At 69.1% G+C, this 48,265-nt stretch carries 52 protein-coding genes and 1 pseudogene; 37 read left to right on the top strand and 16 right to left on the bottom strand.

Translation table 11 applies throughout. The features are described from left to right. The 4 genes and pseudogenes from WU80_RS10840 to deoC all read left to right on the top strand — a co-directional run. Positions 1-293, top strand: a pseudogene (locus WU80_RS10840) (heparin-binding hemagglutinin); the annotation flags it as partial. A gap of 78 nt (positions 294-371) precedes the next feature. Then, positions 372-659 carry a DUF2516 family protein gene (locus WU80_RS10835; RefSeq protein ID WP_040621261.1) on the top strand — a complete coding sequence of 96 codons (288 nt, stop codon included), beginning with the start codon at positions 372-374 and terminating at the stop codon, positions 657-659. A 4-nt stretch (positions 660-663) separates the two neighbouring features. Further along, positions 664-1,080, top strand: a complete 417-nt coding sequence (locus WU80_RS10830; protein ID WP_055403970.1) for a DUF2599 domain-containing protein — start codon at positions 664-666, stop codon at positions 1,078-1,080. Further along, entirely contained in the window at positions 1,080-1,760 is a 681-nt protein-coding gene (deoC, locus tag WU80_RS10825; protein WP_156349599.1) for a deoxyribose-phosphate aldolase, read from the top strand. Before WU80_RS10830 ends, deoC begins: the two co-directional genes overlap by 1 nt. A 58-nt stretch (positions 1,761-1,818) precedes the next feature. Here the strand turns inward: deoC and WU80_RS10820 are convergent, their stop codons facing one another. Genes WU80_RS10820 through WU80_RS10810 form a run of 3 tightly spaced genes read right to left on the bottom strand, consistent with a single transcriptional unit; the run spans position 1,819 to position 4,230 of the window. Then, a complete protein-coding gene (locus tag WU80_RS10820; protein ID WP_055403968.1) occupies positions 1,819-2,862 on the bottom strand; it encodes a DUF2993 domain-containing protein in 1,044 nt (347 codons plus the stop codon). Then, complete coding sequence (locus WU80_RS10815) at positions 2,859-3,680, bottom strand: carbon-nitrogen hydrolase family protein (protein ID WP_055403967.1); 822 nt, start codon at positions 3,678-3,680, stop codon at positions 2,859-2,861. Before WU80_RS10815 ends, WU80_RS10820 begins: the two co-directional genes overlap by 4 nt. Before the next feature lie 25 nt (positions 3,681-3,705). Next, the gene (locus WU80_RS10810; RefSeq protein ID WP_055403966.1) at positions 3,706-4,230 is read right to left on the bottom strand and encodes a DUF2505 domain-containing protein; all 525 of its coding nucleotides are present in this window, start codon (positions 4,228-4,230) and stop codon (positions 3,706-3,708) included. Between the two features lie 26 nt (positions 4,231-4,256). On the opposite strand from WU80_RS10810, the gene WU80_RS10805 reads away from it, so the two are divergent. Together WU80_RS10805 and WU80_RS10800 are read left to right on the top strand one after the other, a co-directional pair. After that, positions 4,257-5,354, top strand: a complete 1,098-nt coding sequence (locus WU80_RS10805) for a UDP-N-acetylmuramate dehydrogenase (RefSeq protein WP_055403965.1) — start codon at positions 4,257-4,259, stop codon at positions 5,352-5,354. Between the two features lie 21 nt (positions 5,355-5,375). Then, the gene (locus WU80_RS10800) at positions 5,376-6,758 is read left to right on the top strand and encodes an Ig-like domain-containing protein (protein WP_197281277.1); all 1,383 of its coding nucleotides are present in this window, start codon (positions 5,376-5,378) and stop codon (positions 6,756-6,758) included. Here the strand turns inward: WU80_RS10800 and WU80_RS10795 are convergent. After that, positions 6,742-7,491, bottom strand: a complete 750-nt coding sequence (locus WU80_RS10795) for an SDR family NAD(P)-dependent oxidoreductase (RefSeq protein ID WP_055403963.1) — start codon at positions 7,489-7,491, stop codon at positions 6,742-6,744. The genes WU80_RS10800 and WU80_RS10795 overlap by 17 nt on opposite strands. Positions 7,492-7,664: 173 nt before the next feature. Here WU80_RS10795 and WU80_RS10790 point away from each other — a divergent pair, with 173 nt between their 5' ends. From WU80_RS10790 to regX, 6 genes are all read left to right on the top strand, one after another. After that, entirely contained in the window at positions 7,665-8,978 is a 1,314-nt protein-coding gene (locus WU80_RS10790) for an ROK family protein (RefSeq protein ID WP_055403962.1), read from the top strand. 59 nt (positions 8,979-9,037) lie between these two features. Continuing rightward, complete coding sequence (mshA, locus tag WU80_RS10785) at positions 9,038-10,309, top strand: D-inositol-3-phosphate glycosyltransferase (RefSeq protein WP_055403961.1); 1,272 nt, start codon at positions 9,038-9,040, stop codon at positions 10,307-10,309. Then, the gene (locus WU80_RS10780) at positions 10,306-10,815 is read left to right on the top strand and encodes a YbjN domain-containing protein (RefSeq protein ID WP_055403960.1); all 510 of its coding nucleotides are present in this window, start codon (positions 10,306-10,308) and stop codon (positions 10,813-10,815) included. The genes mshA and WU80_RS10780 overlap by 4 nt, the downstream gene beginning before the upstream one ends. A 10-nt stretch (positions 10,816-10,825) precedes the next feature. After that, complete coding sequence (locus WU80_RS10775; protein WP_055403959.1) at positions 10,826-11,575, top strand: phosphoglyceromutase; 750 nt, start codon at positions 10,826-10,828, stop codon at positions 11,573-11,575. Between the two features lie 152 nt (positions 11,576-11,727). Beyond that, positions 11,728-12,948: a cell wall metabolism sensor histidine kinase WalK gene (locus WU80_RS10770; protein WP_156349598.1), complete on the top strand. Its 1,221-nt coding sequence runs from the start codon at positions 11,728-11,730 to the stop codon at positions 12,946-12,948. A gap of 49 nt (positions 12,949-12,997) precedes the next feature. After that, positions 12,998-13,681: a two-component sensory transduction protein RegX gene (gene regX / locus WU80_RS10765; protein ID WP_036352187.1), complete on the top strand. Its 684-nt coding sequence runs from the start codon at positions 12,998-13,000 to the stop codon at positions 13,679-13,681. On the opposite strand, the gene WU80_RS10760 is transcribed toward regX, so the two are convergent. Beyond that, positions 13,678-14,178 carry a hypothetical protein gene (locus WU80_RS10760; RefSeq protein WP_197281276.1) on the bottom strand — a complete coding sequence of 167 codons (501 nt, stop codon included), beginning with the start codon at positions 14,176-14,178 and terminating at the stop codon, positions 13,678-13,680. The two genes, regX and WU80_RS10760, sit on opposite strands and share 4 nt — an antisense overlap. A gap of 767 nt (positions 14,179-14,945) precedes the next feature. Between WU80_RS10760 and WU80_RS10755 the strand changes: the two genes are divergently transcribed. Both WU80_RS10755 and WU80_RS10750 read left to right on the top strand, forming a co-directional pair. Next, positions 14,946-15,368, top strand: coding sequence for an MmpS family transport accessory protein (locus WU80_RS10755; RefSeq protein ID WP_197281275.1), 423 nt, complete (start codon positions 14,946-14,948; stop codon positions 15,366-15,368). Then, positions 15,365-18,301, top strand: a complete 2,937-nt coding sequence (locus WU80_RS10750) for an RND family transporter (RefSeq protein WP_055403956.1) — start codon at positions 15,365-15,367, stop codon at positions 18,299-18,301. The genes WU80_RS10755 and WU80_RS10750 overlap by 4 nt, the downstream gene beginning before the upstream one ends. A gap of 107 nt (positions 18,302-18,408) precedes the next feature. Here the strand turns inward: WU80_RS10750 and WU80_RS10745 are convergent, their stop codons facing one another. From WU80_RS10745 to WU80_RS10735, 3 genes are read right to left on the bottom strand one after another with little or no spacing between them, the layout of a single operon-like run. Further along, the gene (locus WU80_RS10745) at positions 18,409-20,259 is read right to left on the bottom strand and encodes a GMC family oxidoreductase (RefSeq protein WP_055403955.1); all 1,851 of its coding nucleotides are present in this window, start codon (positions 20,257-20,259) and stop codon (positions 18,409-18,411) included. Continuing rightward, positions 20,256-20,585: a hypothetical protein gene (locus WU80_RS10740; RefSeq protein WP_055403954.1), complete on the bottom strand. Its 330-nt coding sequence runs from the start codon at positions 20,583-20,585 to the stop codon at positions 20,256-20,258. Before WU80_RS10740 ends, WU80_RS10745 begins: the two co-directional genes overlap by 4 nt. Continuing rightward, on the bottom strand, positions 20,582-21,532 hold the full coding sequence (locus WU80_RS10735; RefSeq protein WP_055403953.1) for a hypothetical protein: 951 nt from the start codon (positions 21,530-21,532) through the stop codon (positions 20,582-20,584). The genes WU80_RS10740 and WU80_RS10735 overlap by 4 nt, the downstream gene beginning before the upstream one ends. Positions 21,533-21,575: 43 nt before the next feature. Here WU80_RS10735 and WU80_RS10730 point away from each other — a divergent pair, with 43 nt between their 5' ends. Then, positions 21,576-22,328: a FadR/GntR family transcriptional regulator gene (locus tag WU80_RS10730; protein WP_055403952.1), complete on the top strand. Its 753-nt coding sequence runs from the start codon at positions 21,576-21,578 to the stop codon at positions 22,326-22,328. On the opposite strand, the gene WU80_RS10725 is transcribed toward WU80_RS10730, so the two are convergent. Next, positions 22,291-23,085 carry a hypothetical protein gene (locus tag WU80_RS10725; RefSeq protein WP_055403951.1) on the bottom strand — a complete coding sequence of 265 codons (795 nt, stop codon included), beginning with the start codon at positions 23,083-23,085 and terminating at the stop codon, positions 22,291-22,293. The genes WU80_RS10730 and WU80_RS10725 overlap by 38 nt on opposite strands. Positions 23,086-23,204: 119 nt before the next feature. On the opposite strand from WU80_RS10725, the gene WU80_RS10720 reads away from it, so the two are divergent. From WU80_RS10720 to WU80_RS10685, 9 genes are all read left to right on the top strand, one after another. Continuing rightward, complete coding sequence (locus WU80_RS10720; protein ID WP_055403950.1) at positions 23,205-24,221, top strand: Ppx/GppA phosphatase family protein; 1,017 nt, start codon at positions 23,205-23,207, stop codon at positions 24,219-24,221. Next, a complete protein-coding gene (locus WU80_RS10715) occupies positions 24,218-25,132 on the top strand; it encodes a hypothetical protein (RefSeq protein ID WP_055403949.1) in 915 nt (304 codons plus the stop codon). Before WU80_RS10720 ends, WU80_RS10715 begins: the two co-directional genes overlap by 4 nt. A 24-nt stretch (positions 25,133-25,156) precedes the next feature. Then, entirely contained in the window at positions 25,157-25,999 is an 843-nt protein-coding gene (locus WU80_RS10710) for a sugar phosphate isomerase/epimerase (protein ID WP_055403948.1), read from the top strand. A gap of 15 nt (positions 26,000-26,014) precedes the next feature. Further along, on the top strand, positions 26,015-26,857 hold the full coding sequence (locus WU80_RS10705) for a thioesterase family protein (protein WP_055403947.1): 843 nt from the start codon (positions 26,015-26,017) through the stop codon (positions 26,855-26,857). Positions 26,858-26,884: 27 nt separating this feature from the next. Then, positions 26,885-27,760: a pyrroline-5-carboxylate reductase gene (gene proC / locus WU80_RS10700; protein WP_197285988.1), complete on the top strand. Its 876-nt coding sequence runs from the start codon at positions 26,885-26,887 to the stop codon at positions 27,758-27,760. A 140-nt stretch (positions 27,761-27,900) separates the two neighbouring features. After that, positions 27,901-28,155: a cell division/environmental response transcriptional regulator gene (locus WU80_RS10695; RefSeq protein ID WP_046185670.1), complete on the top strand. Its 255-nt coding sequence runs from the start codon at positions 27,901-27,903 to the stop codon at positions 28,153-28,155. 149 nt (positions 28,156-28,304) lie between these two features. Then, entirely contained in the window at positions 28,305-28,406 is a 102-nt protein-coding gene (locus tag WU80_RS25370; protein WP_003402602.1) for a 30S ribosomal protein bS22, read from the top strand. Positions 28,407-28,459: 53 nt separating this feature from the next. Beyond that, the gene (locus tag WU80_RS10690) at positions 28,460-29,587 is read left to right on the top strand and encodes an SDR family oxidoreductase (protein WP_055404566.1); all 1,128 of its coding nucleotides are present in this window, start codon (positions 28,460-28,462) and stop codon (positions 29,585-29,587) included. Further along, positions 29,569-30,657: a lysophospholipid acyltransferase family protein gene (locus tag WU80_RS10685; RefSeq protein WP_156349652.1), complete on the top strand. Its 1,089-nt coding sequence runs from the start codon at positions 29,569-29,571 to the stop codon at positions 30,655-30,657. Before WU80_RS10690 ends, WU80_RS10685 begins: the two co-directional genes overlap by 19 nt. A gap of 97 nt (positions 30,658-30,754) precedes the next feature. On the opposite strand, the gene WU80_RS10680 is transcribed toward WU80_RS10685, so the two are convergent. The 5 genes from WU80_RS10680 to WU80_RS10660 form a co-directional block, all read right to left on the bottom strand. Next, positions 30,755-31,684, bottom strand: coding sequence for a cyclopropane mycolic acid synthase family methyltransferase (locus tag WU80_RS10680; RefSeq protein ID WP_055404568.1), 930 nt, complete (start codon positions 31,682-31,684; stop codon positions 30,755-30,757). 10 nt (positions 31,685-31,694) lie between these two features. Next, complete coding sequence (locus tag WU80_RS10675; RefSeq protein ID WP_055404569.1) at positions 31,695-32,207, bottom strand: MaoC family dehydratase N-terminal domain-containing protein; 513 nt, start codon at positions 32,205-32,207, stop codon at positions 31,695-31,697. A 46-nt stretch (positions 32,208-32,253) separates the two neighbouring features. Continuing rightward, positions 32,254-33,159: an HAD family phosphatase gene (locus tag WU80_RS10670; RefSeq protein ID WP_055404570.1), complete on the bottom strand. Its 906-nt coding sequence runs from the start codon at positions 33,157-33,159 to the stop codon at positions 32,254-32,256. Positions 33,160-33,339: 180 nt separating this feature from the next. Beyond that, entirely contained in the window at positions 33,340-33,630 is a 291-nt protein-coding gene (locus WU80_RS10665; RefSeq protein ID WP_055404581.1) for a WXG100 family type VII secretion target, read from the bottom strand. Next, positions 33,623-33,931 (bottom strand): WXG100 family type VII secretion target, encoded by a 309-nt coding sequence (locus WU80_RS10660; protein WP_055404571.1) that lies wholly within the window; start codon positions 33,929-33,931, stop codon positions 33,623-33,625. The genes WU80_RS10665 and WU80_RS10660 overlap by 8 nt, the downstream gene beginning before the upstream one ends. A gap of 59 nt (positions 33,932-33,990) precedes the next feature. On the opposite strand from WU80_RS10660, the gene WU80_RS10655 reads away from it, so the two are divergent. The 7 genes from WU80_RS10655 (at position 33,991) to WU80_RS10625 (ending at position 40,196) form a co-directional block, all read left to right on the top strand. Then, complete coding sequence (locus WU80_RS10655; RefSeq protein WP_055404572.1) at positions 33,991-34,260, top strand: glutaredoxin family protein; 270 nt, start codon at positions 33,991-33,993, stop codon at positions 34,258-34,260. A 102-nt stretch (positions 34,261-34,362) separates the two neighbouring features. Beyond that, on the top strand, positions 34,363-35,739 hold the full coding sequence (locus WU80_RS10650; protein ID WP_055404573.1) for a glutamyl-tRNA reductase: 1,377 nt from the start codon (positions 34,363-34,365) through the stop codon (positions 35,737-35,739). A gap of 13 nt (positions 35,740-35,752) precedes the next feature. Then, entirely contained in the window at positions 35,753-36,697 is a 945-nt protein-coding gene (hemC, locus tag WU80_RS10645) for a hydroxymethylbilane synthase (protein WP_055404582.1), read from the top strand. Between the two features lie 23 nt (positions 36,698-36,720). Continuing rightward, entirely contained in the window at positions 36,721-38,376 is a 1,656-nt protein-coding gene (locus tag WU80_RS10640; protein ID WP_055404574.1) for a uroporphyrinogen-III synthase, read from the top strand. 26 nt (positions 38,377-38,402) lie between these two features. Further along, a complete protein-coding gene (gene hemB, locus WU80_RS10635) occupies positions 38,403-39,383 on the top strand; it encodes a porphobilinogen synthase (RefSeq protein WP_082459931.1) in 981 nt (326 codons plus the stop codon). A gap of 13 nt (positions 39,384-39,396) precedes the next feature. After that, positions 39,397-39,936 (top strand): hypothetical protein, encoded by a 540-nt coding sequence (locus WU80_RS10630; RefSeq protein WP_055404584.1) that lies wholly within the window; start codon positions 39,397-39,399, stop codon positions 39,934-39,936. Then, positions 39,933-40,196 (top strand): hypothetical protein, encoded by a 264-nt coding sequence (locus tag WU80_RS10625; RefSeq protein ID WP_055404575.1) that lies wholly within the window; start codon positions 39,933-39,935, stop codon positions 40,194-40,196. The genes WU80_RS10630 and WU80_RS10625 overlap by 4 nt, the downstream gene beginning before the upstream one ends. On the opposite strand, the gene WU80_RS10620 is transcribed toward WU80_RS10625, so the two are convergent. Further along, complete coding sequence (locus WU80_RS10620) at positions 40,183-40,611, bottom strand: STAS domain-containing protein (RefSeq protein WP_055404585.1); 429 nt, start codon at positions 40,609-40,611, stop codon at positions 40,183-40,185. The two genes, WU80_RS10625 and WU80_RS10620, sit on opposite strands and share 14 nt — an antisense overlap. A 317-nt stretch (positions 40,612-40,928) precedes the next feature. On the opposite strand from WU80_RS10620, the gene WU80_RS10615 reads away from it, so the two are divergent. Beyond that, positions 40,929-42,167 carry an acyltransferase gene (locus tag WU80_RS10615; protein ID WP_055404576.1) on the top strand — a complete coding sequence of 413 codons (1,239 nt, stop codon included), beginning with the start codon at positions 40,929-40,931 and terminating at the stop codon, positions 42,165-42,167. 85 nt (positions 42,168-42,252) lie between these two features. Further along, entirely contained in the window at positions 42,253-42,939 is a 687-nt protein-coding gene (locus WU80_RS10610; RefSeq protein ID WP_055404577.1) for a GDSL lipase, read from the top strand. A gap of 243 nt (positions 42,940-43,182) precedes the next feature. On the opposite strand, the gene WU80_RS10605 is transcribed toward WU80_RS10610, so the two are convergent. After that, positions 43,183-44,046, bottom strand: a complete 864-nt coding sequence (locus tag WU80_RS10605; RefSeq protein ID WP_369808510.1) for an alpha/beta hydrolase — start codon at positions 44,044-44,046, stop codon at positions 43,183-43,185. A 365-nt stretch (positions 44,047-44,411) separates the two neighbouring features. Between WU80_RS10605 and WU80_RS10600 the strand changes: the two genes are divergently transcribed. The 4 genes from WU80_RS10600 to WU80_RS10585 all read left to right on the top strand — a co-directional run. Next, on the top strand, positions 44,412-45,560 hold the full coding sequence (locus WU80_RS10600) for an LLM class flavin-dependent oxidoreductase (RefSeq protein ID WP_055404579.1): 1,149 nt from the start codon (positions 44,412-44,414) through the stop codon (positions 45,558-45,560). A 4-nt stretch (positions 45,561-45,564) separates the two neighbouring features. Continuing rightward, the gene (locus tag WU80_RS10595; RefSeq protein ID WP_055404580.1) at positions 45,565-46,920 is read left to right on the top strand and encodes an MFS transporter; all 1,356 of its coding nucleotides are present in this window, start codon (positions 45,565-45,567) and stop codon (positions 46,918-46,920) included. A 55-nt stretch (positions 46,921-46,975) separates the two neighbouring features. Next, the gene (locus WU80_RS10590) at positions 46,976-47,716 is read left to right on the top strand and encodes a class I SAM-dependent methyltransferase (RefSeq protein WP_156349653.1); all 741 of its coding nucleotides are present in this window, start codon (positions 46,976-46,978) and stop codon (positions 47,714-47,716) included. 21 nt (positions 47,717-47,737) lie between these two features. Continuing rightward, a partial coding sequence (locus tag WU80_RS10585; RefSeq protein ID WP_156371786.1) for an amino acid permease occupies positions 47,738-48,265 on the top strand: 528 nt, incomplete at its 3' end.

Genomic DNA, 48,265 nt, shown 5'->3' with positions numbered 1-48,265 from the left:
TGTGTATAAGAGACAGCAGCCAGACCGGTCTGGACGACGCCTCCGCGCGCGCCGAGGGCTACGTGGACCAGGCCGTCGAGCTGACCCAGGAGGCCCTGGGCACCGTCGCGTCGCAGACCCGCGCGGTCGGCGAGCGCGCCGCCAAGCTGGTCGGCATCGAGCTGCCCAAGAAGACCGACGAGTCGGCCAAAAAGGCCCAGAAGGCTGTCGCCAAGAAGGCGCCCGCCAAGAAGGCGCCCGCCAAGAAGGCTCCGGCCAAGAAGGCGTCCGCCAAGAAGGTCACCCAGAAGTAAGTCGCGGCGTCGACTCGGAGTTGTCTGACCGGCAACTCCGAGTCGACGTTTCCGACGGCGCCCGCATACGCTTAAGGCGTGAGCCACCTCGTGGGTACCGTCATGTTGGTCTTGCAGATCGCCGTTTTGGTCACGGCGGTATACGCGTTCGTGCACGCCGCGCTCCAGCGGCCCGACGCCTACACCGCCGCCGACAAGCTGACCAAGCCGGTGTGGTTGGTGATCCTCGGCCTGGCCGTCGCCCTGACGTCCATCCTGAGTTTTGTTTTCGGGGTACTCGGGATGGCGATCGCCGCGTGCGCGGCGGGCGTGTATCTGGTCGACGTGCGGCCGAAACTTCTCGAAATCCAAGGTAAGTCGCGCTAGCGGGATGAAGGCCCTGCTGACGGTGTCGGCAGCGGTGCTCGTCGCGCTGTGCGGTCCCGCGGGCACCGGGGCGGCGGACCCGGGCACGGCGTCCCCGCCGTTCATCGACCACACGCAGTGGGCACAATGGCACGGCCTGACCAGCCTGCGCGTGTTCCCGACGCTGTCGGGGCGGCTGGCCGCCAGGCAGCAGGCCGAAAACGCGGCCCTGGCCGACGAGGCGTGGGCCGAGGTCGTGGCGCTGTCGCCGGACGCGGACACCGCCGGCATGCGCGCGCAGTTCGTGTGCCATTGGCAGTACGCCGAACTCGCGCAGCCCGGCAAGGTCAGCTGGAACCTGGAGCCCTGGCGCCCCGTCGTCGACGATGCGGAGATGGTCGCGTCCGGATGCAATCCGGGCGGGCCCGAAGAAAGGTTCTAGTGGCGAACAAACCCACCCGGGCGCAGCTGGCGGCGCTTGTCGACCACACCCTGCTCAAGCCCGAGGCCACCGAGGCGGACGTGGTCGCCCTGGTCGCCGAGGCCGCCGATTTGGGCGTCTACGCGGTGTGTGTCTCGCCGTCCATGGTTCCGGTCGCGGTGCGCGCCGGGCAGGGCGTGCGGGTGGCGAGCGTGGCGGGCTTCCCGTCGGGCAAGCACACGTCGGCGGTCAAGGCGCTGGAGGCCGAACGGGCCGTGGCGGCCGGCGCCGCCGAGGTGGACATGGTCATCGACATCGGCGCCGCCCTGGCCGGGGACATCGACGCCGTGCGGGCCGACATCGCGGCCGTGCGCGCCGCCATGACCGCGGGCCCGGTGCTGAAGGTGATCGTGGAGTCCGCGGTGCTGCTGTCGGGTACGGACGACCGCACCCTGGTGCGGGTGTGCCGCGCCGCCGAGGACGCCGGCGCCGACTTCGTGAAGACGTCGACCGGCTTCCATCCCGCGGGCGGCGCCTCGGTGCGCGCGGTCACCGTGATGAGCCAGACGGTCGGCGGCCGGTTGGGCGTCAAGGCCAGCGGCGGCATCCGCGCCGCCGCCGACGCGCTCGCGATGCTGGATGCGGGCGCCACCCGGCTCGGCCTGTCCGGCACCCGCGCCGTGCTCGACGGGCTGGGCTGAATTGTCCGGCGCCTCCTCGCGCCGTGCCGGCGCGCATCGTTACCGGACGGCTAAACCGTCACAGGTTGGCGAAGCAGGGGTCGTTGTTGTTGCCGGTCGGGATGCTGGCGTTGCGCGTCGAGAAGTGGCTCGTCACACCGTCGTTGGTGACCTGCACGCTGTCCGCGTGGATGCCCAGCGGGTAGTTCTTGGTGAACTGCGAGGTGAAGTCGTCCAGGGTCGACTGCACCGACTCCTTGGGCATCGTGAAGCCGAGCGCGTTGAAGCTGACGATCTGCAGCTGCAGGCCGGTGCCCGACACCACCGGCTTGGTGGTGAGGTTGTCCAACATGCCCTTCAGCTCGATGGTCCCGTCGGCGGGGTGGGTGGTCACCGTGTTGGTGACGAACGGGCCCAGCACCGGAATCGCGTTCTGGACCGACTGCTTGATGCCGTCGGAGGTCCAGGTGACGGTCGCGTCCAGCGACCCGATCGTGCCCTTTGAGTCCTGCGTGTCCTTGAGCTGGACGTCGCGGATGTTGATGTCGATCTTCATGCCCTTGGCGTCGCGGACCTGGTTGCCCGCCGTCGACACCGAGATGTTGGTGTAGTGCTTGGTGAGTTGCTGCCACAGCATCAACGGCGTCACCCCGAACGACGCGGTCGCGGAGTCCTTGACCTCGCAGGCCACCGCCTCGGCGACCTTGCTGTTGGCGACGTGCCGGACGTACAGCTCGGCGCCGACGAGGCCCGCGATCACCAGGCACACCACGATGATGCAGACCAGCACCACGGAGAGCGGATCACGCAGGAAGCGCCGCTTCTTGGTGCCCGGCGCGGGGTCCTCGCCGGGGGTTCGCAGCGTCTCCGTCGGCCCCGGGGGCGGGGCGGGCGGGGGCGCCGACGGGTAGTCCGGCCGCTGCATGTTGGGCGGGGGAGTGGCGATCCGCTCGGTCTGACCGGGAGGCGGGCCGGCGGCCGGCGGCGGCGGCGCGGGGGCCGGGCCCCCGGTGTTGATCCGCTCGGTCGGCCGCTCGGTGGGGGGCTGGCCGAACGGGCCTTGGTTGCCGGGACGGCCCCACGTCGAAGGGTCCTGGTTCGGTGGTCCTTGTGGGTTCGTCACCCGACCGATTCTGCACTATCGAGCTGAACGAAATCTGAGTGGTTGCGCAGCACCGCGATGCTCTCCCGGGCCTTGGCGACCCGATCGACGTCGATGTCGGCCACCACCAACTGCGGCCCGGGGCCGGCCGACGCCACGACGTCGCCGAACGGCGAGGCCACCAGGCTGCCGCCCACCCCGGTCGGCGCGCCCGAGCCGGTGAGGGGTTCGCCGGGATCGGCCTGGCCGGCCGCGGCGACGTAGCTCATCGAGTCCAGCGCGCGGGCCCGCGCCAGAAGCGTCCACTGGTCGAGCTTGCCCGGGCCCGAGCCCCACGACGCGCAGACGGCGATCAGCTGGGCGCCGCGGCGGGCCAGCTCGGTGTATAGCGCCGGGAAGCGGATGTCGTAGCAGACGGTCAACCCCACCCGGACGCCGTCAACCGTGATCACCACCGGCTCGCGGCCGGGCGCGACGGTGCGCGACTCGGTGAAGCCGAAGGCGTCGTAGAGGTGGATCTTGTCGTAATGCGTGTCCAGACCGTCCGGGCCGGCCGCGATCAGCGTGTTTTTCACCCGGCCGTCGCCGGCCGGGGTGAACATGCCGGCGACCACCGCGATCCCGCTGTCGGCCGCGATGCGCCGCACACCCGTCGCCCAGGGACCGTCGACCGGCTCGGCGATCGGCCCGAGCGGAACCCCGAAGCGGCACATGGTCGCCTCCGGGAACACCACCAGCTTGGCGCCCGCGTCGGCGGCCTGGCCGCTGTAGGAGCGCACCAGCTCCAGGTTCGCGCCCGGATCGGTGCCGCTCAGTATCTGCGCCAGCGCGATTCGCATGGCCGCCAGCTTAGGCGCGGCGCCCTCAAGGCATTCTGGCGATCCACTCCGTGGTGAACCGCTGCTCGGCGGCCATCAGTTCGGCCAACCGGCCGCCGATGAAATTCTCCAGCTTGCCGCCGATGATCGGGACGCGGACCTGGACGGTGGCCCGAAAGGTCAGCCGGGCACCGCCCGTCTGGGCGATCGGCGACAGCACAGCGGTGCCGTTCAGATTGACCGGGGCGTCCAGGATCGAGCCGACGACACAACCCTGCGCGGCCCCGTCGGCGACCGGGCCCCAGGTCTCCTCGCGCCGGATGCGCAGATCGCCGCTGTGCAGCTGCGTGACCATCCCGGGCAGCTTGTGACTGTGGATCACCTGGACGGTGACCACCTCGACGGTGTCGTCGTCGCCCGTTTCGCCACCCACCCGCATCGACTCCAGGGTGGCGACGTCGACACCGGATCCGGCCAGGCGAGCCCGCCAATAGGTCTCGTCCGTGAACGCGCGATGAACCTCTTCAACGCTGCCGTCGTAATCGGCCGACAAGTCGAATGAACGCGGCATAGCAGGTGAGGCTACCGTTACGGGCCATGAAATCCAGCGATGCCGGTTCGACATTCGCCGGTGCGCATGTCGCCGAAGCGGTGTCGCTCGCGCCGCTGACGACGTTGCGGGTCGGGCCGGTGGCGCGCCGCCTGATCACCTGCACCAGCACCGAACAGGTGGTCGCGGTGCTGCGGGAGCTGGACGCCGAAAGCGGTGGGGGACAACAACCCCCGGTCCTGGTGTTCGCCGGCGGCTCCAACCTGGTGATCGCCGACACGTACGCCGACCTCACCGCGGTGCGATTGGCCAACAGCGGCATCACCGTCGACGGCAACGTGGTGCGCGCGGAGGCCGGCGCGGTGTGGGACGACGTCGTGGTCCGCGCCATCGAGCGCGGCCTGGGCGGGCTGGAATGCCTGTCGGGCATACCGGGTTCGGCCGGGGCGACCCCGGTGCAAAACGTCGGGGCCTACGGCGCCGAAGTCGCCGACACCATCACCCGGGTCCGGATACTGGACCGTCGCAGCGGACAGGTCCGCTGGGTGCCGGGCGCCGAGCTCGGCTTCGGCTACCGCACCAGTGTGTTGAAACGGGCCGGCCACGAAACCCCTTGGGTGGTCCTGGAAGTCGAGTTCGCGCTGGACCCGTCGGGCCGCAGCGCGCCGCTGCGCTATGGCGAGCTGGCGGACGCGCTGGGGGCGAGCGGCGGGGAGCGCGCCGAACCGGAGAAGGTCCGCCAGGCGGTGCTGGCGCTGCGGGGCCGCAAGGGCATGGTGCTCGACGACGACGACCACGACACCTGGAGCGTGGGATCGTTCTTCACCAACCCCGTCGTCGCCCCCGAGGCGTACGAGCGGCTGGCCGCGGGCGTGGACGGGCCGGTGCCGCATTACCCGGCACCGGACGGCGTCAAGCTGGCGGCCGGCTGGCTGGTGGAGCGGGCCGGCTTCGCCAAGGGCTATCCCGACGATCCGGCGGCCCGCTGCCGGCTGTCCACCAAGCACGCGCTCGCGTTGACCAACCGCGGCGGTGCCACCGTGGCAGAGGTGATCGCCCTGGCCCGCACGGTCCGTGACGGGGTCCACGCTGTGTTTGGTGTCACATTGCAACCGGAGCCGGTCCTGCTCGGCTGCAGGCTGTAGCTCCGAATCCGCCCGACCCCGATTTGTCGCGGCGGGGTCGATGGATTTTCCCCGGTATCTTTGACTTTCGTGAACACGTCGCGCAACCCGCAGCCGGTCAACCGGCGCGTGGCTTTGGCGACCCTCGGACTGGGGGTTTTCGCCCCCAGCGTGCTGGCCGCGTGCGGCGGCCCCGCGGCCAAACAGGCCGAGAAAAAGGAGCAGCCCGCCGCCAAGCTGAAGTTCCAGCCGGCCGATGCGACCGAGAACGTGGTGCCCATCGCGCCGATCAGCGTGGAGATCACCGACGGCTGGTTCCAGCACGTCGCGCTGACCAATTCCGCGGGCAAGGCCGTGGCGGGCAAGTTCAATTCCGATCGCACCGTCTACAGCACCACCGAGCCCCTGGGCTACGACGCGACCTACACCTGGAGCGGCTCGGCCGTCGGGCACGACGGCAAGGCGATCCCGGTCGCGGGCAAGTTCACCACGGTGTCGCCCACCAAGAAGATCGGCGGGTCGTTCCAGCTGGCTGACGGCCAGACCGTCGGGGTGGCGGCGCCGATCATCATCCAGTTCGACGCCCCCATCGCAGACAAGGCCGCCGTCGAGAAGGCGCTGACCGTCACCACCAATCCGCCCGTTGAGGGCAGCTGGGCGTGGCTGCCCGACGAAGTCGGGGGGGCGCGCGTCCACTGGCGCACCCGCGAGTACTACCCGGCCGGCACCACCGTCAACGTCGATGCCAAGCTGTACGGCCTGCCGTTCGGCGACAGCGCCTACGGGGCCGACGACATCTCGCTGAACATCCAGATCGGTCGCCGGCAAGTGGTCAAGGCCGAGGTCTCGTCGCACCGCATCCAGGTGGTCAGGGACGAGGGCGTCATCATGGACTTCCCGTGCAGCTACGGCGAGGCCGACAAGGCGCGCAACGTCACCCGCAACGGCATCCACGTGGTGACCGAGAAGTACGCCGACTTCTACATGTCCAATCCCGCCGCCGGCTACAGCCACGTGCACGAACGCTGGGCGGTGCGGATCTCCAACAACGGCGAGTTCATCCATGCGAATCCGATGAGTGCGGGCGCGCAGGGCAACACCAACGTGACCAACGGCTGCATCAACCTGTCGACCGGCGACGCGGAGCAGTACTACCAGAGCGCGATGTACGGCGACCCGGTGGAAGTGACTGGAAGCTCCATTCAGCTGTCCTACTCCGACGGCGACATCTGGGACTGGGCCGTCGACTGGGACACCTGGGTTGCCATGTCCGCGCTGCCGCCGCCGACCGCGCACCCGCCGTCAACGCAGATTCCGGTGACCGCGCCGGCCACGCCGTCGACCGCGCCGTCCCTGTCCGGGACGCCCACGACCTCCACTTCACCGACCACGACTTCCAGCCCGGGGGCTAACCCCGGCGGTTAAAGCGGGTCGCCGAGGCCTGGTCGCGCGGCTTCATGACGATCAGGTCGAGGTCGACGTGCGGTGGCCGGGATGCCACGAACCCGATCACCTCGGCGACGTCGGCGGCAACCAACGGCGTGATGCCGGTGTAGACGGCGTCGGCGCGTTGCTGGTCGCCGTCGAAGCGGACCAGCGAGAACTCGGTCTCCACCGCGCCCGGCGCGATCTCGGTCAGCCGCACCGGCTTGCCCAGCAGTTCGCCGCGCAGCGTGCGGTGCAGCGCCCCCTGGGCGTGTTTGGCCGCCGTGTACCCGGCGCCGCCGTCGTAAACCTCAAGCGCCGCAACGGAAGTCACCGTGACGATCAGGCCGTCGCCGGAGTCGACGAGCTTGGGCAGCAGCGCCCGGGTAACCCGCAGCGTGCCCATCACGTTGGTCTCCCACATCCAGCGCCAGTGCTCGAAGTCGGAATCGGCCACCGGCGCCAGCCCGCGCGCGCCGCCGGCGTTGTTGACCAGGACGTCCACCCGGCCCAGCTCCTCGGCCAGCGACGCGACTTCGGCGTCGTCTGTGACATCGGCCACAATGGCCGTTCCGCCGATTTCCCTCGCCAGGGCGTTGATCCGGTCCGCGCGGCGCGCCACCGCGACCACGTGAAAGCCCTGAACAGCGAGGGTCTGGGCGGTCGCCTCGCCGATTCCGGAGCTGGCGCCCGTGACCACCGCGACCCGTTCATTCCTGACATTTCCAGCCATCGAAACAACCTTAGTGAACGTGCTAAATTTTCGGGGTGCACCACAGCGCCCTGTCCAGCACCACCACCGCGTGTCTTTGCGCGGCGGGTGCGTGTTGTTGTCGCGCACTTCGCCGCTCCTGACTTTCAGGTGTGGCCAGTGACGGCCAACAAAAATCGGACAGAAGGACGCTCGTGCGCTCGAATACCCTTACCCAGACTCATCATTCGCCCAGCCGTGCCAGCTACAAGGGCCACCGCTCGGTGCGCCGTCAGATCGTGCCTCCGGCACTGCACATCGCCGACTCGGCGGCGGCCTCGGTCTTCCGGGCCGTCCGGTTGCGCGGGCCCGTCGGGCGTGACGTCATCGCCGGCGTCACCTCGCTGAGCATCGCCACCGTCAACCGCCAAGTCATCGCCCTGCTCGACGCCGGCCTGCTGCGGGAACGCGCCGACCTGGCCGTCTCCGGGGCCATCGGCCGCCCCCGCGTGCCGGTCGAGGTCAACCACGAACCGTTCGTGACGCTGGGCATCCACGTCGGCGCCCGGACCACCAGCATCGTGGCCACCGACCTGTTCGGTCGCACGCTCGACACCGTCGAGACGCCGACGCCGCTAAGCCCCGCCGGGCCCGCGCTGGCCTCGCTGGCCGAAAGCGCCGCCCGCTACCTGCGGCGCTGGCATCGACGCCGCCCGCTGTGGGTGGGTGTCGCGATCGGTGGCACCGTCGACAGCGCCACCGGTCACGTCGACCACCCGCGCCTCGGCTGGCGGCAGGCGCCCGTCGGCCCGGTGCTGGCCGACGCGCTCGGGCTACCCGTCTCGGTGGCCTCCCACGTCGACGCCATGGCGGGGGCCGAGCTGTTGCTCGGGTTGCGGCGCTTCGTGCCCAGCTCACCCACCAGCCTCTACGTCTACGCCCGCGAGACGGTGGGCTACGCGCTGGTGATCGGCGGCCGGGTGCACTGCCCGGCCAGCGGTCCCGGCACCATCGCGGCGCTGCCCGCCCACTCCGAGTTGCTCGGCGGCAGCGGACAGCTGGAATCCACGGTCAGCGACGAGGCGGTGCTGGCCGCCGCCCGTCGGCTGCGGATCCTGCCTCCGGTGCCCGCGGGCCGCGCCAACGCGTCGGCCAACGGCCTCGCCGACCTGCTGCGGCTGGCCCGGGCCGGCAACGAGCCGGCCCAAGAACTGCTGAACGAGCGGGGGCGGGTGCTCGGGGAGGCGGTGGCGTTGCTGCGCGACATGCTCAACCCCGACGAGCTGGTGGTCGGCGGTCAGGCCTTCACCGAGTATCCCGAGGCGATGGAGCATGTGGAGGCGGCGTTCGCCGAGCGCTCGGTGCTGCCGTCGCGCGACATCCGGGTCACCGTCTTCGGCAACCGGGTGCAGGAGGCCGGCGCGGGAACCGTGTCGTTGGGCGGGCTCTACGCCGATCCGCTCGGCGCGATGCGCCGCGCCGGGGCGTTGAGCCCGCGCCTGGGCGACATCGACGAGCCTTCCGCTTAGCGCGAACCCCTGTCCTGGGCGTTGGGCTGGTGGGCGCGGCGTCCTGTAAAGATGACAGAATGCGGCACGATGACGTCTTCCGGTTGAAACCGCGCCGCGTCGCAGTGCTGGCGGTGCACACCTCGCCGCTGGCCCAGCCGGGTACCGGCGACGCCGGGGGCATGAACGTCTACGTGCTGCAAACCGCGTTGCACCTGGCGCGGCGGGGTATCGAGGTGGAGATCTTCACCCGGGCCACCGCGTCGGCCGACCCCCCGGTCGCGCGGGTGGCGCCCGGCGTGCTGGTGCGCAACGTGGTGGCGGGGCCCTTCGAGGGCCTGGACAAATACGACCTGCCCACCCAGCTGTGCGCGTTCGCCGCCGGGGTGTTGCGCGCGGAGGCGTCGCATGAACCGGGCTACTACGACATCGTGCACTCGCACTACTGGCTGTCCGGCCAGGTGGGCTGGCTGGCCCGCGACCGCTGGGCGGTGCCGCTGGTGCACACCGCGCACACGCTCGCCGCGGTGAAGAACGCGGCGCTGGCCGTGGGTGACGCGCCCGAGCCGCCGCTGCGCACGGTCGGCGAGCAGCAGGTGGTCGACGAGGCCGACCGGCTGATCGTCAACACCGATGACGAAGCGCAGCAACTGATTTCGATCCACCGCGCCGACCCGGCGCGCATCGACGTCGTCCACCCGGGGGTGGATCTCGAGGTGTTCCGCCCGGGTGATCGCCGGGCCGCCCGGGCCGCGCTGGGCCTGCCGCTCGACGAGGACGTGGTCGCGTTCGTCGGCCGGATCCAGCCGCTGAAGGCGCCCGACATCGTGCTGCGCGCCGCCGCCAGGCTGCCCGGGGTGCGCATCGTGGTGGCCGGGGGACCGTCGGGCAGCGGGATGGCCTTCCCGGACGGCCTGCGGCGGCTGGCCGACGAGCTCGGCATCGCCGCGCGGGTGAGCTTCCTGCCCCCGCAGTCGCGCACGGACCTGGCCACCCTGTTCCAGGCCGCCAGCCTGGTCGCCGTGCCGAGCTATTCGGAGTCGTTCGGCCTGGTGGCCGTCGAGGCGCAGGCGTGTGGCACGCCGGTGGTGGCGGCCGCGGTCGGCGGCCTGCCGGTGGCCGTGCGCGACGGAGTCACCGGGACGCTGGTGTCCGGCCACGAGGTCGGGCAGTGGGCCGACGCCCTCGACCGGATGCTGCGCCTGAGCGCGCCGCAGGCCGAGGCGATGAGCCGCGCCGCCGCCGCGCACGCGGCCACGTTCTCGTGGGATAACACCACGGACGCGCTGCTGGCCAGCTATCGCCGCGCGATCCGCGAGTACACCGCCGAGCGTCGCGGGGTTGGCGCGTGACGTCCACCGTCGAGCGCGTCATCGAGGACGCGCTGCGCGCCAGCGGCCTGGAGTACTCGAAACACGATGGCGCGCACGGTGGCTTGTCGGGGCTGGTGGTGGCGCTGCCCGGCGAGCGCAGGCTCAAGACCAACACCATCCTGAGCATCGGCGAGCATTCGGTGCGCGTCGAGGCGTTCGTGTGCCGCAAGCCCGACGAGAACCACGAGGCCGTCTACCGCTTCCTGCTCAAGCGAAACCGCCGCCTCTACGGCGTGGCCTACACGCTGGACAAGGTCGGCGACATCTACCTGGTGGGCCGCATGTCGCTGGCATCGGTGGACGCCGAGGAGATCGACCGGGTGCTCGGGCAGGTGCTCGAAGCGGTGGATGCGGACTTTAATACCTTGCTGGAGTTGGGTTTTCGCTCGTCGATCCAGAAAGAGTGGGAGTGGCGGGTGTCGCGCGGGGAGTCGCTGAAGAACCTGGAGGCGTTCGCCCATCTCATCGACGAAGATGACGAATAAGCTAGCCGGCATGGGAGATACCGGCACGTTGGTGCTGCTCCGCCACGGCGAGAGCGAATGGAACGCAAGCAACCAGTTCACCGGTTGGGTCGACGTGGACCTGACCGAAAAGGGCCGGGCCGAGGCGGTGCGCAGCGGCGAGCTGCTGGCCGAGCACAACCTGTTGCCCGACGTGCTCTACACGTCGCTGCTGCGCCGGGCGATCACCACCGCGCACCTGGCGCTGGACGCCGCCGACCGGCTGTGGATCCCGGTGCGGCGCAGCTGGCGGCTCAACGAACGCCACTACGGCGCGCTGCAGGGGCTGAACAAGGCCGAGACCAAGGACCGCTACGGCGAAGAGCAGTTCATGACCTGGCGGCGCAGCTACGACACGCCGCCACCGCCGATCGAAAGGGGCAGCGAGTTCAGCCAGGACACCGACCCTCGCTACACCAACATCGACGGCGGCCCGCTGACCGAATGCCTGGCCGACGTGGTGGCCCGGTTCCTGCCGTATTTCACCGACGTCATCGTCCCGGACCTGCGCAGCGGCAAGACGGTGTTGATCGTCGCGCACGGCAACTCGCTGCGTGCCCTGGTCAAGTACCTCGACGGGATGTCCGACGACGACGTCGTCGGGCTGAACATTCCCACCGGTATTCCGCTGCGCTACGACCTGGGCGGCGACCTGCGGCCGGAGGTGCCGGGCGGCACCTACCTCGACCCGGAGGCGGCCGCGGCGGGTGCCGCGGCGGTTGCCAGCCAGGGCCGGCGCTAGCCGCCGACCGCTCCCATCGGGAGTTTTTGAAGGCCTGTTTGCCGAACATCGCGTGAACGGGAGTGGAACACCTGAAGCGCAAAGTGTGACTTGTCCGATTTTGGCCTCGTTCCGCTAGGGCGGTGTTTCCGAAGATTTGTAGGATTTGCTATGTGACTGTGTTCTCGGCGCTGTTGCTGGCCGGGGTCTTGTCCGTGCTGGGGCTGGCCGTAGGGGTAGCAGCCGGGACCCGGCTGTCGTCGAAAGCGGCCCAGCGCAGGCAGCGCGTGAGCCCGGACTGGACCGGGATCACCGTCGCGCAGATGCTGCAACGCATCGTCGCGCTGATGCCGCTGGGGGTCGCGGTGGTGGATTCCCACCGCGACGTCGTCTACCTCAATGACCGGGCCGCCGAGCTCGGCCTGGTGCGGGACCGGCAGCTCGACGACCAGGCGTGGGAAGCGGCGCAGCAGGCGCTGAGCGGCGTCGACGTGGAATTCGACCTGCGGCCGGCCAAGCGGGCGGCCGGCCGGTCCGGGCTGGCGGTGCACGGGCAGGCGCGGCTGCTCAGCGAGGAAGACCGCCGCTTCGCCGTGGTGTTCGCCCACGACCAGTCCGACTACGCGCGCATGGAGGCGACGCGGCGCGACTTCGTGGCCAACGTCAGTCACGAGCTGAAGACCCCGGTGGGCGCCATGGCCCTGCTCGCCGAGGCCCTGCTGGCGTCCTCGGACGACTCCGAAACCGTCCGCCGGTTCGCCGAGAAGGTGCTCGTGGAAGCCAACCGGCTCGGCGACATGGTCGCCGAACTGATCGAGCTGTCCCGGCTGCAGGGCGCCGAGCGGTTACCCAACGTGACCGAGGTCGACGTGGATACCGTTGTGGCGGAAGCCATTTCACGCCACAAGGTGGCCGCCGACAACGCTCAGATCGAGATTCGCACCGACGCGCCCAGCGGTTTACGGGTGCTGGGCGACGAAACGCTTCTGGTCACCGCGCTGGCCAACCTGGTGTCCAACGCGATCGCCTACTCACCGCCCGGTTCACCGGTCTCGATCAGCCGTCGCCGCCGCGGCGAAAACATCGAGATCGCCGTCACCGACCGCGGTATCGGGATCGCACTGGAAGACCAGGAGCGAGTCTTCGAGCGGTTCTTCCGGGGGGACAAGGCACGCTCGCGCGCCACCGGCGGCAGCGGGCTGGGCCTGGCCATCGTCAAACATGTTGCGGCCAACCACAACGGCAGCATCGGGGTGTGGAGCAAGCCGGGGACGGGATCCACGTTCACGCTGTCGATTCCGGCCTACAAGGACACTGACGAAGAACCCGAGCCACCGCAGGGTCGCGAAGTGCGGCCCAACAGGTCACAACGAGAGGAAGAACTGAGTAGATGACCCGCGCGTATGACGATGCAGAGCGCAGCGATGAGGAGGAATCGCGCTTATGACTAGCGTCTTGATCGTGGAAGACGAGGAGTCGCTGGCCGATCCGCTGGCATTCCTGTTGCGCAAGGAGGGCTTCGAGGCCACGGTGGTGACCGACGGCCCCGCCGCCCTCGCCGAATTCGACCGCGCCGGCGCCGACATCGTGCTGCTCGACCTGATGCTGCCCGGCATGTCGGGGACGGACGTGTGCAAGCAGTTGCGCGCCCGTTCCGGCGTCCCGGTGATCATGGTGACCGCGCGGGACAGCGAGATCGACAAGGTGGTCGGGCTGGAACTCGGCGCCGATGACTATGTGACCAAGCCGTATTCGGCGCGCGAGCTGATCGCCCGCATCCGCGCGGTGCTCCGCCGCGGCGGCGACGACGACTCCGAGATCAGCGACGGGGTGCTCGAGTCGGGACCGGTGCGGATGGACGTCGAGCGACACGTCGTCTCGGTCAACGGCGACACGATCACGTTGCCGCTCAAGGAGTTCGACCTGCTCGAGTACCTGATGCGCAACAGCGGCCGGGTGCTGACGCGCGGGCAGTTGATCGACCGGGTATGGGGCGCCGACTACGTCGGCGACACCAAGACCCTCGACGTCCACGTCAAGCGGTTACGGTCCAAGATCGAGGCGGACCCGGCCAACCCGGTACACCTGGTGACCGTGCGGGGGCTGGGCTACAAGCTGGAGGGCTAGACCCTGGGGATGAGTGGTCCGCGACTACTGGTTGGTTCGTTCGACGTGATGGTCACGCCGGTCTGCCCGACCAATCGGTAATGCAGACGGCGCCGGACGTCGTCGTCGATGGTGACGGTGAAGGCGTACCTGCCCAGCTTCTCCAACTGAAGCAAGGGCATGTTGACCGCGAATGCCACCGACTGGGTTTCGCCCTCCTCGAGGTCGTGCGGTCGGCCAACGTTGAATCGGAACTGCGCGCGGAACGGCTCCCGCTCGCCGAATCCCTTGTCGACCTCGACCGGATGGCCGTCCTCGTCCGCCAGGTCGACGGTGACGGTGTGCTCTTCGTTGGTGGGGGTCCAAGGGACTTCGGCGATGATTCCGAGGGCCAACGAAACCGTGAAGGGGCCTGAGCGTCCCGCGGGAATGACGGCCCGGTCTACGCCGCCGCCCATGACGTACAACAAGTTGTTCTGCGCCTCGGCGTGGTTGCACAGAATTGCCGTTAACTCCATGGGTTGCTCCCGCATACGACAGTTGCTGGCTGGGCGGTCAACACCATATCCGATCTGGCGGGGAAGCGGGATTATCGCGCCGCCCTGGCGCCCTCGCGATGACCCTTCTTTTTCGCGTGGGTTGAGCAGCAATGCGTCATTTCGCAATGGAACCGGTCGCTGCATTCATGCGAACAATAAATTGACGCGGCCGGAAGCCAATCGGGGTCGGACAGGTCGCGCGGTCGGTCATTGGGATCGAACGTGTGGCCGCAATGCACGCAGGTCCTGACCTTGGTAGCCATGTCGTCAGGGTACGCGCAGAGGCGCTCAGTCGCTGCCCGTTTCTGCATTTCGCGGCATCGCCAAGTGTGCAATTCAACCGGAAATCGCCGGCGCCAGCGAATTACTTTTTGTAACTAATTCGGCCGTCGGCCGATGTCGAGGGCGCCGCGGTTCGAGGCGACCGGTGCGGCCATCCCGATGAATTCGACAGGGCGGCAGGCCAATAGGCGCCAGATCGGCACTGGGCGGCGAAATCGCCTGCGGCGCAGGCCGTTCCAGGGCTGTGATGCCGGCCGGCATCGGCGAGTGGCCCCAGGCGGCTTTCGGCAAGCGGTGCGGTCACGGGGCCCGGGCGACGATGTGGCCCCGAACACACTGCGCACCGCAGGAATTAATCCGGCAACCATGACGTTCGGGGTAGCCGTGGCGCGCGACGAAATGCTCGAACGGGTGAACTGTCTTAGCATCAGCCCATTGGTCGACCCTGATCGGGGGGAACGGTGTTGACGCTTCTCAAGCGGGCATGGGTTCCCCTGGTCGTGGTCGTGGCGGTGCTCATCGGCGGCGTCGCGGTGGACCGCCTCAACGGCGTTTTCCCGGGGCCCGGCCTGCCCAAGCCCGATCCGCGGGATGCGACCCCGCCCTACGCCGCCAAGACCGCCGTCTACGAAATCCTGGGGCCACCCGGGACCACCGGCGTCGTCAACTGGATGGATGCCGACGCGCAACCGCAAAAGGCCAACTTCACCACGTTGCCGTGGTCGACGACGATCGTCGCCCAGATGCCCGGCATCTTCGCCTACGTCGTCGCGCAAGGTGACAGCGCCTCCATCGGCTGCCGGATCACGGTCGACGGCAAACTGGTCGACCAACGGCAAGCCGAGACGCGCAATGCGCAGGTCTCCTGCCTGGATAAGTCCGCATGACCGACAACACCAGCGACACCGACGAAATACCCGTCGCACAACCCACCGAAGTCGAGCACAAGCCGCGCATTGCCCGCGCCGTCCGCGTCCTGGCGCTGCCGATCGTCGTCTGCTGGGTGCTGATCGCGGTCGGCGTCAACGTCTTCGTCCCACAGTTGGAGAAGGTTGCCGAGGACATCTCCGTTCCGCTCTCGCCGTCCGACGCACCGTCGGTCACCGGGATGAAGCACATCGGCGAGAAGTTCAAGGAGTACGACTCGGACAACCTCGTCCTGGTCACCCTGGTCGGTGATAAACCGCTTGGCGAGGACGCGCACCGGTTCTACGACGACCTGGTCAAAAAGATCCAGGCCGACCACGAACACGTCGAGCACGCGCTGAACTTTTGGGGACAGCGCTTCACGTCCTCAGGTGTGGAGAGCTACGACCATAAGGCCGCCTACGTCCAGGTCAACCTCAAAGGCGATCAGGGAGGGGCGGTCGGCGACGAATCCGTTGCCGCGGTGCGCAAGATCGTCGCGGACTCCAAGCCGCCCGCCGGCGTCAAGGCCTACGTCGCGGGCCAGGGAGCGCTGACCGCCGACGTGATCGTTGTCGGTGACAAGAGCCTGGCCAAGATCACCATCATCACGGTCGTCATCATCGCGATCATGCTGATGTTCGTTTACCGGTCCATCAGCACCGTGTTGCTGACTATGGTGATCCTCTTCGTGGGACTCGCGGCCGGCCGCGGCGTGGTGTCGCTGCTGGGCGAAACCGGCGTCATGGGGTTGTCGACCTTCGCCGTGAACCTGCTCACCTCACTCGCGATCGCGGCGGGTACCGATTACGCGATTTTCATGGTGGGCCGCTACCAGGAGGGCCGTGAGCGCGGTCTGGACCGGGAAGCCGCCTATTACGACACCTTCGCCGGTGTCAGCAAGGTGGTCCTGGGCTCGGGTCTGACCATCGTTGGGGCGCTGGCCTGCTTGAAGTTCACCCGACTGCCTTACTTCAGTTCGCTGGCGTTCCCGTGCGCGATAGGTCTGCTGGTGGTGGTGGCGGCCGGGGTCACGCTGACGCCCGCTCTCATCGCAGTCGCCAGTGGCTTCGGTCTTTTGGACCCCAAGCGCAAGTTCAACTACACCCGGTGGCGCCGCCTGGCGACGGCCATCGTGCGCTGGCCGGCGCCCATCCTCGCCATTTCCGTCATTCTTGCTATCGTTGGCGCCCTTGGTCTCGCGGGCTTCACCCCGCGCTACAACGACCTCTACTACCTGCCGCATACCGCCGCCTCGGTGCAGGCCTACGACGCGGCCGATCGGCACTTCACCCAGGCCCGTCTCAACCCGGACCTCCTGATGATCGAATCGGACCACGATCTGCGCAATCCCCGAGACATGCTGGTGCTGGACAAGGTTGCCGGTGCCATCTTCCGGGTGCCGGGCATCGAACGGGTGCAGAGCATCACCCGACCGCTCGGCCCACCGATCGAAGACGGGTCAATTCCGTTCCAGCTCAGCGTGCAAAGCGCGCCGATCCGTGACAACCTCAACTACCTGAGAGACCGCGTCGGCGACATCAAGAAGATCACCGGATTCCTCGACACCCAGATCTCCCTGCTGGAACGCCAGTACGCGATCACCCAGAAGCTCGCCAACGCGACGGACGACAGCGCAAAAACCACGGCGGAGACCGCCGCCATCACCGACGAAATTCGCGACCACATCGCCGATTTCGACGACTTCTGGCGACCGATCCGCAGCTACTTCTACTGGGAGAGGCACTGCTACGACATCCCGATGTGCTGGTCGCTGCGTAGCCTGTTCGACGCCTTGGACGGGTTTGATCAGCTCGCCGAGAAGTTCCACGCCCTCACCGGCGATCTCACCAACACGGCCGCGGCCACGCGCGAATTGTTGGCGATCATTCCGGAGAACATCGCCGTGTCGAAGGCGATCCGGGATACGACGCTGACCATCTACAGCTCGTTCGACAGTCTGATCGACCAGTTCGACCGGCTCACCGATACCAATGCTGTGATGGGTAAGTCGTTCAACGACGCTCGGGTGGAGAGCCTGTTTTACCTGCCGCCGGAGATCTTCCAGAACTCCGATTTCCAGTTCGGGTTGAGCCTGATGGTGTCGCCCGACGGAAAGGCCGCGCGCTTCATCATCACTCACTCCCTGGACCCGGCAACCGCGGAAGGCATCAAGTCCGTCGAGCAAGAGCGCAACGCGGCCAAGGAGGCGCTGAAGCTCACCTCGCTGGAGAACGCCGACATCTACCTCGGCGGCACCGCCGCGACATTCAACGACATCGCCACCGGCGCCTGGTACGACCTGCTGATCGCCGCGGTGGCGTCGATCGTGCTGATCTTCATCATCATGGTTATCGTCACCCGCGCTCTGGTCGCGGCGGGTGTCATCGTCGGCACGATCGTGCTGTCGCTGGGAGCGGCGTTCGGATTCTCGACGCTGATCTGGCAGCATTTGGGCCACTTCCAGTTGCACTGGGTGGCAACGGAATTCGCGCTGATCGTGCTCTTGGCGGTGGGGTCTGATTACAACCTGATGCTGGTGTCGCGGATCGAGGAGGAGATCGGGGCCGGCCTGAACACCGGACTCATCCGCGGCGTCGGCGTGACGGGTCCGGTGGTGTCCGCGGCCGGTGTGGTGTTCGCCGTGACCATGGCCGCGATGCTCTCCAGCGACCTGCGGGCGATCGGTCAGTTCGGTACGACGATCGGTATCGGTCTGATGTTCGACACCTTCGTCGTTCGGACGCTGATCACGCCGTCGATCATGACGCTGATGGGGCGCTGGTTCTGGTGGCCCAAGCGGGTGCGGGTCCGTCCGGCGAGCCAGATGCTTCGGTCCGTCGGGCCGCGCCCGCTGGTTCGTGCGCTGCTGTACCAACCGCGGCACGCGGTTGCCCGGGACGCGCAGAGCTGATCCTCGGCAACGAGCGTGCGGTCAGGGCTTCGAGTGTGCGCCGAGGGCGCAGATTTCGCCGATTCCCCGCCCAGGACGCACCCGCAAAGCCCCGGCCGCACACACGATCAGCGGGCGCGGATCACCTCGTCGGCCACGCCCAGCGCCAGCGCCATGATCGACACCTGCGGGTTGACCTCCGGGCAGCTCGGCAGGATCGAGGCGTCGGCCACCCACACCCCGTCCACGCCGCGCAGCCGCCCCGTCTCGTCGACCGGGCAGAGCTGATCGTCGGCGCCGGCGGCCGCCGTGCCCGTCGGATGAAAAGCCGCCAGGTGCAGGCTTCTCGGGTCGCTGCGCCGCAACGCATCCTGCAGGGCGGGCAGCGACGTCACCGTCATCGCGCCGGGCAAACCAGTCAGCACCTCGCTCGCCCCGGCCGCGAACAACAGCCGGCCCATCGCCTCGAGTGCCACCACGAGCTTGCCGACGTCGGCGCGCGCGATGTTATAGCGCACCAGCGTCTCGCCGCGCACGGTGGACACCGAGCCGACGCCCCGATCGGCCACCATGGCGCCGAACGTCGCCACCCGGGGGGCCGCATCCAGCCAGCCGAGCAGCTCGGCACCGTAGCCCGGATACACCATCGAGCCCATCCCCGGCGGGGTGGAGGTCGCTTCGATGAGCACGCCGTGCGACTCGTGCAACTCGTGAACCGCGGCGCTTTGCAGCACGCCGTGCCAGGCCACCACGTCGTCCTCGAAGCGGCCCGCGAGCATGGTCGCCGGATGCAGCGCCAGGTTGCGGCCGAGCCGCGGGTGCGCGCCAAAGCCGCTGCGCCGCAACAACCCCGGCGTTTCGGTGGCGCCGGCCGCCACGATGACCGTGTCGGCCAGCACGTCCAGCGCGGTGCCGTCGGGCCGGCGGGCGCGCACCCCTCGTGCGCGCCCGTGCCCGTGCAGCACCCGCTCGACGCGGGCGTGGGAGATGATCCGCGTGCCCGAGGCGCACGCCTCGGGCAGCGCGTTGAGGTGCACGCCGAACTTGGCGTTGCGGGGGCAGCCGATCGCGCACTGGCAGCAGCCCTCGCAGCCCGGCGCGTTGCGCGGGATGGGCGCCGCCCGCCAGCCCAGCGTGGCGGCGGCCTCCAGCAGCAGCCGCCCGTTGTGGCCCATGACCTCCAGCGGCACCGGGGCAACCCGCAGCGTGCGTTCGACGTCGTCCAGGCGCGCGGCCAGCCGGTCGGAATCGGCCAGCGCGAGCCCGAATTCGTCGCGCCACCGCCGTTGCACGGCCGCCGGCGGGCGGTAGCAGGTGCCGGAGTTCACCACCGTGGTGCCGCCGACCGCCCGGCCGATGGGCAGCACCACCGACGGGCGGCCCAGGGCGACGGTGGCCCCCGCGCCGCGGTACAGCCCGGCGTAACGGTCGATCGGGTGGGTGGTGCGGAATTCCTCGACCGTCCACCGGCGCCCCTCCTCGAGGACGACGACGTCCAGGCCGGCCCGGGCCAGCGCGCGGGCCGCCATCGCCCCGCCGGCGCCCGACCCCACGATCACCGCGTCGGCGGTGACGACGGAGGCCTCATCGGCCGACGACACGATGTTCAGCGCGGCGTCGGGCCGGGCGGTCGCGTGCTGGCCGGCGTGCGAAATCAATTCCGTCGCATAGGTTTCCGCGCCGTTGGCCAGCAACACGATCGCCTTCATGGCCTCGACGGCCGCGCCGGCGTCCGGGCTCAGCGCGGCGACCCGGCGCAGGACCTGCTCCCGGCGGTCGGGGCCGAGCCGCGACAATGGCCGGCCGGTGGTGGCGTAGCTCGCCGCGGCCAGCGTGAACAACCCGGCGCGCACGGCCACGCGTGATGTCGTGGGCAGCTGCCGCAGGTAGCGCTCGACGCGGCCGGTCAGCTCGGGGGGCGTCGGGCCGCCGTACTCCTCCGGCAGCAGGGCGGTTCCGAACGAGGCGACCAGGCTCATGTCGTCCGCGCGAGCCGGCGGCCCAGCTTGATGAAGAACGGATAGGTGGCGAAGATGGCGGCGGCCGCCGCGTGCAGGGGCCAGTCCGCTTTGGCGGTGTTGACGCGGAAAACCCCGCTGTTCCACATGAAGTCGCGACCGTTGCGGGCGCGGAACGGCCGCCACAGCACCCCCAGTCCGGGGACGTTGTTGTACAAACCGAACGAGCCGCCGAAGAAGACGCCCAGCGTGGCGGCCTCGGCGGCGTCGCGCTGCTCGGCGGGCAGCCGCCGCTCGATCAGCAGGCCGGAGGCGAACAGCAGCGGTGGGTCGAGCAGAAAGCTCATGAAAGGATCCTTTCGTTGACCTCGGGTGCCGCGCGGCCGCGCAGGCCCACTTCGGCGTGCCCGGTGCCCAGCACCGACCACCGCCGGTCGTCGATCTCGATGTGGACGTCGGCCTGTTCGGTGTTGGTGCACACCGCTTTTCCGCCGTCGGGGTCGGTGTACTCCAGGCTCACGCACCGCTCCGCGGGCTGGTCCACGCGGATCAGGACCCGACGGCCGCCGATGCGGCCCTCCAGCTGCCAGTGCGCCAGCCCAAGGGTAGTCCGCATCCGCAGCGACGGCAAAGGGCTTGCGGGCCAATCCTTTCCGTCGATGCGAAACCGCACGAACGCCAGCGGGGCCAGCTTGTTCAGCCCCGGCCTATTGGAGACCGCCGCAACGACTTCCATGACGTCGCCGTTGCCCAGGTCGGCGTGGACCCAACCCCAGCGCTTGGCGTTGCCGTGCCCGTAGATGTGCGCGACGCCGCCACGCCAGCCGTCGATGCGCGCCGCGGTGCCGCCGACGGTCAGCGAGCCGGTGAAGTCGGCGGTGGGGGCGATGACGACCTGGGCGCCCGGCAACAGCTCGCGGTCCCAGGCCGCGCGGGGAAACGTCCACAGCGGTGCGCCGGTGTCCGTCCACGCCAGGTCCCAGGCGAGCGACCCGGCGCGTCCGCTGAGCTGCCCGTCGCCCACCCGGACGCCTTCGGCGTCGAACCACCAGGACCCGCTGGCGGGCCGGGTGGGCGCGGGACCGAACCGCTCGGTGCGGGGCGGGCCGTCGGGCGAAAACCAGGTGGCCCAGCCGTGCGCGTAGGCGTCGCCGGCGAGCGGGGCGACCGTCTCGCAGTGCACCCACAGCCCGGCGCGCGTCGCCGGATCCGACAGGGTGGCGTACCACACTTCCAGGCGGCCGGCCTTGCCGCGCCAGCGTGGATTCGCCGCCGATTGCGTGTCGCCGTCCATTGCTCAACCTCCCGAGGGTTAATCCACTATATTGGTTGAGCCAATGAACCAGTCAAATCCGCTGCGTCCGCCGGACCGTCAACGCGTCGACGAACAGATCGCCGCGTCGATCACCGACGCGATCCTCGACGGCGCGTTTCCGGCGGGCTCGGCCCTGCCGCCCGAGCGCGAGCTGGCCGAACAGCTCGGCGTCAACCGCACGTCGCTGCGCCAGGGCCTGGCCCGGCTCCAGCAGATGGGCCTGATCGAGGCCCGGCACGGCAGCGGCAACGTGGTCGCCGACCCGCAGGGGCTCACCCACCCCGCGGTGGTCGAGGCGCTGGTGCGCAAGTTGGGGCCGGAGTTTTTGGTGGAGCTGTTCGAGATCCGGGCGGCGTTGGGGCCGTTGATCGGGCGATCGGCGGCGCGACGGCGCGCCCCCGAGGATGCCGAGACGCTGCGCGCCGCGCTGGCCGCGGTCGTTGAGGTCGACAGCGCTGCGGCGCGCCAGGCCGCCGACCTCGCCTACTTCCGGGTGCTCATCCACCACAGCCGCAACCGCGCGCTGGGGTTGCTCTATCGCTGGGTCGAGCACGCCTTCGGCGGCCGCGAGCACCAGCTCACCGCGGCGTACGACGACGCCGCGCCGGTGGTGGCCGGGCTCACCGCGATCACCGAGGCCGTGCTGGCGGGCGACGAAGCGGGGGCCGCCGCGGCCGTCGAGGCGTACCTGCACGCCAGCGCGCAGCGAATGGTGTTGTCCTACAACAAAACCGAGGCTATTCCGCGAGGCGAGTCGCGGGATGAACCGCGATGAGGCCCAATTTGGCGCGGCGCTTGCACATGGCCGCCAGCTCCGCGTAGGCCTTGGCGCCGAGCAGTTCGGTGAGCTCGTCGGCCATGCTCTCCCACACCTGCTTGGCGCCGACGTGGGCGCCCGGGTCACCCGTGCAGTACCAGTGCAGGTCGGCGCCCCCGGAACCCCAGCCGCGCCGATCGTATTCGGTGACAGTGGTTTTGAGGATCTCGGTGCCGTCGGGCCGCGTCACCCACTCCTGGCTGCGCCGGATCGGCAGCTGCCAGCAGACGTCGGGCTTCATGGTCAGCGGCGCGACGCCCAGCTTGAGGGCCTTGCTGTGCAGCGCGCACCCGACACCCCCCGGGAAGCCGGGCCGGTTCAAGAAGATGCAGGCGTCCTTGTGTTTGCGGGTGCGGTACTGGGCCTGCCCGTCGTGCTCGTCGAGTTCCAGATATCCCTTGCGGCCCAAGCCCTTTTCGCGGAATTGCCAGTCGTCGTCGGTCAGGTGCCGCACCGCGTCGTCGAGCCGGGCGCGGTCGTCGTCGTCGGACAGGAACGCCCCGTGCGAGCAGCAGCCGTCGTCCGGGCGGCCCGCCACCGTGCCGTGGCAGGCGGGGGTGCCGAACACGCACGTCCACCGCGACAGCAGCCAGGTCAGGTCGGCCGCGATCAGGTGCTCCGGATTGTCCGGGTCGTAGAACTCCACCCATTCACGGGCGAAGTCCAGCTCGACCTCTTGTCCCGGCTCAGGGTAGGAATTCGCCACGGCGTCCACGTTAGACGACGCATCCGGCTCTTCGACCCGCTGACACTCGGGGCCCGACCGAACATCGTCGGCAACTTCCTTTGCGGGCCGCACGCGGGGTCCGCCCATATCCGACTAGGTTGTTTTCCGTGCGATTGGGCGTTCTCGACGTGGGCAGCAACACAGTTCATCTGTTGGTGGTTGATGCGCACCGTGGTGGGCATCCCACGCCCATGAGTTCGACGAAGGCCACCCTGCGGCTGGCCGAGTCGATCGACAGCTCGGGCAAGATCACCAAGCGCGGCGCCGAGAAGCTGATCTCCACGATCGACGAGTTCGCCAAGATCGCCGACAGCTCCGGCTGCGCCGAGTTGATGGCCTTCGCGACCTCCGCGCTGCGCGACGCGGTGAACTCCGACGACGTGCTGACCCGCGTCCGCAAGGAAACCGGCGTCGAACTGGAGGCGCTGAGCGGGGTCGACGAGTCGCGGCTGACCTTCCTCGCGGTGCGCCGCTGGTACGGGTGGAGCGCGGGGCGGATCATCAACCTCGACATCGGCGGCGGCTCGTTGGAGATGTCCAGTGGCGTCGACGAGGAGCCGGAGGTGGCGCTGTCGCTGCCGCTGGGCGCCGGCCGGCTGACCCGCGAGTGGCTGCCCGACGACCCACCCGGGCGGCGCCGGGTGGGGATGCTGCGGGACTGGCTGGACGCCGAGCTCGCCGAGTCCGCCGTGACGATGCTGGAAGCCGGCGCTCCGGACCTGGCGGTGGCGACGTCGAAGACGTTTCGCTCGCTGGCGCGGCTCACCGGTGCGGCCCCGTCGGCCGACGGGCCGCGGGTGAAGCGGACGCTCACAGCAAACGGCCTCAGGCAACTCATATCTTTCATCTCTAGGATGACGACCGCCGACCGGGCAGAACTGGAAGGAGTGAGCGCCGAGCGGGCGCCGCAGATCGTGGCGGGTGCGCTGGTGGCGGAGGCGAGTATGCGAGCGCTGTCGATCGAATCGGTGGATATCTGCCCGTGGGCATTACGGGAAGGTCTCATCTTGCGCAAACTCGACAGCGAAGCCGACGGAACGCCCCTCATGAAGCGATCCGTGCGCGATGCTGGAGGCCAGGCAGGTGATCGGGACGGCAACCGATCGAGAGGCGACAAAGCATGACCGGACCACACTCCGAGACCGAGAGCGCGGGCACTCGGCCGATCTCGGTGGCCGAACTTCTGGCCAGGAATGGAACCATCGGCGCCCCGGCGGTCACCCGGCGGCGCCGCCGCCGGCGCGGAGACAGCGACGCGGTGACCGTCGCCGAGCTGACCGGCGAGATTCCGGTCATCTCCGACGACGACGAGGACCCCCGCACCGCCGAGCAACCGAGCGCCGAACCCGTCGCCACCGCCCCGCAGCAGCAAACCGAAGCCAAGCCCGCCACCGCGTACTGGTCGCAGCCGGAGCCGCGCTGGCCCAAGTCGCAGCCGAAGAAGCCGTCCGGACCGGAGCGCAGCGAGTACCCGCGCCCGCTGAGCCATGCCGAGGCGACGAACGGCACCGGCCAATCCGGCGCCGAGGACATGAATCCCGACCCGCTGGACCATTACAGCGACCTCCCGGTCGACGTGATGGATTCGGAGGTGCGCGAGGCCGAAACCGCGCAGGAGGATTCCGCGTACGTGCGCTCCTACCTGCAGACCGAGACCGACGAGGCCGAGGAGGACGTCGACCCGCTGGCCGCCGGATACGTGCCCGAGGAGGACCTCGACGAGACGAGGCACGCGGACGCGGCCACCGACACCCACGCGCCCGGCCGGTTCGAGGGGATCTGGCGCGGCAGCCTGGTCGTGTTCCAGTCGATCCTGGCCGTCGCTTTCGGCGCGGGATTGTTCGTCGCCTTCGACCAGTTGTGGCGCTGGAACAGCATCGTGGCCCTGGTGCTCTCGGTGCTGGTGATCCTGGGCCTGGTGGTCGGCGTCCGGGTGGTGCGCAAGACCGAGGACATCGCCAGCACGTTGATCGCGGTCGCGGTGGGGGCGTTGATCACCCTGGGCCCCCTGGCGCTGTCGCTGCAGTCGGGCTAGGCGGACCCGGGACCACACAGACCGTTGCGCCCAGCTATCAAAGTCGGACTCTCAACGGCTTCGGTGTACCCATTGCGGGCCGAGGCCGCGTTCGAGTACGCCGCCCGGCTCGGCTACGACGGGGTCGAGCTGATGGTGTGGGCCGAAACGGTCAGTCAGGACATCGACGCCGTCGCCAAACTGTCCCGGCGCTATCGGGTACCGGTGCTGTCCGTGCACGCGCCCTGCCTGCTGATCTCGCAACGGGTGTGGGGCGCTAACCCGATCCCCAAGCTGGACCGCAGCGTGCGCGCCGCCGAGCAGCTCGGCGCGCAGACCGTCGTCGTGCACCCGCCGTTTCGCTGGCAGCGGCGCTACGCCGAGGGCTTCAGCGAGCAGGTCGCGGCGCTGGAGGCCTCGAGCGACGTGATGGTCGCGGTGGAAAACATGTTCCCGTTCCGCGCGGACCGGTTCTTCGGATCGGGCCAGTCGCTGGAGCGGATGCGCCGGCGTGGCGGCGGCCCGGGCCCGGCCATCTCGGCGTTCGCGCCCTCCTACGACCCGCTGGACGGCAACCACGCGCACTACACGCTGGACCTGTCCCACACCGCGACCGCGGGCAGCGATTCGCTGGACATGGCCCAGCGGATGGGCGACGGGCTGGTCCACCTGCATCTGTGCGACGGCAGTGGTCTGCCCGCCGACGAGCACCTGGTGCCCGGGCACGGCACCCAGCCCACCGCGGAGGTCTGCCAGATGCTGGCCGGCAGCCACTTCGGCGGCCACGTCATCCTGGAGGTGTCCACGTCCAGCGCGCGTTCGGCCAACGAGCGCGAAAGCATGCTCGCCGAATCGCTGCAGTTTGCCCGCACGCACCTGCTGCGCTGATCAATCCAGGAGACCATGAACGCGTTATTCACCACCGCGATGGCATTGCGGGAGGTTGACCCCGGCGTCTTTGAAGGCGAGCTCAACAAGCACTGGACCATCGGCCCGAAGGTGCACGGCGGCGCGATGCTGGCGCTGTGCGCCAACGCCGCCCGCAGCGCCTGCGGCGGACCGTCGGCCGGCTTTGAGGCGGTCCAGCAACCGGTCGCGGTGTCGGCGAGCTTCCTGTGGGCCCCCGACCCGGGGCCGATGCGGCTGGTGACCTCGATCCGCAAGCGTGGCCGGCGGATCAGCGTGGTCGACGTCGAGCTCACCCAGGACGACCGCACCGCGGTGCACGCCGTGGTCAACCTCGGTGAGCCGGAGCACTTTCCGCCCGACGGTGACGCCAAGCCGTTGCTGTCGGCCAACCCCGTGGTGGGCCTGATGGCGCCCGAGCCGCCCGACGACGTCGCGCCGATCGGGCCCGGCCACCCGCTGGCCGGCCTGGTGCACCTCGGCGAGGGCTGCGACGTGCGACCGGTGTTGTCGACGCTCGGGCCGACGGCCGACGGGGGACCGCCGGTGATCCAGATGTGGGCGCGCCCCCGGGGCGTGGCGCCGGACGCGCTGTTCGCGTTGATGTGCGGGGATCTGTCCGCGCCGGTGACCTTCGCGGTGGAGCGCACCGGCTGGGCGCCCACCGTCCAGCTGACGGCCTTCCTGCGCGGCTTGCCCGCCGACGGGTGGCTCCGGATCATCGCGACCTGCACCGAAATCGGGCATGACTGGTTCGACGAGGACCACACCGTCGTCGACAGTCTGGGCCGCCTCGTCGTGCAGGCCCGCCAACTGGCGCTGGTCCCTGCCGCCGGGTAGCCGCCGGTGTCTGCGATGCTGTCGGGCATGGCAAGAATCGCGATCATCGGTGGCGGCAGCATCGGGGAGGCACTGCTGTCGGGTCTGCTGCGCGCGGGCCGGCAGGTCAAAGACCTGGTGGTGGCCGAGCGGGTTCCGGAGCGCGCCGAGTATCTGGCAGCCACCTATTCGGTGCTGATCACCTCGGTGGCCGACGCGGTGGAGAACGCGTCCTTCGTCGTGGTGGCGGTGAAGCCGGGCGATGTCGAGCCGGTGATGGCGGAGCTGGCCAAGGCGGCCGCCGCGGCCGAGACCGACAGCGCCGAGCAGGTGTTCGTCACCGTCGCGGCCGGAATCGGCCTCTCGTACTTCGAGTCGAAGCTGCCCGCCGGGACGCCGGTGGTGCGCGCCATGCCCAACGCGGCGGCGTTGGTCGGCGCGGGGGTGACCGCCCTGGCCAAGGGCCGGTTCGTCACCGTCCCGCAGCTCGAGGGGGTCTCGGCCCTGTTCGACTCCGTCGGCGGCGTGCTGACCGTGCCGGAAGCCCAGATGGACGCGGTGACCGCGCTTTCCGGGTCGGGCCCGGCCTATTTCTTCTTGATGGTCGAGGCCCTGGTGGACGCCGGGGTGGCCGCCGGTCTGAGCCGCGAGGTGGCCACCGACCTGACCGCGCAGACCATGGCCGGGTCGGCGGCCATGCTGCTGGAACGGATGGACGCCGAGCGGCGACCGGCCGAGGGGGAGGCGCCGGGGTTGCGGGTGGACGCCACCGCGACCCAGCTGCGGGCCACCATCACCTCACCCGGGGGAACCACCGCCGCCGGGCTGCGCGAACTGGAACGGGGCGGCCTGCGCGCGGCCGTGGATGCGGCGGTTCAGGCCGCCAAAATGCGCTCTGAGCAGCTAAGAATTACATCGGAGTAATCCAAGATTTTTGAACTGATTGTCCCCCACCAGTACCAGTAACCCCATTAGTCCCGCTATTCTCCTCTTTGTATGCACGTGTGGGTGCCAGCGGAGGGGAAGCCGCTGGCATTGCGGGTGCCTGACACGATTGGGTTGCGATGACGTCTACGAACGGGCCATCGGCGCGCGATTCTGCTGGTAAGCGGGACACCGGTTCCGGCGAGGGCCAGCAGGGCAGGACACAGTTCTTGACCGTCGCCGAGGTGGCGGCGTTGATGCGGGTCTCCAAGATGACGGTGTACCGGCTGGTGCACAACGGCGAGCTGCCCGCGGTCCGCGTCGGGCGGTCTTTCCGCGTGCACGCCAAGGCGGTGCACGACATGTTGGAGACGTCCTACTTCGACGCGGGCTGAGACGAAACCGGCCGCCCGCTGACTGCGCGCGGCCGGCCATGCGCGCTCCGCTGCGGACGCCGACGCCGGTTTGGTGTTCGGTGCGTCCCGCCGGGTAAAGTGTCCGGGTCAATCGGAGCAAGCAGGTCACGGGTCAGATAGCGGAGTTCATGGGTTCAGTAATCAAGAAGCGGCGCAAGCGCATGTCGAAGAAGAAGCACCGCAAGTTGTTGCGCCGCACCCGGGTGCAGCGCAGAAAACTCGGTAAGTAGGGCCCGCCCGCGGCGTCCTGCTGCGGTCTCTGAAGAGTCGATAGGCTGTTTGGGTGGATCAGTCGAGTGGGGATGGCGCCGGAAACGGCGGCACCGCGAGCAACACGGTGCATTACCCCAAGGTTGTGCTGGTCACCGGGGCGTGCCGGTTCCTGGGCGGCTACCTGACCGCTCGGCTCGCGCAGAATCCGATGATCAACGCGGTCATCGCGGTGGACGCGATCGCGCCCAGCAAGGACATGCTGCGCCGGATGGGCCGCGCGGAGTTCGTTCGGGCCGACATCCGTAATCCCTTCATAGCCAAGGTGATTCGCAACGGCGATGTCGACACGGTGGTACACGCGGCGGCCGCCTCGTACGCGCCCCGCTCCGGCGGCACCGCGGCGCTGAAGGAAATCAACGTGATGGGCGCGATGCAGCTGTTCGCGGCCTGTCAGAAGGCGCCTTCCGTGCGCCGCGTCGTGCTCAAGTCGACGTCGGAGGTGTACGGCTCCAGCGCGCACGATCCGGTGATGTTCACCGAGGACAGCACCAGTCGCCGGCCCCTGCGCGGCGGCTTCGCCAAGGACAGCCTCGACATCGAGGCCTACGCCCGCGGCCTGGGGCGGCGCCGGCCCGACATCGCCGTGACGATCCTTCGCTTGGCTAACATGATCGGGCCGGCGATGGACACCACGCTGTCGCGCTACCTGGCCGGGCCGCTGGTGCCCACGATGTTCGGCCGCGACGCGCGGCTGCAGTTGCTGCACGAGCAGGATGCGTTGGGCGCGCTGGAGCGCGCGGCGATGGCCGGCAAGGCCGGCACCTTCAACGTCGGCGCCGAGGGCATCATCATGCTGTCGCAGGCGATCCGCCGGGCTGGCCGTATTCCGTTGCCAGTGCCCGGTTTTGGCGTCTGGGCGCTGGATTCATTGAGACGGGCTAACCGTTACAACGAGATCAGCCGCGATCAATTCGCCTACCTGAGCTACGGCCGGGTCATGGACACCACCCGGATGCGGACGGAACTCGGCTACCAGCCGAAATGGACGACCGCCGAGGCGTTCGACGACTACGTCCGCGGCCGTGGCATGACTCCCATTATCGACCCGCATCGGGTACGCTCCTTGGAAAGTCGCGCCATATCCTTAGCCCAGCGCTGGGGTAGCCGAAATCCAAGTTCGTGGGGTGGGGTCAGGTAGGAATCGTGGCGGGTGAAACCAGAGCGAATGTCATTCCACTGCACACGAATCGGGGTCGGGTAGCGGCGCGTCGGAGATCCGATCAGCGCGCGGAGTCTGCTGGCCAGCATCCTTCCTTGCTTTCGGACCCGCACGGTAGGGCGTCGGCGGAAGAGATCGCCGCCGTCGTCCGCGAGATCGACGAGCACCGCCGCGGCACGGGCGCCGGCTCGGCCGACGTACCCCTCAACGAACTCGCGCAGCGGGTCGCCGCGGTGGCCGGCTTCCTGCGGCAGCGGATCACCGGCGACTACAGCGTCGACGAGTTCGGCTTCGATCCGCACTTCAACAGCGCGATCGTCCGGCCGTTGCTCCGGTTCTTCTTCCGGTCGTGGTTCCGGGTCGAGGTCAGCGGCGTCGAGAACCTGCCCAGCGAGGGGGCCGCGTTGGTGGTGGCCAACCACGCCGGCGTGCTGCCGTTCGACGGCCTGATGCTGTCGGTGGCGGTTCATGACGAGCATCCCGCGCAGCGGGACCTGCGGCTGCTCGCCGCCGACATGGTGTTCGACCTGCCCGTGGTGGGCGAAGCCGCCCGCAAGGCGGGCCATACCATGGCCTGCACCACCGACGCGCACCGGCTGCTCGCCGCCGGCGAACTGACGGCCGTGTTCCCCGAGGGCTACAAGGGACTGGGCAAGCGCTTCGAGGACCGCTACCGGCTGCAGCGCTTCGGCCGCGGTGGCTTCGTCACGGCGGCGCTGCGCACCAAGGCGCCCATCATCCCGTGCTCCATCATCGGTTCGGAAGAGATCTACCCGATGCTGACCGATGTGAAGCTGCTGGCCAGACTGTTCGGCCTGCCGTATTTCCCGATCACGCCGCTGTTCCCACTGGCGGGGCCGGCGGGCCTGGTCCCGCTGCCCTCGAAGTGGCGCATCGCTTTCGGCGAGCCGATCTACACCAGCGACTACGCCGCCTCCGACGCCGACGACCCGATGGTCACCTTCGAGGTGACCGACCAGGTTCGCGAGACCATCCAGCAGACGCTGTACCGGTTGCTCGCCGGCAGGCGCAACATCTTCTTCGGCTGAGCTCTTCGTTTCCCGGCCCGGCCCGTTTCGCTTTCCGGGCTTCGCCGACGCGAAAACGCCCCGGAGCCAACGGCTTCCGGGGCGTTTGTCGCTCGAACTATTTGACCATCGTGAACTGGCAGACGTTCGTGTAGCCGTCGCGGAACAGGTCCGAGCAGCCCCGCAAGTACTTCAGGTAGATGTCGTAGGTCTCCTGGCCCTTCAGGGCGATCGCCTCTTCCTTGTGCGCCTCGAGGGCATCGCCCCAGGCCGTCAGCGTCGGCACGTAGTTCTTGCCGATGAAGTGGTGTCGCTCGATCTTGAAGCCCGCGTCCGTCGCGTACTTGTCGACCAGGTCGACCTGGGGCAGCTTTCCGCCCGGGTAGATCTCCTTGAGGATGAAGCTGATGAACCGCAGCAGGGTCATGTTCACCTGCAGGCCCATCTTCTTGCCCTCTTCGGCGCTGGGCACCACGATCGAGTGCAGCAGCATGCGGCCGTCGTCGGGCAGCAGGTCGTAGTACTTCTTGAAGAAGGTGGCGTACCGCTCGTACCCCGCGTCACCGGCGCCGTCGGCGAAGTGCTCGAACGCTCCCAGCGACACGATGCGGTCGATAGGTACGTCGCCGGGGAATTCCTCCCAGCCCTGGATCCGCACCTCCTTGCGGCGCGGGCTGTCCATCTTCTCGAACTCGGCCACGCAATGGGCGTACTGGTTTTCGCTGAGCGTCAGGCCGATGACGTTGACGTCGTACTCGTCGACGGCGTGCCGCATCGTCGAACCCCACCCGGAGCCGATGTCGAGCAGCGTCATGCCCGGTTCCAGGTGGAGCTTGTCGAGGGCGAGCTTGCGCTTGGCGTACTGCGCCTCTTCGAGCGTCTTGGTCAGGTTCTGCGGGTCCGGATTCTCGTCGAAGTAACCGCAGCTGTACGTCATCGACGGGTCAAGCCAAAGCTTGAAGAATTCGTTCGATTTGTCGTAGTGCGACCGAACCTTGTCGACCGGCGGCTTCAGCTGGGTGCTACCCGTTTCCCCCTGTGACGTCATAGATTCGAACCTACTTTCCCGCTGAGATTGACGCGACTGCCGCGACGGTGGCTTCGTGGTCGGCTTCGTGGTGGGCGGCTTCTCCCAGCATCGTGACTGTACTGGTGATCACCGGTTTGCCCTCGGCGTCCGTGACCTCGCTGCGGATCTCGGTGATCACGGCGCCATGGGACTCAATGACCGAGTCTAGATAAGTGTCGAAGTAAAGCCTATCCCCGGCGACGATCGGCCGGTGGAACTTGAATTTCTGGTCGCGGTGCATGACCCGCGCGATGTTGATCGGGATGCTGAACTTGGTGAAGATCTCCAGCTGCACGCGCCGACCCGCGATGGCGAGGAATGTGGGCGGGGCCACCAGCCCGTCATATCCAGCCTCGGCGGCGTCGGCCTCGTTGAAGTGCGTCGGATGGTCGTTGCTGATGGCGAGCGCGAACTCCCGGATCTTCTCGCGGCCGACCAGGAAGTAATCCGGAGCCCGGTAATGGCTGCCGATGAGCCCTTCGGCTCCTTTGGGGATTGTCATACCGCTGTCGCTCTCCGCTTCGAATAGGTCTCAGCGGCGCAGCCTATCAGCGGGATTGCCGCCGGGATGCCACCGCGGCCAGTGCCCCGCCGGCAGCCCCCAGCGCCAGCGCCGACGGCACCCCGATCCGCGCGGCCTTGCGGGCGGTGCGAAAGTCCCGGATCTCCCAACCGCGTTCGCGCGCCAGGGTGCGCAGGCGCGCGTCCGGGTTGATGGCGACCGCGGTGCCCACCAACGACAGCATTGGCACGTCATTGAAGCTGTCGGAGTAGGCGGTGCAGCGCTTGAGGTTGAGCCCCTCCCGGATCGCCAGCGATCGCACGGCGTGCGCCTTGCCGGTGCCGTGCAGGATCTCGCCGACGAGCCGGCCGGTGAACACGCCGTCGACCGACTCCGCAACGGTACCCAGGGCGCCGGTCAGGCCGAGCCGCCGCGCGATGGTCGCCGCGAGCTCGTAAGGGGTGGCTGTGATCAGCCAGACCTGCTGGCCGGCGTCTAGGTGCATCTGCGTGAGTTCGCGGGTGCCGGGCCAGATCTTGTCCGCGATGATCTCGTCGTAGATCTCCTCACCCAGGGCCACCAGCTGTTCGACCGACCGGCCCTCGATGAAGGCGAGCGCTTTGCGGCGGCCGGCGGCGACGTCGTTGCTGTTCTCCTTGCCGAGGACCTGGAATTTGGCCTGGGCATAGATGAAGCCGAGCACGTCGCGATAGGTGAAGTAGTTCCGCGCCGCGAGCCCGCGACCGAAGTGCACCGCCGAGGAGCCCTGCACCAGGGTGTTGTCGACGTCGAAGAAGGCGGCTGCGGTCAGGTCGATCGGCGGCTGCGGGCGGTCCTCGCCGGCGGTCTCGGCCTGCAGGCCCTCCAGCGCGCGGGCGGCGCTGGCGTCGGCGGCCAGCGATTCCAAGTCGGCGCGACTGACGTCGCCGTTGACCGGGTCAGAGGAAGTCATCGCCAAACCTCCTAGATCGCTGTGTTGCCTGGCGACCCAGTGGGTCCCGGTACTCAACCCTATCCGGCGGGGGGTGGGGGAGGCGCAGCCGAAGGCGCCGAGCGGAGTCTCTTTGCACTCAGTCGCGGAGGTGCGCGATGGTCGACAAACCGGTCCTCACACGCCAGGGGCGCCATGTGCTCACGACCACATGCCGAGATTCGTCGACATCGCGCCCGTGTAGTTGCCGTGCGCGGTCGTGGCCACCTTCTCGAGTTGCGCCAGCGCCTCGCGCATCATCGCCTCGCCGCGCACCCAGTGCTGGTGCGCCTCGGCGTGGGCCGCTGCGGCCTCGCCCGTCCACACGGCGTGCAAATGCGTTACCCGCGAATCGATTTCGGCGATCATGTCCTCGGCGTAGCGCTGAAAGCCCGCCATCCGCTGCACCGCATCGGCCAACGCCTGCGGATCCACCCGAAACGCCTCAGCCACCACGCACCGCCCGCTCCGCTTGGGCCGACCGGGCCTCGTTACCCGCATACGCACCGCCGGCCTCGCCCACCAGGTGCGCCAGCATCGACAACCCGTGCTCCACTTCGCGGGCGCCCCGATGCCACAGCTCCCACGCCGCCCCGTACGCGGTGCCCGACGCGCCCTGCCAGCCGCCCAACAACCGTCCCACCTGATCGTCCAGCTGGGCGAGCTGGCCCGAAAGTTGCTCGGCCGCACCGCTGAGCGATGTGGCGGCGCCCCGCATCACCGCGGGATCAACCCGCACTGTCGCCTCGGCCATGAGCGGAACATAACGCCTGGTAAATAGGCCCACAAGTCACCGATGCCAGACTGGTGCCCATGACCGAAGCGACCGGCCGCCCGCGGGTGGAACTCCTGACCCGCGACGGCTGCACCATCTGCGAGCGGGTGCATGCCCGGCTGGGCGAACTGGCGGCCGAGCTGGGCTTCGAGCTCTCCACCACCGACGTCGACGCCGCCGCGGCGGCGGGCAACCCGGCGCTGCGGGCGGAGTTCGGCGACCGGCTGCCCGTGATCCTGCTCGACGGCCGCGAGCACAGCTACTGGGATATCGACGAGGCGCGGCTGCGCGCGGATCTCGGGAGATGAGGGCCACCGGGCAATTATTTGGTAGCCCACCTGTTAAACGATTACCGTGGAAACCAGTTCGATTACTGGAGAAAGCAAGGGAGCTGGCCAGGTGATGCTGCCGTGAGCGTCTTGCTTTTCGGGGTTTCGCACCGCAGTGCGCCGGTCTCCGTCCTGGAACAGCTCACCATCGACGAATCCGATCAGGGCAAGATCGTCGACCGGGTGCTGCAGTCGCCGCTGGTGACCGAGGCGATGGTGCTCTCGACGTGCAACCGGGTCGAGGTCTACGCCGTGGTGGACGCGTTCCACGGCGGGTTGGCCGCGATCGGGCAGGTGCTGTCGGATCACTCCGGAATGTCGATGGGGGACCTGACCAAATACGCGTACGTCCGCTACAGCGAGGCCGCCGTCGAGCACCTGTTCGCGGTGGCCAGCGGGCTGGACTCCGCCGTGGTGGGTGAGCAGCAGGTGCTCGGCCAGGTGCGCCGCGCGTACGCCACCGCGGAAACCAATCGCACCGTCGGCCGGGTGCTGCACGAACTGGCCCAGCGGGCGCTTTCGGTGGGCAAGCGGGTGCACTCCGAGACCGCCATCGACGCCGCCGGCGCCTCGGTGGTGTCGGTCGCCCTCGACATGGCCGAGCGCCGGCTGGGCGGCCTGGAGGGCAAGACCGCCGCGCTGGTCGGCGCCGGCGCGATGGGCGCCCTGGCCGCGGCCCACCTGACCCGGGCCGGCGTCCGGCACGTGCACGTGCTGAACCGGTCGTCGTCCCGGGCGCAGCGGCTGGCCCGCAAGATCCGCGAATCGGGTGTGCAGGCCGACGCGATGTCACTCGACCGCTTGGCCGAGGCGGTGGCGGACGCCGACGTCATGGTCAGCTGCACCGGCGCGGTGAGCCCGGTGGTCACCCTCGCCGACGTGCACCACGCGCTGGCCGCCGCGCGCCGCGACGAGTCGACGCGTCCGCTGGTGATCTGCGACCTGGGCATGCCGCGCGACGTCGACCCCGCGGTCGCGGGCTTGCCGGGGGTGTGGGTGGTCGACGTGGATCGCGTGCAGCACGAGCCGTCGGCGCACGCCGCCGCCTCCGATGTGCACGCCGCGCGCCACATCGTGGCGGCCGAACTCGCCGCCTACCTGGCGGGGCAGCGGATGGCCGAGGTCACCCCGACCGTGACCGCGCTGCGCCAGCGCGCCGCCGACGTGGTGGAGGCGGAACTGCTGCGGCTGGACAACCGGCTGCCCGGCCTGGAAAGCGCCCAGCGCGAGGAGGTGGCGCGCACCGTGCGGCGGGTGGTGGACAAGCTGCTGCACGCGCCCACCGTGCGGATCAAACAACTCGCCAGCGCCCCGGGCGGCGACAGCTACGCCGAGGCGTTGCGCGAACTCTTCGAACTCGACCAGACCGCCATTGACTCGGTGGCCGCCGTCGCCGCGGGCGAATTGCCCGTTGTGTCAACGGGATTCGACGCCGGAACCCAAGAAGTGGCCGAGTAGCCGATTGGCGAACGTGATCCGGATAGGCACCCGGGGCAGCCTCTTGGCCACCACCCAGGCCGGCGTGGTCAGGGACGCCTTGATCGCCAACGGCCACCCCGCGGAGTTGGTGATCATCACCACCGCCGGTGACCGCTCGTCGGCGCCCATCGAGACCCTGGGCGTCGGGGCCTTCACGACCGCGCTGCGCGAGGCCATCGACGACGGCCGGGTGGACGCCGCGGTGCACTCGCACAAGGATTTGCCGACGGCGGACGACCCGCGGTTCACCATCGCGGCGATACCGCCGCGCAACGACCCGCGCGACGTGGTCGTGGCCCGCGACGGGCTGGTGCTCGGGGAGTTGCCGCCGGGTTCGCTGGTGGGCACGTCGTCCCCGCGCAGGGCCGCGCAGCTTAGAGCATTGGGTCTCGGTTTGGAAATCCGCCCCCTACGAGGCAACCTAGATACCAGGTTGAACAGGGTAAGCAGTGGTGATCTTGACGCGATCGTGGTGGCTCGGGCCGGACTGGCCCGGCTCGGTCGCCTCGACGATGTCACCGAGACGCTAGAGCCGGTGCAGATGTTGCCAGCACCGGCTCAGGGCGCGCTCGCCGTCGAATGCCGCGCCGGTGACGATCTGGCGGCGGTGCTGGCGGAGTTGGACGACGCCGACACGCGCGCGTCGGTCACCGCGGAGCGAGCCCTGCTGGCCGAACTGGAGGCCGGTTGTTCCGCACCGGTGGGCGCGATCGCCGAGGTGGTCGAGTCCATCGATGAGGACGGCCGGGTCTTCGACGAGCTGTCGCTGCGCGGTTGCGTGGCGGCGCTGGACGGGTCCGACGTGATCCGCGCATCCGGGATCGGCTCCGCCGACCGGGCGCGAGAGCTGGGGGTCTCGGTCGCCGCAGAGTTGTTCGAACTCGGCGCCCGAGAACTCATGGCCGAGGCGCGGCAGGACCCTGCACGAGGAAATTAATTGCGAGTGACGTGGGAGCGACAATGACGACGCGAGGGCGTAAGCCGAGACCCGGCCGCATCACGTACGTGGGTTCCGGGCCCGGCGATCCGGGACTCTTGACCACCCGGGCCGCCACGGTTTTGGCGAACGCCGCCCTGGTGTTCACCGACCCCGACGTGCCGGAGGCGGTGCTGGCGCTGATCGGCAAGGACCTGCCACCGGTTTCCGGCCCGGCACCCGCCGATGCCCCGGCCGGCAACAGTGACGCCGCCACCGGCCCGGACCAACCCGCGGTGATATCGGCCGGCCCCGATGTGCGCCCGGCCCTCGGCGAGCCCGCCGAGGTGGCCAAGACGCTGACCGCCGAGGCCCGTGCCGGCGCCGACGTGGTGCGGCTGGTGGCCGGCGACCCGCTGACGGTCGACGCGGTCATCACCGAGGTGAACGCCGTCGCGCGCAGCCACCTGCACCTCGAGATCGTGCCCGGCCTGGCCCCCACCGGCGCCGTGCCCACCTACGCGGGGCTCCCGCTGGGCTCGTCGCACACCGTCGCCGACGTGCGCGACCCACACGTCGATTGGGACGCGTTGGCCGCGGCGCCCGGCCCGCTGATCCTGCAGGCCACCACGTCGCATCTGGCCGACGCCGCGCGCACCCTCATCGAGCACGAGCTGGCCGAGACCACCCCGTGCGTGGTGACCGCGCACGGCACCACCTGCCAGCAGCGGTCGATCGAGACGACGCTGGGCGGTCTGACCGACTCCGCCGTGCTGGGCGGGACGGACCCGGCCGGCCCGCTGACCGGGCCGCTGGTGGTGACCATCGGTAAGACGGTGGCCAGCCGGGCGAAGCTGAACTGGTGGGAGAGCCGGGCCCTGTACGGCTGGACCGTGCTGGTGCCGCGCACCAAGGACCAGGCCGGCGAGATGAGCGAGCGGCTGACGTCCTACGGCGCGCTGCCGATCGAGGTGCCGACCATCGCCGTCGAGCCGCCGCGCAGCCCCGCTCAGATGGAGCGGGCCGTCAAGGGCTTGGTCGACGGCCGGTTCCAATGGGTGGTCTTCACCTCCACCAACGCGGTGCGCGCGGTGTGGGAGAAGTTCGGCGAGTTCGGTCTGGACGCGCGCGCGTTCTCGGGCGTGAAGATCGCCTGTGTGGGCGAGTCGACGGCCGACCGGGTGCGCGCGTTCGGCATCAGCCCCGAGCTGGTGCCCGCCGGCGAGCAGTCGTCGCTGGGTCTGCTGGACGACTTCCCGCCCTACGACAGCATTTTCGACCCGGTGAACCGGGTCCTGTTGCCGCGGGCCGACATCGCCACCGAGACGCTGGCCGAGGGGCTGCGCGAACGCGGTTGGGAGATCGAGGATGTCACGGCCTACCGGACCGTGCGGGCCGCGCCGCCGCCGGCGGAGACGCGGGAGATGATCAAGACCGGCGGTTTCGACGCCGTGTGCTTCACCTCCAGCTCCACGGTGCGCAACCTGGTCGGCATCGCCGGCAAGCCGCACGCGCGGACGATCATCGCCTGCATCGGTCCCAAGACCGCCGAGACCGCGGCCGAGTTCGGTTTGCGGGTGGACGTCCAGCCGGAGACGGCCGCCGTGGGTCCGCTGGTCGACGCGCTGGCCGAACACGCCGCGCGGTTGCGCGCCGAGGGCGCGCTGCCGCCACCGCGCAAGAAGAGCCGCAGGCGCTAGTGGGTCGCCGCAAAAGGAGCTAGCCAATGGCTTATCCGCGGCAGCGCCCGCGCCGGCTGCGCTCCACCCCCGCGATGCGTCGCTTGGTGGCGCAGACGTCTTTGGAGCCAAGGCATTTGGTGCTGCCGATGTTCGTCGCCGACGGTATCGACGAGCCACGGCCCATCGCGTCCATGCCCGGCGTCGTGCAGCACACCCGCGATTCGCTGCGCAGCGCCGCCGCCGATGCCGTCACCGCCGGCGTGGGCGGGCTGATGCTGTTCGGTGTGCCCCGCGACGAGGACAAGGACTCGACCGGGTCGGCCGGCACCGACCCCGACGGCATCCTCAACCTCGCGCTGCGGGACTTGGCCAAGGATCTCGGCGACGCGACGGTCCTGATGGCCGACACCTGCCTGGACGAGTTCACCGATCACGGCCACTGCGGCGTGCTGGACGCCAGGGGCCGGGTGGACAACGACGCCACGTTGGCCCGGTACGTGAAACTCGCTGTGGCACAAGCGGAATCGGGCGCACACGTGGTGGGGCCGAGCGGCATGATGGACGGCCAGGTGGCGGCGATACGCGACGGCTTGGACGCCGCGGGCTACACCGACGTCGTGATCCTGGCCTACGCCGCGAAATTCGCGTCGGCGTTCTACGGGCCGTTCCGCGAGGCGGTCAGTTCCAGCCTGTCCGGGGACCGGCGCACCTACCAGCAGGAGCCGGGCAACTTCCGCGAGGCGCTCCGCGAGATCCGGCTGGATCTCGACGAAGGCGCGGACATCCTGATGGTCAAACCCGCACTGGGTTACCTCGACGTGGTGGCCGCCGCGGCGGACGTCTCGCCCGTGCCGGTGGCCGCCTACCAGGTATCCGGCGAGTACGCCATGATTTGCGCTGCGGCCGCGAATAATTGGATCGACGAACGCGTCGCGGCGCTCGAGTCGTTGACGAGCATTCGCCGCGCCGGAGCCGATATCGTGCTGACGTACTGGGCCGCGGACGTGGCCGGTTGGCTTTCGTGAGATGGGGCTTGCGATGACTACAGGCAGGGACGCCGAACCGAAGCCGTTGTTCCACGAATCGGGCGCCAGCTGGATATGGGTGCTGTGGGGTCCGGTGGCCGCGGGCGCGATGATCCTGATCGAGGTCTGGAGCGGCGCCCCGGTGTCGTTCCTGATTCCGGTGATCTTCCTGGTGCTGGTGTCGGGGTTCGTCGGGTTGCAGGTGAAGGCGGCACGCATCCACGTCTCGGTGGAGCTCACCGAGGACGCCCTGCGCCAGGGCACCGAAACCATCCTGGTGCGCGAAATCCTCAAGGTCTATCCCGAACCCGAGAACCACGAGGCCTCCGGCAAGGAGCTGGCGCGGTGGCAGTCGGCGCGCGCCCTCGGCGAATTGGTCGGGGTGCCCCGCGGCCGGATCGGCATCGGTCTCAAGCTGACCGGGGATCGCTACGCGCAGGCGTGGGCGCGACGGCACCGCGAGCTGCGGGCGGCGCTGACCCCGCTGGTTCAGGAGCGGGTGGAACCGGCCGGATCCGACATCGCCGACGACGACGCCGGCACCGAACAGTGAGCACCCGTTCCTGGAGCACCAGGGCCGTGATCGAACTGGCGGCCGCCTGTGCGGCGCTGGCGGGCGCCGCGGTGAGCTGGTTTCGTTCGCACCACACGGTGGCGGTCGCGCCGATCGCCGACGGGCAGCCGTTCACCACGTCGTTGGTGTACGACCCGCAGTTGCTGTTGTTGACCCTGCTGCTGCTGACCAGCGCGGGGGTGCTGACGGTGGTCGGGACCGCCAGGCAGCGCCGTACGCGGCGCGCTAAGACGTCTTGATCAGCGGCAAAGCCAACCGGCGGCGCGTGGCAATGGCGTCGGCCACGTCGTGCAGCGCCTCGTGCACCGATAGCGCGTAGGGGAAATCGCCGTCGTCACCCAGGAGCTCGCCGACCGCCGGGCTCGCGACCAGGGTCCACTGCACGCCTTCCGCGCGGCAATCCTCGTCGAAGCGTTGCAAGAGCGAAAGGCCCGCCGGAGCAAATTGGCTCACCTCGCCCATGTCGAGCACCACGTGGTCCTCGCCGAGGATGAAACGCCGAATGTGGTCGCCGACCTGTTCGGCATTGACGGCGTCGATTTCACCCCGAATCGTCACCACGGTCGCCAGCTGGCGGCGGTGGGCCCGGACCCAGGCGCCGCCGCAGCGGAAGATGCCGTTTTGCTCGCGCGTCAGGATGTCGGCGATCGTCATGAACACCCCTCGCTCTCCGTGGCGTTCGCTATGCCTCCCGACGCTAATCCGCAAGGTTAAGGAGGGGGAAAGCCGCACCTAACGGTTCGGTAAGAAGCGATTTTCGCCGCCATTTTCGCGGTCCCCGAGCAAACCTGTGGCGTGGGAAATCCTCGCCGAAAGACCGCGTGCCACACCACAACCGTCCGCGCGTCGGGGCTATCGCGCTGCTAGGCTGCCAGGGCTACCGGTTGCGCGGCGGGGGCGGTGATACCGCGTGGTCGCCCGGTGGGCCGAGTTGGCAGGCGAACGGCAGAGTCCAGGCAGAAAGAGCATTTGTGCGCGGCGCAGAGATCAGGGGAGAGATCAAGGCCCTGACGGGACTGCGCATCATCGCCGCGCTGTGGGTCGTGCTGTTCCATTTCCGGCCGATGCTGGGCGACGTGGGGCCCGATTTCCGTGACGCCCTGGCCCCGGTGCTCAACTGCGGCGCCCAGGGCGTCGACCTGTTCTTCATCCTCAGCGGGTTCGTGCTGACGTGGAACTACCTCGAGAAGATGGGCCGGTCCTGGTCGACGCGCGCGACACTGCACTTCCTGTGGCTGCGCCTGGCCCGGGTGTGGCCGGTATACCTGGTCACCCTGCACCTCGCCGCGCTGTGGGTGATCTTCACCCTGCACGTCGGCCACGTGCCGTCGCCCGACGCCGCCGGGCTCACCGCCATGAGCTACGTCCGCCAGATCCTGCTGGTGCAGCTGTGGTTCGTGCCGTTCTTCGACGATTCCAGCTGGGACGGGCCGGCCTGGTCGATCAGTGCCGAGTGGCTGGCCTACCTGCTGTTCGGCTTCCTGGTGCTGGTGATCCTGCGGATGAAGCAGGCGACCCGGGCGCGCAGCCTGATGGTGCTGGCCTTCGCGGCGGCGTTGCCGCCGGTGGTCATGCTGCTGGCCAGCGGCCACTTCTACACGCCCTGGAGCTGGCTGCCCCGCATCGTCACGCAGTTCACCGCCGGCGCGCTGGCCTGCGCCGCCGTGCGCCGGCTGCGATTGACCGACCGCGGCCGCCGCGTCGCCGGGTACCTGTCGCTGCTCGTGCTGGCCGCGATGGTGGGCATCCTGTATTGGTTTGACGCGCACCCGATCTCGGGTGTGGTGGAGAACGACAGCGGCGGTGTGGTCGACATCCTGTTCATCCCGCTGGTGATCACGCTGGCGATCGGCGTGGGCAGCCTGCCGCGGGTGCTCTCAACGCGGTTGATGGTCTACGGCGGGCAGATCTCATTCTGCCTGTACATGGTTCACGAGCTGGTGCACACCGCCTGGGGATGGTCGGTCGAGCAGTTCGAGCTGCGGCCGCAGGACAATCCGTGGAAATGGAATGTCATTGGGCTGCTTGCCATCGCGGTGGTCATCTCGGTGCTGATGTATCACTTCGTCGAAGAGCCCGCCCGGCGTTGGATGCGCAAAATGGTCGACGTCAAAGCCGTCACCGCGAGAAGCGAGCCCGACGAGCCGCCGAGCGGCAAGGTGCATCCGATCGACCGTTCGCGGGAAGCGATTTCGGCCCGCGCGGTGTGACGGTCGCCCGCGGCGCCCAGGCGCAAGCCGGATAATCGATGACAATGCAGTGGCACATGACGATGCCGTGGGAGGGGAGGTAGTAGTGAGTCGTCTGGCCACTTTCGTCATCGGCCTGGCGTTTCTGGTGGGCGTCGGCATCGCCTATCCGGCCCAGGTGCGTACGTACGACACCTTGACGCTGGATTTCCGGTTGAATCACCTCGCCGTCATCGGGGACTCCTACACCACCGGCACCGGCGAGGGCGGGATCGGGCCGAGGTCATGGCCCGCGAGGGCCTGGGACGGGCTCGCCGCGCGGGGCGAACGGATTTCGGCCGACGTCGCGGCCGAGGGCAGGGCCGGCTACGGCATGCCGGGCGACCACGGCAGCGTCTTCGAGGACCTGACCGGCAGGGCCGTCCAGGGCGACGACGTGCTGGTGGTGTTCTTCGGCTCCCGCAACGACGAGACCGTCGATCCGTTCGTGGTCGGCCAAAGGGCCCGCAGCACATTCGATTTGGCCCGGCGGCTGGCGCCGTCCGCGCGGTTCCTGGTGATCGGGCCGCCGTGGCCGACCGCCGATGTGCCCCTGCCCATGCTGCAGGTGCGCGACGCCCTCTTCGGCGCGGCCGCGTCCGTGGGGGCGACGTGGGTGGACCCGATCGCCGAGCATTGGTTCGTCGGCAGGCCCGATCTGATCGGCGCGGACGGCGTGCACCCGAACGACGCGGGGCATCAATACATGGCGGACAAGATCGCGCCGCTCATCCGTACGCAGCTGTCGATCTGACCCCGGGGGCGGTTCAGTCCTCGGCGTGGCGCTCGTAGTCCCATCGCTCGAGGCGGGCTTGCAAGTTCAGCAAGCCGAAACCGGCGACGGGAGTGGCGGCTGCAATGCAGACCAGCAGCAGCTGAGTCATCCCCGAAACCTCCCAAAACCCTTCCCTAGTATGACGTTCCTCGGCGACAAGAAGTTCATTTCCGCTCGCGCACACGCCGACGAGTTCGGGCGAATTTTCGTCATCGCTTCTCCCTAGGTCGCCATCCAGGCGAGTTCGCCGGGCAGCTGGAGCCGCCAGTAGACCATGTCGTGGCCGCCGATCGTGAAGCTGCCCGCGGGCGGCGTCTTCAGCTGGTTCACGAATTGCCGGGTGGCGGGATAGAACCGATCGAAGGTGCCGCAATCCACGCGCAGCGGAATCTGCGACAGCGCCGGCACACCCAGCACGCTGTTCTTCGTCCAGTCGTCTTCGCTGTCGAACGCCTTCGGTGCGGTTTCGGCGAACGATGTGTACAAGGCCGGGCTGATGGCGCAGATCCCCGCGGTCCGCGCCGGCCCGAGCCGGGCGCCCAGGTGCAGCGCCCCATAGCCGCCCATCGACCAGCCCAGGAAACCCACCCGCGAGGTGTCGAAACCCATCGACGAGAGCATCGGCAACAACTCGTCGAGCACCATCGCACCGGAGTCGGTGCCGTCGGCCCGCTTGTGCCAGTAGGAATCGCTGCCGCCGTCGACGCCCACCACCGCGAACGGCGGCTTGCCGTCCTTGACCAGCTGGGCCAGGCCCTTCTCGACACCGCAGTCGAGCATCATGTTCGCGTCGCCGTCCTTGCCGTGCAGCGCGATCACCGGGCGCAGCATGCCGGTTTGCCCCGGCGGCAACGCGATCACGTAATTCGTCTTCACCCCCCCGCGGGCGGCCGAGACGAACGAACCGGTGATCCTGGTCGGCAGGTTGCTGCTCGCCGCCGATGGCTCGAACGGCGCGGGAGCCTGCGGCAACGTCGCGGCCACCGGTCTGACCGGATCGAGCAGGGCACTCAAGGCGAACACGCCAGCGGCGCCCAGGCCGGTGCCGGCTCCCCGCAGCACCGCCCGGCGTGTCAGCTCAGGCATGATCGCAATGATGCCGCGCTGAGTGCGCATTGCCGCCCGAGCCAGGCTGAAATGGAAGCATTGTGTGACCTGGCGTGACCGATCGGTCTCCAACCGGTTACCTGCGCGACCGTGCTAGGGGCCGTTCCGTCGGCTCGGCTGCTCGACTGCACCGCGATTTCCGGCCGTATTCCTCTCTGCCACAACGAAAGGCGTGCCGGTCGCGGCCGGAGGGCGTCCGCCCGATCCACCTGCCGGACCGCTTTCCCGCCACCCGGCCGCACGGCCCGGGTGGGATGCAATCTCGACGGTTTCAACCCTCCCGCGCCGGGCGCGATTTGCGCAGGATGGACCCTCGTGTCGCGTCGTTTGAAAGAGGATCGAGGATGAGTCTGGCGTTCCATTGGTTTTTGCCGACCTACGGTGATTCCCGGAACCTGGTGGCCGGCGGGCACGGCACGCCGATGTCCGGCGACCGGCCCGCCACGCTGAAGTACTTGCATCAGATCTGTGCGGCCGCCGAGGACAACGGCTTCGAGGCGGTGCTCACGCCGACCGGATTGTGGTGCGAGGACGCCTGGTTGACGACCGCGATGCTGGTCGAGGCCACCGAGACGCTGAAGTTCCTGGTCGCGTTCCGGCCCGGGCTGCTGAGCCCCACCCTGGCCGCCCAGATGGCCGGAACGTTCCAGCGGCACTCGGGCGGGCGGCTGTTGCTCAACGTCGTCACCGGCGGCGAACCGCACGAGCAGCGGGCCTACGGGGATTACCTGGACAAGGAGGCGCGCTACGCGCGCACCGCCGAGTTCCTGCACGTGGTGCGCCAGCTGTGGACCTCACCCGAGCCGGTCACCTTCGCCGGTGAACACATTCGCATCGAGGGCGCGCAGCTGAACAACCCGCCCGACCCCATACCGGCGGTGTTCTTCGGCGGATCGTCGGCCTCCGCCGGCCCGGTCGCCGCCAAGCACTCCGACGTGTACCTCACCTGGGGCGAGCCGCTCGCTGCGGTCGCGCAGAAGCTCGACTGGATCCGTGGACTGGCCGTCGACGCCGGCCGAATCCTGCAGTACGGCTTGCGAATTCACGTGATCAGCCGCGACACCGCCGAGCAGGCCTGGGCCGAGGCCGACCGGTTGCTGGCCGCCGTCGACCCGGCCGACGTCGAGCGGGTGCAGGCCAGCCTGGCGCGCAGCGAGTCGGAGGGGCAGCGCCGCATGCTGGACTTGCACGGCGGCAACAGCGGCCGGCTGCTGGTCGCGCCCAACCTGTGGGCCGGTGTGGGCCTGGTGCGCGGGGGAGCGGGCACCGCGCTGGTCGGGTCGCACGCCGAGGTCGCCGAGCGACTGGCCGAATACGCCAAACTCGGCATCAACCACTTCATCCTGTCGGGCTATCCGCACCTGGAAGAGGCCTACTGGTTCGGCGAGGGCGTGCTGCCGCTGCTCGAGCGGATGGGCCTGTGGCGTCATCCCAACCGGCGCCAGTCCCATCCGGTATCGGCGACGCCGTTCGCGGTCGCCTCGGCCCACTAACGCCATGGCGGCTACCTTGCCGGCGCCCGCGACCGGCGCGGGTCTGGACGCGATCGCCGGCCCGGTCGACGAATCCGCTGCGCAGCAACGCCATCGCCTGCGGGTCGTCGTCGCGGCCAGCCTGGTGGGCACCACCGTCGAGTGGTACGACTTCTTCCTCTACGCGACCGCTGCGGGCCTGGTGTTCAACAAGGTCTTCTTTCCCAGCGAGAGCTCGCTGGTCGGCACGCTGCTGGCGTTCGCGACGTTCGCCGTCGGGTTCGTCATGCGGCCGGTCGGCGGGCTGGTGTTCGGCCACATCGGGGACCGGATCGGCCGCAAGCGCAGCCTGGCGCTGACCATGCTCATCATGGGCATCGCCACGGCGCTGATCGGGGTGTTGCCGACCGCCGCCCAGATCGGGGTGTGGGCGCCGCTGCTGCTGCTGGCGTTGCGGATCCTGCAGGGTTTCGCCCTCGGTGGCGAGTGGGCGGGCGCCGTGTTGCTCGCCGTGGAGCACAGCCCCGCGGGCCGGCGTGGACGCTTCGGGGCGATTCCCCAGATTGGCCTGGCGCTCGGGTTGGCTTTGGGCACAGGCATATTCGCCGTCCTGCAAATCGCCCTGGGCCCGGCACGCTTCCTCTCCTACGGCTGGCGCATCGGTTTTCTGCTCAGCCTGGTGCTGGTGGTGATCGGCGTCGTGGTGCGGTTGCGGGTCGAGGAGACCCCGGCCTTCCGCGAGCTGCGCGACCTGGAGGCCACCGCCACCGTGCCCGTGCGTGAGATCGTCCGTGAGCCCCGGTCACGGCGAAACACCGTGCTGGGCTTGCTGTCTCGCTGGGCCGAAGGCTCGGCGTTCAACACCTGGGGTGTGTTCGCCATCAGCTACGCCACCGGGGCCCTGGGCTTCAATCGGGTGTCGGTCCTGGTGGTGGTGACCGCCGCGGCCCTGCTGATGGCGGTCCTGCTGCCGGTGTCCGGCGCGCTGACCGACCGGTTCGGCGCCCGCCGGGTGTATCTGACCGGCGTCGCCTGCTACGGCCTCGCCGCGTTTCCCGCCTTCGCGCTGTTCGGCACGCGGAGTCTGGTCTGGTTCGGCGTGGCGCTGATCATCGTGTTCGGCGTGGTGCATGCGCTGTTCTACGGGGCGCAGGGCACGTTGTACTCGTCGCTGTATCCCACCAGCACCCGCTACACCGGGCTGTCGTTCGTCTACCAGTTCTCCGGCATCTACGCCTCCGGCGTCACCCCGATGATCATGACCGCGCTCATCGCGGCGCTCGGCGGCGCCCCGTGGCTGGCGTGCGGCTACCTGGTGGCGACGGCCGCCATCAGCGTGCTCGCCACGGCGCTGATCCGCGACCAAGACCTGCACCTCTGAGCCGTCCGCGCAGTAGTCTCGTTCGCAGTCGTCAGGCGCGAGGAAGCGAGAAGACATGACGGACGCGAACGTCGCCGGTTTCGAACCGCTGTACGACGAGGCGGAACACACCGACCGGCGGATCCCCTGGGACATCGGCGGCCCGCAGCCGGCCGTTCAGCAGTTGGTGGCCTACGGCGGGATCCGCGGCGAGGTGCTCGACCCGGGTACCGGCCCGGGCTATCACGCCATTCACTTTGCGGCGCATGGGTATTCGGCAACCGGGATCGACGATTCGCCGTCGGCCATCGAGCGCGCCAAGCGCAACGCCGAGCGCGCCGGGGTCCAGGTCGATTTCCAGGTGGCCGACGCCACCAAGCTCGACGGCTTCGAGGGCCGATTCGACACGGTGGTGGACAGCGCGTTCTATCACGTCTTCCTCAACGACGGGGTTGTCCAGACGCGGTACGCCCAGGCGTTGCACCGGGCCACCAAACCCGGGGCGCGGCTGTACATGTTCGAGTTCAGCCCCCACAACGTCAACGGCCTGCAGTGGACGGCCGTCCCCGCCGACAACTTCGAGCGGGTGTTCGGCGCCAACGGGTGGCGCATCGACTACCTGGGCAGCACGACCTACCAAGCCCGCTTCCTCAAGGAGACGTTCGACGCCATGAAGACGTTCGCGTCCGAGCAGCAGGGCGAGATCCTGGAGCGGATGCGGCCGCTGGTGCACCGGCTGGGCGTCATCGACCCACTGCTGGAAGACCACCGGGTGCACCTGCCGGTGTGGTCCGTGGTGGCCACCCGCCTGGACTGACCGCGGCCCACACCGTCATCGATGGCCGGCACTGGACAACTGCGCCAAGGACTGTCGCAGCGTCAGCTCAGCATGATCGCGCTCGGCGGTGTCATCGGTGCCGGGTTGTTCGTCGGTTCCGGTGTGGTGATCAAAGACACCGGCCCCGCGGCGTTTCTGACGTACGCGCTGTGCGGTCTGCTGATCGTTTTGGTGATGCGCATGCTGGGCGAGATGGCGGCCGCGAACCCGTCGACCGGATCCTTCGCGGACTACGCGGGCAAGGCCCTGGGCGGCTGGGCGGGGTTCTCGGTGGCCTGGCTGTACTGGTACTTCTGGGTGATCGTGGTCGGCTTCGAAGCGGTCGCCGGCGGCAAGGTGCTCAACTACTGGTTTCACGCCCCGCTGTGGTTGCTGTCGCTGGGCCTGATGGTCTTGATGACCGCCACCAACCTGTTCTCGGTGTCCTCCTTCGGTGAATTCGAATTCTGGTTCGCCGGAATCAAAGTCGCGACCATCGTGATTTTCCTCGCGGTGGGCACGGCGTTCGTCCTGGGGCTGGTGCCGGGC

The organism is Mycobacterium sp. UM_11 (genome assembly GCF_001414075.1).
Classification (GTDB): domain Bacteria; phylum Actinomycetota; class Actinomycetes; order Mycobacteriales; family Mycobacteriaceae; genus Mycobacterium.
This window is presented reverse-complemented; position numbering and strand designations above follow the sequence as displayed.

What these genes read in the sequence shown, in the direction of transcription:
- WU80_RS10830 (WP_055403970.1), top strand. Translation starts at nt 664, where the DNA reads ATGAAGGCCCTGCTGACGGTGTCGGCAGCGGTGCTCGTCGCGCTGTGC.
- WU80_RS10815 (WP_055403967.1), bottom strand. Translation starts at nt 3,680, where the DNA reads ATGCGAATCGCGCTGGCGCAGATACTGAGCGGCACCGATCCGGGCGCG.
- WU80_RS10810 (WP_055403966.1), bottom strand. Translation starts at nt 4,230, where the DNA reads ATGCCGCGTTCATTCGACTTGTCGGCCGATTACGACGGCAGCGTTGAA.
- WU80_RS10805 (WP_055403965.1), top strand. Translation starts at nt 4,257, where the DNA reads ATGAAATCCAGCGATGCCGGTTCGACATTCGCCGGTGCGCATGTCGCC.
- WU80_RS10795 (WP_055403963.1), bottom strand. Translation starts at nt 7,491, where the DNA reads ATGGCTGGAAATGTCAGGAATGAACGGGTCGCGGTGGTCACGGGCGCC.
- mshA (WP_055403961.1), top strand. Translation starts at nt 9,038, where the DNA reads ATGCGGCACGATGACGTCTTCCGGTTGAAACCGCGCCGCGTCGCAGTG.
- WU80_RS10775 (WP_055403959.1), top strand. Translation starts at nt 10,826, where the DNA reads ATGGGAGATACCGGCACGTTGGTGCTGCTCCGCCACGGCGAGAGCGAA.
- regX (WP_036352187.1), top strand. Translation starts at nt 12,998, where the DNA reads ATGACTAGCGTCTTGATCGTGGAAGACGAGGAGTCGCTGGCCGATCCG.
- WU80_RS10760 (WP_197281276.1), bottom strand. Translation starts at nt 14,178, where the DNA reads ATGGAGTTAACGGCAATTCTGTGCAACCACGCCGAGGCGCAGAACAAC.
- WU80_RS10750 (WP_055403956.1), top strand. Translation starts at nt 15,365, where the DNA reads ATGACCGACAACACCAGCGACACCGACGAAATACCCGTCGCACAACCC.
- WU80_RS10745 (WP_055403955.1), bottom strand. Translation starts at nt 20,259, where the DNA reads ATGAGCCTGGTCGCCTCGTTCGGAACCGCCCTGCTGCCGGAGGAGTAC.
- WU80_RS10740 (WP_055403954.1), bottom strand. Translation starts at nt 20,585, where the DNA reads ATGAGCTTTCTGCTCGACCCACCGCTGCTGTTCGCCTCCGGCCTGCTG.
- WU80_RS10735 (WP_055403953.1), bottom strand. Translation starts at nt 21,532, where the DNA reads ATGGACGGCGACACGCAATCGGCGGCGAATCCACGCTGGCGCGGCAAG.
- WU80_RS10730 (WP_055403952.1), top strand. Translation starts at nt 21,576, where the DNA reads ATGAACCAGTCAAATCCGCTGCGTCCGCCGGACCGTCAACGCGTCGAC.
- WU80_RS10715 (WP_055403949.1), top strand. Translation starts at nt 24,218, where the DNA reads ATGACCGGACCACACTCCGAGACCGAGAGCGCGGGCACTCGGCCGATC.
- WU80_RS10705 (WP_055403947.1), top strand. Translation starts at nt 26,015, where the DNA reads ATGAACGCGTTATTCACCACCGCGATGGCATTGCGGGAGGTTGACCCC.
- proC (WP_197285988.1), top strand. Translation starts at nt 26,885, where the DNA reads ATGGCAAGAATCGCGATCATCGGTGGCGGCAGCATCGGGGAGGCACTG.
- WU80_RS10695 (WP_046185670.1), top strand. Translation starts at nt 27,901, where the DNA reads ATGACGTCTACGAACGGGCCATCGGCGCGCGATTCTGCTGGTAAGCGG.
- WU80_RS25370 (WP_003402602.1), top strand. Translation starts at nt 28,305, where the DNA reads ATGGGTTCAGTAATCAAGAAGCGGCGCAAGCGCATGTCGAAGAAGAAG.
- WU80_RS10680 (WP_055404568.1), bottom strand. Translation starts at nt 31,684, where the DNA reads ATGACGTCACAGGGGGAAACGGGTAGCACCCAGCTGAAGCCGCCGGTC.
- WU80_RS10675 (WP_055404569.1), bottom strand. Translation starts at nt 32,207, where the DNA reads ATGACAATCCCCAAAGGAGCCGAAGGGCTCATCGGCAGCCATTACCGG.
- WU80_RS10670 (WP_055404570.1), bottom strand. Translation starts at nt 33,159, where the DNA reads ATGACTTCCTCTGACCCGGTCAACGGCGACGTCAGTCGCGCCGACTTG.
- WU80_RS10660 (WP_055404571.1), bottom strand. Translation starts at nt 33,931, where the DNA reads ATGGCCGAGGCGACAGTGCGGGTTGATCCCGCGGTGATGCGGGGCGCC.
- WU80_RS10655 (WP_055404572.1), top strand. Translation starts at nt 33,991, where the DNA reads ATGACCGAAGCGACCGGCCGCCCGCGGGTGGAACTCCTGACCCGCGAC.
- WU80_RS10640 (WP_055404574.1), top strand. Translation starts at nt 36,721, where the DNA reads ATGACGACGCGAGGGCGTAAGCCGAGACCCGGCCGCATCACGTACGTG.
- hemB (WP_082459931.1), top strand. Translation starts at nt 38,403, where the DNA reads ATGGCTTATCCGCGGCAGCGCCCGCGCCGGCTGCGCTCCACCCCCGCG.
- WU80_RS10630 (WP_055404584.1), top strand. Translation starts at nt 39,397, where the DNA reads ATGACTACAGGCAGGGACGCCGAACCGAAGCCGTTGTTCCACGAATCG.
- WU80_RS10620 (WP_055404585.1), bottom strand. Translation starts at nt 40,611, where the DNA reads ATGACGATCGCCGACATCCTGACGCGCGAGCAAAACGGCATCTTCCGC.
- WU80_RS10605 (WP_369808510.1), bottom strand. Translation starts at nt 44,046, where the DNA reads ATGCCTGAGCTGACACGCCGGGCGGTGCTGCGGGGAGCCGGCACCGGC.
- WU80_RS10600 (WP_055404579.1), top strand. Translation starts at nt 44,412, where the DNA reads ATGAGTCTGGCGTTCCATTGGTTTTTGCCGACCTACGGTGATTCCCGG.
- WU80_RS10595 (WP_055404580.1), top strand. Translation starts at nt 45,565, where the DNA reads ATGGCGGCTACCTTGCCGGCGCCCGCGACCGGCGCGGGTCTGGACGCG.
- WU80_RS10590 (WP_156349653.1), top strand. Translation starts at nt 46,976, where the DNA reads ATGACGGACGCGAACGTCGCCGGTTTCGAACCGCTGTACGACGAGGCG.